At 63.3% G+C, this 57,671-nt stretch carries 41 protein-coding genes and 1 tRNA gene (2 of these 42 only partly in view); 21 read left to right on the top strand and 21 right to left on the bottom strand.

Features of this window, described 5'->3' with window-relative positions:
* The 3 genes in view from FW789_RS19370 to FW789_RS19360 are tightly spaced (at most 15 nt apart) and all read right to left on the bottom strand, a layout consistent with a single transcriptional unit that may run on beyond the window.
* Positions 1–1,368, bottom strand: the 5' portion of a protein-coding gene (locus FW789_RS19370; RefSeq protein WP_446431903.1) for a virulence factor SrfC family protein. 1,347 nt of this gene lie to the left of the window's left edge; only the first 1,368 of its 2,715 coding nucleotides appear in the window; the start codon lies at positions 1,366–1,368; its stop codon lies off the left edge, out of view.
* Complete coding sequence (locus tag FW789_RS19365; protein WP_446431902.1) at positions 1,365–4,445, bottom strand: virulence factor SrfB; 3,081 nt, start codon at positions 4,443–4,445, stop codon at positions 1,365–1,367. The genes FW789_RS19370 and FW789_RS19365 overlap by 4 nt, the downstream gene beginning before the upstream one ends.
* Positions 4,446–4,460: 15 nt before the next feature.
* Positions 4,461–5,918: an SrfA family protein gene (locus FW789_RS19360; RefSeq protein ID WP_446431901.1), complete on the bottom strand. Its 1,458-nt coding sequence runs from the start codon at positions 5,916–5,918 to the stop codon at positions 4,461–4,463.
* Between the two features lie 210 nt (positions 5,919–6,128).
* On the opposite strand from FW789_RS19360, the gene FW789_RS19355 reads away from it, so the two are divergent.
* Both FW789_RS19355 and FW789_RS19350 read left to right on the top strand, forming a co-directional pair.
* The gene (locus FW789_RS19355; protein ID WP_103435356.1) at positions 6,129–7,034 is read left to right on the top strand and encodes a hypothetical protein; all 906 of its coding nucleotides are present in this window, start codon (positions 6,129–6,131) and stop codon (positions 7,032–7,034) included.
* Positions 7,035–7,079: 45 nt separating this feature from the next.
* Positions 7,080–8,048 carry a hypothetical protein gene (locus FW789_RS19350; protein ID WP_446431900.1) on the top strand — a complete coding sequence of 323 codons (969 nt, stop codon included), beginning with the start codon at positions 7,080–7,082 and terminating at the stop codon, positions 8,046–8,048.
* A gap of 69 nt (positions 8,049–8,117) precedes the next feature.
* Here FW789_RS19350 and FW789_RS19345 read toward each other — a convergent pair whose 3' ends face one another.
* A complete protein-coding gene (locus FW789_RS19345; protein WP_186701413.1) occupies positions 8,118–8,987 on the bottom strand; it encodes a LysR family transcriptional regulator in 870 nt (289 codons plus the stop codon).
* Between the two features lie 104 nt (positions 8,988–9,091).
* Between FW789_RS19345 and FW789_RS19340 the strand changes: the two genes are divergently transcribed.
* Positions 9,092–9,862 carry a sulfite exporter TauE/SafE family protein gene (locus FW789_RS19340; RefSeq protein WP_446431899.1) on the top strand — a complete coding sequence of 257 codons (771 nt, stop codon included), beginning with the start codon at positions 9,092–9,094 and terminating at the stop codon, positions 9,860–9,862.
* 53 nt (positions 9,863–9,915) lie between these two features.
* On the opposite strand, the gene FW789_RS19335 is transcribed toward FW789_RS19340, so the two are convergent.
* From FW789_RS19335 to FW789_RS19325, 3 genes are all read right to left on the bottom strand, one after another.
* A tRNA-Arg gene (locus tag FW789_RS19335) sits at positions 9,916–9,992 on the bottom strand.
* Between the two features lie 119 nt (positions 9,993–10,111).
* Positions 10,112–10,975 (bottom strand): ABC transporter ATP-binding protein, encoded by an 864-nt coding sequence (locus FW789_RS19330; protein WP_101322600.1) that lies wholly within the window; start codon positions 10,973–10,975, stop codon positions 10,112–10,114.
* Positions 10,972–12,510 carry an ABC transporter permease gene (locus tag FW789_RS19325; protein WP_446431898.1) on the bottom strand — a complete coding sequence of 513 codons (1,539 nt, stop codon included), beginning with the start codon at positions 12,508–12,510 and terminating at the stop codon, positions 10,972–10,974. The genes FW789_RS19330 and FW789_RS19325 overlap by 4 nt, the downstream gene beginning before the upstream one ends.
* A gap of 364 nt (positions 12,511–12,874) precedes the next feature.
* On the opposite strand from FW789_RS19325, the gene FW789_RS19320 reads away from it, so the two are divergent.
* Complete coding sequence (locus FW789_RS19320; RefSeq protein WP_411562426.1) at positions 12,875–13,927, top strand: ABC transporter substrate-binding protein; 1,053 nt, start codon at positions 12,875–12,877, stop codon at positions 13,925–13,927.
* Positions 13,928–13,968: 41 nt separating this feature from the next.
* Positions 13,969–14,874 (top strand): TauD/TfdA dioxygenase family protein, encoded by a 906-nt coding sequence (locus FW789_RS19315; protein WP_186701409.1) that lies wholly within the window; start codon positions 13,969–13,971, stop codon positions 14,872–14,874.
* Between the two features lie 44 nt (positions 14,875–14,918).
* Here the strand turns inward: FW789_RS19315 and FW789_RS19310 are convergent, their stop codons facing one another.
* Positions 14,919–15,833: a LysR family transcriptional regulator gene (locus tag FW789_RS19310; RefSeq protein ID WP_446431897.1), complete on the bottom strand. Its 915-nt coding sequence runs from the start codon at positions 15,831–15,833 to the stop codon at positions 14,919–14,921.
* A 192-nt stretch (positions 15,834–16,025) separates the two neighbouring features.
* Between FW789_RS19310 and FW789_RS19305 the strand changes: the two genes are divergently transcribed.
* The 13 genes from FW789_RS19305 (at position 16,026) to FW789_RS19245 (ending at position 39,413) form a co-directional block, all read left to right on the top strand.
* Positions 16,026–18,362, top strand: a complete 2,337-nt coding sequence (locus FW789_RS19305) for a TonB-dependent receptor (protein ID WP_446431896.1) — start codon at positions 16,026–16,028, stop codon at positions 18,360–18,362.
* 17 nt (positions 18,363–18,379) lie between these two features.
* The gene (locus tag FW789_RS19300; protein WP_446431895.1) at positions 18,380–20,056 is read left to right on the top strand and encodes an aryl-sulfate sulfotransferase; all 1,677 of its coding nucleotides are present in this window, start codon (positions 18,380–18,382) and stop codon (positions 20,054–20,056) included.
* Between the two features lie 456 nt (positions 20,057–20,512).
* Complete coding sequence (gene gabD, locus FW789_RS19295; RefSeq protein WP_101322593.1) at positions 20,513–21,955, top strand: NADP-dependent succinate-semialdehyde dehydrogenase; 1,443 nt, start codon at positions 20,513–20,515, stop codon at positions 21,953–21,955.
* A 177-nt stretch (positions 21,956–22,132) separates the two neighbouring features.
* Positions 22,133–23,413 carry a 4-aminobutyrate--2-oxoglutarate transaminase gene (gene gabT / locus FW789_RS19290; protein WP_101322592.1) on the top strand — a complete coding sequence of 427 codons (1,281 nt, stop codon included), beginning with the start codon at positions 22,133–22,135 and terminating at the stop codon, positions 23,411–23,413.
* A gap of 137 nt (positions 23,414–23,550) precedes the next feature.
* A complete protein-coding gene (locus FW789_RS19285; protein WP_446431894.1) occupies positions 23,551–24,834 on the top strand; it encodes an HDOD domain-containing protein in 1,284 nt (427 codons plus the stop codon).
* Positions 24,835–25,025: 191 nt separating this feature from the next.
* Positions 25,026–26,774 (top strand): ShlB/FhaC/HecB family hemolysin secretion/activation protein, encoded by a 1,749-nt coding sequence (locus tag FW789_RS19280; RefSeq protein ID WP_446431893.1) that lies wholly within the window; start codon positions 25,026–25,028, stop codon positions 26,772–26,774.
* 10 nt (positions 26,775–26,784) lie between these two features.
* Complete coding sequence (locus tag FW789_RS19275; RefSeq protein ID WP_446431892.1) at positions 26,785–27,303, top strand: toxin-activating lysine-acyltransferase; 519 nt, start codon at positions 26,785–26,787, stop codon at positions 27,301–27,303.
* A gap of 16 nt (positions 27,304–27,319) precedes the next feature.
* Entirely contained in the window at positions 27,320–36,493 is a 9,174-nt protein-coding gene (locus tag FW789_RS19270; RefSeq protein ID WP_446431891.1) for a two-partner secretion domain-containing protein, read from the top strand.
* Entirely contained in the window at positions 36,493–37,161 is a 669-nt protein-coding gene (locus tag FW789_RS19265; RefSeq protein WP_103435348.1) for a hypothetical protein, read from the top strand. The genes FW789_RS19270 and FW789_RS19265 overlap by 1 nt, the downstream gene beginning before the upstream one ends.
* Positions 37,162–37,264: 103 nt before the next feature.
* Positions 37,265–37,597, top strand: a complete 333-nt coding sequence (locus FW789_RS19260) for a hypothetical protein (protein ID WP_186701402.1) — start codon at positions 37,265–37,267, stop codon at positions 37,595–37,597.
* A 74-nt stretch (positions 37,598–37,671) separates the two neighbouring features.
* Positions 37,672–38,262, top strand: coding sequence for a GAD-like domain-containing protein (locus tag FW789_RS19255; RefSeq protein ID WP_446431890.1), 591 nt, complete (start codon positions 37,672–37,674; stop codon positions 38,260–38,262).
* Between the two features lie 507 nt (positions 38,263–38,769).
* Positions 38,770–39,009 carry a hypothetical protein gene (locus FW789_RS19250; protein ID WP_181108511.1) on the top strand — a complete coding sequence of 80 codons (240 nt, stop codon included), beginning with the start codon at positions 38,770–38,772 and terminating at the stop codon, positions 39,007–39,009.
* A 188-nt stretch (positions 39,010–39,197) separates the two neighbouring features.
* Positions 39,198–39,413 (top strand): DUF3077 domain-containing protein, encoded by a 216-nt coding sequence (locus tag FW789_RS19245; RefSeq protein ID WP_186701443.1) that lies wholly within the window; start codon positions 39,198–39,200, stop codon positions 39,411–39,413.
* On the opposite strand, the gene FW789_RS19240 is transcribed toward FW789_RS19245, so the two are convergent.
* Entirely contained in the window at positions 39,400–40,377 is a 978-nt protein-coding gene (locus tag FW789_RS19240; RefSeq protein ID WP_446431889.1) for a GGDEF domain-containing protein, read from the bottom strand. The genes FW789_RS19245 and FW789_RS19240 overlap by 14 nt on opposite strands.
* A gap of 138 nt (positions 40,378–40,515) precedes the next feature.
* Positions 40,516–41,697: a delta-9 fatty acid desaturase DesA gene (gene desA / locus FW789_RS19235; protein WP_101322580.1), complete on the bottom strand. Its 1,182-nt coding sequence runs from the start codon at positions 41,695–41,697 to the stop codon at positions 40,516–40,518.
* 145 nt (positions 41,698–41,842) lie between these two features.
* Here desA and dibA point away from each other — a divergent pair, with 145 nt between their 5' ends.
* A complete protein-coding gene (gene dibA / locus FW789_RS19230; RefSeq protein ID WP_446431888.1) occupies positions 41,843–43,738 on the top strand; it encodes a phosphodiesterase DibA in 1,896 nt (631 codons plus the stop codon).
* 33 nt (positions 43,739–43,771) lie between these two features.
* On the opposite strand, the gene FW789_RS19225 is transcribed toward dibA, so the two are convergent.
* From FW789_RS19225 to tcyJ, 9 genes are all read right to left on the bottom strand, one after another.
* Entirely contained in the window at positions 43,772–44,416 is a 645-nt protein-coding gene (locus tag FW789_RS19225; RefSeq protein WP_446431887.1) for a methionine ABC transporter permease, read from the bottom strand.
* The gene (locus tag FW789_RS19220) at positions 44,406–45,515 is read right to left on the bottom strand and encodes a methionine ABC transporter ATP-binding protein (protein WP_103435340.1); all 1,110 of its coding nucleotides are present in this window, start codon (positions 45,513–45,515) and stop codon (positions 44,406–44,408) included. Before FW789_RS19220 ends, FW789_RS19225 begins: the two co-directional genes overlap by 11 nt.
* Before the next feature lies 1 nt (position 45,516).
* A complete protein-coding gene (locus FW789_RS19215) occupies positions 45,517–46,317 on the bottom strand; it encodes a MetQ/NlpA family ABC transporter substrate-binding protein (RefSeq protein ID WP_103435339.1) in 801 nt (266 codons plus the stop codon).
* Positions 46,310–47,704 carry an LLM class flavin-dependent oxidoreductase gene (locus tag FW789_RS19210; RefSeq protein WP_446431886.1) on the bottom strand — a complete coding sequence of 465 codons (1,395 nt, stop codon included), beginning with the start codon at positions 47,702–47,704 and terminating at the stop codon, positions 46,310–46,312. The genes FW789_RS19215 and FW789_RS19210 overlap by 8 nt, the downstream gene beginning before the upstream one ends.
* Positions 47,704–48,891: an SfnB family sulfur acquisition oxidoreductase gene (locus FW789_RS19205; protein ID WP_446431885.1), complete on the bottom strand. Its 1,188-nt coding sequence runs from the start codon at positions 48,889–48,891 to the stop codon at positions 47,704–47,706. The genes FW789_RS19210 and FW789_RS19205 overlap by 1 nt, the downstream gene beginning before the upstream one ends.
* 128 nt (positions 48,892–49,019) lie before the next feature.
* Complete coding sequence (locus FW789_RS19200; RefSeq protein WP_207072360.1) at positions 49,020–50,261, bottom strand: SfnB family sulfur acquisition oxidoreductase; 1,242 nt, start codon at positions 50,259–50,261, stop codon at positions 49,020–49,022.
* A 269-nt stretch (positions 50,262–50,530) separates the two neighbouring features.
* A complete protein-coding gene (gene tcyN / locus FW789_RS19195) occupies positions 50,531–51,286 on the bottom strand; it encodes an L-cystine ABC transporter ATP-binding protein TcyN (protein ID WP_103435336.1) in 756 nt (251 codons plus the stop codon).
* 2 nt (positions 51,287–51,288) lie between these two features.
* Complete coding sequence (tcyL, locus tag FW789_RS19190) at positions 51,289–51,957, bottom strand: cystine ABC transporter permease (protein ID WP_101322571.1); 669 nt, start codon at positions 51,955–51,957, stop codon at positions 51,289–51,291.
* Complete coding sequence (tcyJ, locus tag FW789_RS19185; protein WP_411562439.1) at positions 51,954–52,748, bottom strand: cystine ABC transporter substrate-binding protein; 795 nt, start codon at positions 52,746–52,748, stop codon at positions 51,954–51,956. Before tcyJ ends, tcyL begins: the two co-directional genes overlap by 4 nt.
* Positions 52,749–52,995: 247 nt before the next feature.
* On the opposite strand from tcyJ, the gene epsC reads away from it, so the two are divergent.
* Entirely contained in the window at positions 52,996–53,928 is a 933-nt protein-coding gene (gene epsC / locus FW789_RS19180) for a serine O-acetyltransferase EpsC (RefSeq protein WP_103435334.1), read from the top strand.
* 207 nt (positions 53,929–54,135) lie between these two features.
* Complete coding sequence (gene betT / locus FW789_RS19175) at positions 54,136–56,139, top strand: choline transporter BetT (RefSeq protein ID WP_264081802.1); 2,004 nt, start codon at positions 54,136–54,138, stop codon at positions 56,137–56,139.
* 36 nt (positions 56,140–56,175) lie between these two features.
* On the opposite strand, the gene tauD is transcribed toward betT, so the two are convergent.
* Both tauD and tauC read right to left on the bottom strand, forming a co-directional pair.
* Positions 56,176–57,009 carry a taurine dioxygenase gene (tauD, locus tag FW789_RS19170; protein ID WP_103435332.1) on the bottom strand — a complete coding sequence of 278 codons (834 nt, stop codon included), beginning with the start codon at positions 57,007–57,009 and terminating at the stop codon, positions 56,176–56,178.
* A gap of 47 nt (positions 57,010–57,056) precedes the next feature.
* Positions 57,057–57,671, bottom strand: the 3' portion of a protein-coding gene (gene tauC, locus FW789_RS19165) for a taurine ABC transporter permease TauC (RefSeq protein ID WP_186701393.1). 216 nt of this gene lie beyond the right edge of the window; the window shows 615 of its 831 coding nt (coding positions 217–831); its start codon lies off the right edge, out of view; its stop codon occupies positions 57,057–57,059.

Below are 57,671 nucleotides of genomic sequence, written 5' to 3'. Positions count from 1 at the left end.
CAGCGCCCAGATCAGGCCCGGGGTGCGCTGGCCGCGTTCTTTTGGCGTGGCGCCCTGGGTCTTGTGGATCCAGCGGGTCAGCACCGGGCCGACGCTGACCACTTCACTCTGCTTGAACGAGCTGGTGCACAGCACCAGGCCGTTCATCTGCTGGGCGTCGGTGTAGCGCTCGAACAGGTAGGCGACCTTGCCGCGCAGGATCAGGCTGGAGGCCGGGTTGACCTCTTCGACCGCGTCCGGGCTGGCAGCGTCTTCCAGGCGCAGCAGCTTTTGCCGGGTCCGATAGCCAGGGAAGTCGAGCAAATCGACCGCTTCGACCACCGGGTCCTTGGGGCTGTTGATCAGGCGGAAGGTCATCTCGGCTGTCAGCGCGGCGAGCTGGGCGACCGTCAGGCCGACACTGCTCTGGACCTTGTCGCCGTGCAGTGGCAGCACGCTCACCGGCAAATCGCGGCTGGTGCCGAGACGGCCAAGAATATCCACGTTCATGATGCTGTTGGTCGGCGTGTAGCTGCCGTTGTCGTCCTTTACCAACACGCTCAAAGGCGCATAGACGGTGTCGGGGAAGCCCAGCTTGTGCAGGCCGCCGACCAGCAGTTCATACACTTCGGTGAGCGCTGGCTGCTCGCCCCACAGCACCGAAAACAGCTTGGCGCGCTGGCGATAGCTCAGGTGCGGCGCGAGCTTGATTGCTCGTGGCCAGTAATGGTCATCGAGCTTGCGTACCGATTTTTCGTAGTTGCCCTTGAGGTAGTCCCACAAGGCGACCACGTCGTCACCGTTGACGCCGGGATGCAGTTGCTCCTGCTCGCGGCCTTCGAAGCCTTTGAGCAGCGCTTGCAGGCTATCGTCGGTGAAGCTGTAGTCGAGCTTCTCCTGATCGAAATCCTCGAACCAGGCGTTGGCGAGAATCTTCGCCACTTCAACTTCGCTGAACAGCTTCAGCTCGACCGGGTAGTTGGCATCCGGGCTGGGCTTGGCCAGGCGGCTGAAGCGGGTAACCAGGCCAGTGGCTTCCTTGCCCAACCCGGTCGGGTTGATGTGCTCGATGAAGTCCAGGGTCTTGCCACCAAAGTCGGTTTCAAGCCGGCCGCGCTGATCTGCCGCCAGGGCCGAGATCAGGTACGACTTGCCCGCCTGGGACAGGCCGAAGAAGCCGATCACCATTGGCGTCGACGCGGCCTTGCGCAGGTCCTTGGCGCGGTTGCGCGCCTGGCGCAGGCGCAGGCTCAGGCCATCGGCCTCGGCTTCCACGCTGGCGGCGTTGCCACGCACCTGGTCGATCCACGACAGGGCCTGGCCGGCGCCTTCATGGACAGCGCCCCAGGCGTTCATCAACTGTTGTTGCTTCGGCGTAAGGTCGCTCATTTTCCTTTGACGTTCCCGCTGTCGAGCCAATAGTCGCTGTCACTCAAGCTCATGGTTGGCATGGTATTGAGGGCAAGCTCCAGATCCCGGTCGTAATCGAAATCGGCATCCTGAATATTCGATTGCAGGTCGCAGATGATCAGCTTGTCGCTGATCAAACCCTGCTCCAGCAGTTGGTCCGACGGCTCCTCGACCTCCAGGCGCACGCGCAGTACCGGCGCTTCGCCGCCCTTGCCGAGTGCCTTGGAGAACGCGCTGCTGCCGCGCGGGGTGAAGCGCAAGGTGTACAGCGGCGAGGCCGACCAGCGCTCGGCCGACAACTGCCGATAGCCCAGGTGCATGTCGCCGCGCATTTCCAGCCACGGCGTGCCGCGCTGCTCGCCTTCGCCAACAATCGGCAGTTCGATCCGGCCTTTGGCCGACTGCAGGTTGTGGTAGAACACGTCGGCATGCTTGATGGTGCCGGCGGTGTCGATCTGGCCAAAGTGCTTGATGATCGAGTACGGCTTGAGCTCGACGGTGCGGAAATAGAAGTTCGGCACGCTGTGCTTGGAGCACAGCAGGCAGATCATCGCGCCTACCGAAGCGGTGCTCTTCGGATCATCGATCAGGCCGTTGCGGTGGAACGGGTACCAGCCGCCGGTGCGGTAGTTCTGCAGCGGCAGGATGCGCCCTGGCGGCAGCGGCAGGCGCTGGCGGATGAACGCCTGAATGCCCGGCAGGCGCGACGGTCGGCCGGTCAGCAGGAGCATGTCGCAAGGGTAGTGCGAGATCACTTCACACAGCTCGGCGAGGATCCGGGTGATGTTGATCTGGCCGCCGATGAAGGCGGCATGGACCTGCTCGAGGTCAAACGTGATCGGCGTCTGCAGCAGCTCCAGCGTGCCTTCGCGGCCGACTTCGCGGCGCACTGCGGCATTGACGAACTCGAGCACGCTGTCGTTGATCACGGCAGTGCCCAGCACCTCTTGCCAGGTCTGCTCGACGACGTCCTGCGGCTGCGCCGGGTCGTAGTTCTCGTACGCCTTGAGCAGGGCCAGACCCAGCGGCACGAAGATCTGCAGGTTGAGCTGCTGACGCAGGATGCGCTCTTGCGCCGAGGCATCACCGTTGCCGCACAGGCGCGACATCATCGCGTCCGGCGCACTCACGCCAGCGCCCTGCAGGGCCTTGCGGAACGACGGCAGGATGAACTCCTGGATCACGTCGAGGAGGATGTCGTCGCCAGCCACCTTGAAACCATCGCGGAAACGCTGGTTCGGCACGATGTGCGCGTTGGCCCCGGCGCCGCCGTTGTTGCCACGGTCGAGGCGGTAGTCGGTGATCACCAGGTCAGTGGTGCCGCCGCCGATATCGATGGTGGCCAGGGTGATCTGCTCGGCTTCCTGCTTGTCCGGGCGGGCGAGGGCGGCGAAGAATTCTTCCGGATGACCGGCGAAGTTCTCGTTGACCTCGTTGTACAGGTACACCAGCTGGCCGCAGCTGGCTTCATCCCAATCGACGCGGATGCTTGGCAGCGGCGTGCGCGGGACGATGCTCTTGTCCTTGAACGGGTTGCTCTCGCCGGCATGCCAGCCAAAGCTCTTCCAGACCAGGCCGACGGCTTCGTACATGCGGTTGCTGAGGATGCTGCGCTCGGCTTGAGGCATGCCTGGCGGCACGGTCAGGGTGATGCTGTTGAGGCGGCGCGGCACGCGCGCGTGGCCCTGGCGCGAACGTTGCGCCGGGCTGTTGATCTGGGCCAGCGCCTGGGTGACCACTTCGGCCAGCATGAAGGTCATCAGATTGCTGCGCGAATAGCGCGGGGTGAACACCGGCATGTCGTTCTTCGGCGGCAGGTACAGGGCCTGGCCGAGGTCGTTGATCAGGTGCGCGAACGGTGCGGCGGTGGCCAGCGGCTCCTTGTCGCTCTTGACGTAGGAGGTATTGAAGCGCCAGCCATGGCCGTAGGCCTTTTCATCCCACAGATAACGCTTGGGGCTGGACAGCCCGGTCGAGCCTTCGGTACCGCGGCGTCGGCTGGCCAGGCGTCCGGCTTCGCCACCGACTCGGGCGATGGTCGGCCACTGGAAGGCATTGTGGCGGCCGCTCTTGACCGAGAAATTATCCTTGCCGAAGTAGGCCTGGGTGAACTCGACGCGGCTCTCGAAGGCTTCGTTGTAGACCTTCTCCGGCTCGCTCAGGTCGCGCAGTTCGAGCACATAGTTGTGACGCATGCCGGAGCCTGCCTGGCCGTGGTCCTCGATGAGGATGCCGCAGGTGCGCGAGTTGCCCACATCGAGTACCAGGTCGACCGGGATTGGCTGTACCACACCCTGAATCTCGTTGGCGACAACCTTGATTTCCGGGATTTCGACCTTCGGCTTCTCGACGCTCTGCTCAGCCGGCACCGGCCGACGCAACAGGCTCAGCAGGTTGAGGTAGTGGGCCAGGTGACGGTTGCCCTGCAGATCACGTTCAAGGCGCTCGCGGGTCCACTCGGCGCGGGCTTCGCCATACAGCTCGGCAAGCCACTCGCGGATCCAGCCGTGGGTCAGGAACCAGCCGTATTCACGGGCGCTGCAGGCCAGCTTGAAATCGACCCCGGAACGCACGTCTTCTTCGTTCGGCGCCAAGTAATGGGCACCGGCCACGGCGGCCATGATGCGCGTATCGAAGGCCAGCGTCAGGCGATGGGTATTGCCGTCCAGGTCCGGCTCGGCCAGCTTTACCAGGCGCATCCGCGACCAGTTGTTGGGGCCTTCGTCAAACCGATGCGGGGCCATGAAGCGCAGGAACGGCAACGGCAGCCAGACGCCATCGAACAGCTTCAGGCTTTCTTCCATGGCGACGCGGAAGTGGTTGTCGTCGCTGCTGTCGAATTCGACCTGGACGACCTTGTCCGGCTCCGGCTCGTAGAAGTCCTTGTACTCGCGCGACCACAGCAGGCGCGTGGGCACCATGCCGTTGTTGAGCTGGACGAACTTGCCCGCTTGCTCGCCGTCCGGGCCGAGACGCAGGGCGAAATCCATGAATTGAATGCCGGTATCGCTGACCAGCGTGACCGTTTCTTCGAACTGGGTGATTTCGGGCAACATCTTCTGCGTCTCGTATTATTGGCCGGCTTGTTTCATCAGCATCGGGAAGGCGTCGGCGCCATAGTTGCCGGCGCAGTCAGCCGGGCCGGATGCGCCTGGCTTGCAATTGACCTGGGGCAGGTCGTAGCTGCTGCCGTCAGCACAGGCGGCTTGGCCGGCACTGGTGATCGACAGCTGACCTTGATTCATGGCAGCCGAAACCGGTGCCTGGCAGCGCACGCCATCGGAGCGGCTGACGGTGGCATTGCCTTTGCCGTCCTTGAAGTCGTACTTCAGGCGCAGCGGCTTGCTGGTGCCGACTTCCTGGATGCCGGCACCGGCCCAGTCGCCATTGAGGAAGCTGGCGGTGCCTTCGGCGGCGTCAGGCGGAATGCTCAGCAGGTTCGCCTGGGGAGCGGGCGCAGGGGGTTCTTTTGGCAGTTCGGGTGGTGTTGGGCTCGGGCCTGGCTCGGGTGCAGGCACGGGCTCCGCGGCGGGTTCAGGTGCAGGCTCAGGCGTTGGCTCCGGGGCGGGCTCAGGCGCGGTGGTATCGCCCGGCACTGGCGGTTCAGGTGTTGGCTCGGGTGCAGGTGGCGTTGCATCTGGGTTGCCGGCCCCTGGGCCAGTGCCGCCAGCGCCTGGCAGGCCAGCACCGGAGCCCGGCACTTGACCGGTGCCAGTACCCAGGTTGCCGGTGCCGCTGCCGCTGTGAGTTCCAGTGTCGATCACCGGCGTTTTCGGATTCAGGTCAGGCAGCTGCAGGCCCGGCACATTCAGGCCCGGCCAGCAGCTGCGCAGGCCGAACAGCAGCAGCAACAGCAGCAAAAATGGCAGCAGCCACCACCAACCCAGCCGACGCCACCACGGCGCGGCAGCAACCGGCACTGGCGGCGCAACCGGCGGTACTGGCGCAGGAGCAATCGGTGGCACGGGCGGCGGTGCGATCACTGGCTCGACGGCTTTGGCGGCACGCGGATACAGGCAATGCAAGGGCTGGCGGCTGCGCTCGGCGCCGGCATGGATAAAGCCCCAGAAGGTCAGGACCGGGCGGCCATCCACCAGATACACGAAGTTTTCGTCGGGAAACGGCACCACACAGGTCAGCAGCTTGCCGAACACCGTGTTGTCGCCCTGCACGGCATTGCGGGCACCGGGCAACGGCGTACCGTTGGCATCCAGGCCGAGCATGCTGTTGCTCAGGTCATTGATGCGCAGCTGCAGTACTTCGAGCTGGGCTCGTGCAGGCGCTCGCTCTTCTTCGGTAGCGCTGCTCCACGGGATCACATCGCCCGGGCGCTCGCTGTACCAGTCAAGGGTACTGCCCAGCGCATCCGGCTGCGGGATGGCCAGGTGCTCGACCAGGTGCGGATGCTCCGGGTACTTGCGGCGGATCGCCTCGCGCAGCTGCAAAGCGGCACGATAGACCGGCTGGCCAGTCTCTCCCAACGCGGTAAAGTCTTCACTCTTACCACTGCGTAGCAATACTCCGCGCATCCTTGTAGACCCTACCTAGTCTTGTATAGATCCGTTTCAGTAATCACACCTTGATACTGAATAACCGCGCAACACTACTTGCAAAGTCATTTAGCCGTCAATTTAAGTTAGATGGCTTTTTGACGTCATTGCCCCGGCTTGCGGTTAAACTGCCCGCACCCGTTCAGCGGTACCGGCTGATCTGCCCTTGCACAATGGAGCGTGACCACGATGAGTCTCTGGGATGACCTGAAGAAAAAGGCCTACGACGCCAACCCCGAGCTGGCTGCCAAAGCCGCCCAGGCGCTGGACAAAGCCCGTGACCTGGCTGTTGAGGCCGGGCAAAAAGCTGCGCCGATCCTCAAGCAGGCCAGCGACAAGGCCACCGTCTACGCCCAAGAGAAAACCCCGATTCTCAAGGCCCAGGCGCTCAAGGCCATCGACGACGCCAAGTTGCGCCGCGCCCAGTTGCAAGAGCAGGCCAAGCGCGACAAGGCCGCCCGCGCCGAAATGATCCGCACCATGTACGACATCACCCTGGCGCCCGACGACGTCAACTTCATCGAAGAGCCGTTCAACCACTTCGAGCGCCAGCTGGGGTTCTTTGTCTTCAATGGCGAAGTGCTCGACAGCCAGAAGCGCAACCAGACCCACCTCGACGCCTACCACTCGCACCGCACTACTGGCGGCACGATGTGGCAGGGCACCGGCTCGACTGGCAGCAGTTCGTCGAGCATGCAGGTGAGCACCCACAACGTGCAGGAGCATGAGTTTTGGGTGCGCCTGGAAAACGGCAAAGAGTCGTGCTTCCAGCTCAACAACACCCAGGTGCGCATCCGCCCCGGCCAGCACGTCAGCCTGCTGTTCGTGCACAACGCCGGCAACCAGAACGGCACCCTGGTCGCGCTGTACAACCACAATGCCGGGGAAAACTTCACCGTCCTCACCCCGGCGCAGATCAACCAGGCGTTCGACCTGTACACCCAGGCGCCAGGGTTCTTCAATCAGCGTGAAGTCAACGACACCCGCACCCGGCTGTTGCAGGCGCTCGACCTGCGGATTGGTCAACTGGTGCGCTACATGGCTGTGCACGGCGACCGCCGTAATGGGCAACTGATCGATGCAGAACAGGATTGATCGACTGCGGGTCGCTTGAGCGGCCCGTCACACAAGGAAAGCAACATGAAGTTGAAATGGGCCGTAGCGATGGGTGGGGTACTGGGGCTGGCCGGTTGCGATGCAGTCAGCCAGTTCCAGCAGGCGCGAGCGCTGCAGGAGCTGCGCCAGGAGTGTTTTGGCAATTTCACCAACAGCTGTGTCAGCAAGACCATCGATTACAACATCGGTCTGCTTGAAGCAGTGCCGTTCGCCGCGCCTGAAGAAAAGCAGGCCATTCTCGCGATGTTTGGCGATGCCGGCTGGGACCTCTATGAACAGGCAGTGCGTGAGGTCAAGGATGACGTCGTCAGTGCGCTCGAAGCGAGCCGCCCCGGGATGTTTTCACGCTGGATTCTTGGCGATGCACAGCCGTTCGATGGCAAAGGGGTGATGGAGTTTTCCCAGAGCGAACTGGAGCCTATTCGCAAGCGCATAAGCGAGGTATACATCGCCAGGATCAAAGCTGCCGGCCTCACCCCGAATGCCCAGGCAATGGCGCACTACAGCGCAGCCAGCCAACCGGCCACCAGCACCGTTATTGCTCCAGAACAGCAGCCAGCCGTGCAGCCGGCAGGCGCAACTGATGCGCTGCTCAAGGCCGCCATCGACCAGATGGTTGCGGACGAAATCGCAACCGACGGCGGCAGTGAATACGACGAAGGCCGTCAGCTGCTGGAAGTGGATCTCGATGGTGATGGCGTCGAAGATGCCGTGGTGCTTTACACCATCGAAGGCCAGGGCGGTGGCAATGGATCGTTCCAGACCCTTGCGGCGCTGTACCGTGATGGCAACAGCTGGAGCGCCAAAGGCAAGACCATCCTCGGCGGCGCCACCGACCTGCAGCTGCTCGGCCCGAACCTGATCGGCGTGACCGTGTTGACTCACAGCGACGAAGATCCACGCTGCTGCCCGAGCCAGGAGGGTGTGGTCAAGTATCAGTGGAATGGTGCAGCCTTTGCCGAGCTGCCGGATACGGTTAAGTCAGCGGGTTGATGTTTGTATAGGCCTCGGCAGGGATGCGGTAGTGGCGTCTTTGCCGAGCGCTGGCTTGGTGCGCTTCGCTCAAGCTAAGTGATATTCAGCGCCAAGCAGCGCCGCAAAGCTGTCCTTGGCAGGGTGGCTGCCAGTGTGCTTGTTGCAGATGAAGTAGTTCTGCACTGGCGCCAGGTCGGCGAAGCTGAAGCCGTTGATCCCGCCAATGTTCTTGAACTGCTCAAACAAGCCTTTTGGCACCAGCGATACGCCTTCCCCCGCGCGTACGCAGCCCAGAATGGTGCCGTAGCTGGCAATGCTGGTGATGTTCACCTCTAGCCCGTGCGGCGTCAGCCAGCGTTGCAGCGACTGCCGGTACGGGCAGCCTTCAGGCCACATCAACCAGGTTCGCCCCTGCAGATCGAGCGGGCTGTGGATAACTCCCGAGTCGGACGCCGCGATAACTACCAGCTCCTCCCGATAGATCGGCGAGCGCTCTACGTCGGGATGCTCGACATTTACCGCAACCACAGCGCCGTCCAGCGTGTGCTTGACCACCTCGGCCAGCAATTGCGACCAGGTCGCCGTGCTGAACTGCATTTCGACGGCGGGGTGTTGCTGCCGATACTTTGCCAGCAGTGCAGGTAAGCGGCCGGTTGCAGCGGACTCGATGGCGCCGACGCGCAGCACGCCTGACGGCTTGGCATCGGCATCGAGCGCTCGACAGGCTTCCTGGCATAGGGCGAGTATGCGATTGGTGTAGTCGAGAAAAAGCGTGCCCGAAGGGCTGATGATCAGGCCCCTGCCTTTGCGAATGAACAGTTGTACACCCAACTCTTGTTCCAGCTGTTTGATCCGGTTGGTGATGTTGGAGGGTACGCAGTGCAGGATTTCAGAAGCGCGAACGATGCTGCCCTGGTCGGCAACCACTTTGAACATGGTGAGTTGGGCCAGCTCCATGAATGCATCGCTCACTGAAAGTGAAGGGTCGAGTGAGTATAAGTAACTTGTCCCGGCAGGCTCAACGCACCTAGTTTGTGAGCTCTGCCACGGGCGACACACTCATGTTATTTGAAACCAGTATTTATCTATTGGGCCTGTTCGCTTTCTGCGCAGGCCTGATCGACGCCGCCGTAGGTGGCGGTGGCCTGATACAGCTGCCCGCCCTGCTGCATGCGTTGCCTCAGCACGCCATACCGACCGTGCTTGGCACCAACAAACTGGTGGTGCTGGCCGGTAATCTGTCGTCGATTTCTACCTACATCAAAAGAATACGGATTGTCTGGAAGCTGATGCTGCCGACCATGGTGGCCGCATTTGTATTTGCATTCCTCGGTGCACTTTCGACTTCGTTGATACGTAAAGACGTGATGGAGTTGCTGGTTTTTTGCATCCTGGTAGTAATGGCGACCTACACCTTTGCCAAGAAAGACCTGGGCCGCTCGCACACGCATTCAACCTGCGGGGCCAAGGAAATAGGACTGGGTGTTTTGTTCGGTGCATTGATCGGGTTTTACGACGGGGTATTTGGCCCTGGCAGCGGCAGCCTGCTGCTGTTTGTCTTCGTGAAGTACTTTGGCTTCGACTTTCTCAATGCCTCTGCTTCGGCAAAGCTGGTGAACCTGGGCACGTTCAGCGCTGCGCTGCTGTTCTTTGCGCCAGCGGGGCATGTGCTGTGGGCGCTTGGCGCGGTGGTGGCGCTGTTCAACATGGCCGGCTCACTGGCCGGGGCGTTTCTGGCCTTGCGCTATGGCAGCGGGTTTATCCGGATCTTGTTTCTGATCCTGCTGGTGTTTCTGATCGGCAGGATGGGCTTGTCGCTGCTTGGCAGGTGAGGTCCGCACAAACGAAAAAGCCCCGGGACAAGTCCCAGGGCTTTTTCTTGATGTGGCGCACTCGGCGGGATTCGAACCCACGACCCCTGCCTTCGGAGGGCAGTACTCTATCCAGCTGAGCTACGAGTGCAACGCGGCGCAATGATACCCATCTTGGCCTAGCGCGTCCATCGCCTTGATCTGTAGCCGTTTTCGTTGTGAAACATGCCCAGCGGCACTACGGGCACGAATGTCGGAGCGGTGCTTACCTCACAAGGCAATCAACTCCGGTCGCAAGCCCTCCACTCGCTGCGACGCGGGCTTGAAGTAACCGCCGTCGCCGGTGATCTGATGCAGCACCCGCTCGCGCAAACCATGCAGCGCCACCCCGGTGCGCTGGCGCGGGTGCGGCAGGTCTATCTCGACCACCGCCTTGATCCGCCCCGGGCGCGGCTCCAGTACCACCACACGATCCGCCAGATAGGTGGCCTCTTCGGCATCGTGGGTGACCAGCAAGGTGGTGATGCCTGAGCGCTCGCGGATCGCCAGCAGTTCGTCCTGCAACTGCTGTCGGGTCAAGGCGTCGAGTGCGCCAAATGGCTCGTCCAGCAGCAGGATGCGCGGGCTGGCGACCAACCCTCGGGCGATGGCCACGCGCTGGGCCATACCGCCAGACAGCTGGTGCGGATACGCCGTCTCGAAGCCAACCAGACCCACTAACTGCACGAACTCATGCACGCGGCGGGCGCGTTCGCCCTGGCTCAGTTTCTCGTTGACCAGCCCCAGGCCGATGTTCTGTTCGACTGTCAGCCACGGGAACAGCCGGTGCTCCTGAAAGACAATGCCGCGTTCGCCGCCGATGCCCTGCACCGGCTTGCCATCGACGTGAATACTGCCGCTGTAGTCGGTATCCAGGCCCACCAACAGCCGCAGCAAGGTCGACTTACCGCACCCGGAGGCGCCGACGATGGCAATGAACTCGCCTTCGTTGATGGCCAGGTTGAAGTTGTTGATGGCCTCGAAGGCCTGGCCATCGACGGTAAAGGTTTTGCCGACTTGCTCGAAGCTCACCAGCGCTGGCGTGGTGTCGGCTTGATTGGCGGCGTGCAGGGTCGAGGTGTTGAAGGCGTTCATGCAGTTCTCCAGCGCGTGGCGCGCGATTCGAGGCGTTGTCCAAGGTTGCCGAGCAGGGCGCCGATCAGGCCGATCAGGACCATCGCCGCCATCACCTGGTCCATGCGAAACAGCTGCTGCGCACCGAGCATCAGGCTGGCGATACCACCATCGGACGGCATGAAGTATTCCGCGCCGATGGTGCCCAGCCAGGCATAGATCAGCGACAGGCGCAGGCCGGCAAATATTGCGGGGGCAGCGCCGGGCAAAATCAGCAAGCGCAAGCGTTTGGGCAGGTTCAGGCCCATCACTTGGGCAGCCTCTCCCAACTGCGGCGACAGGCTGGCGATGCCGCGCTGGGTCGCAATGAACAGCGGGAAGAACGCCGCCAGGCCGACAAACACCAGCTTGGCCGCTTCGCCCAGGCCGAACCACGCGGTGAGCAATGGCACCCAGGCAAAGATCGCCACCTGGCGCAGGGCTGACAGGGTCGGGCCGAGGGTTCGTTCGGCGGGTTTCGACAAGCCCAGCAGCACCCCCAGCGCAAAGCCTGCACCGCCGCCCAGCAGCAGTCCGCTCAGTGCCCGCTGCAGACTCAAGCGCAGCGCCTCCAGCAGCGAGCCATCGGCGAGGCCTGCCTGCAGGCTGGCCAGCACGCCCAGTGGCGAAGTAAGAATATTGTCGTCGACCCAGCCAAAGCTGCTGGCCGCCTGCCACAGCGCCAGCAGGCCCAGCGGCAACAACAATCCTTGCCAGGCCCGTGGTAACTGCGCCCGGCCTTGCTCGCCGGTAGCCGCTTGCGGCCAGAACAGCAGGCGCCGCTCCAGGCTGCTGAAACCGCGGTCCATCAAGAACCCGACCGCGCCGATCAGTACGATGCAGAGGAATACCAGATCGAGCATGAACAGCTGCCGACCCCACACCATCAGGTAGCCGATGCCCTCGCTGGAGGCCAGCAGCTCGACGGCCAGCAGCGAGGTCCAGCCTGTTGCCAGCGCCAGCCGCACTCCCGCCAGAAACGACGGCAGGGCAGCCGGCAGCAGCAGCCAACGGAACAGCAAATGTGCCGGCAGGCGCAAGGTCGCAGCTGCTTCCCGAAGCTTGGGTTGTGCATCGCGCACGCCCACCAGCGTGTGCAAGGTCACCGGCACCACTACCGCCTTGATCAGCACCACCAGCTTGAGCAGCTCGCCGATGCCGAAAAACAACATGAACAGCGGGATCCAGGCCAGCGTCGGGATCTGTGCCAGTGCGATGAACGTCGGCATCACCAACGTCTGCGCCCTGCGCGAAGCGCCCAGCCAGGTCCCCAACAGCAATCCGCCGGCAATGCCCGCGAGCAACCCGCAAAGCAGCCGCTGCAAACTTATCCACAGGTGCCCCCAAAGCTCGGCACTGCCAAACTCCAGCGCACTCTGCCAAACCAGCGCCGGCCCCGGCAGAATCTGCTCGCTCATCCAATGCCAACGGCTGGCCACCACCCACAACAACGCCAAACCCACTGGCACTATCCAGGCCAGCCACCCTTGGCCGGAGCGGTCATGTCGGGGCGCCATGTCGGACGCAATAGGGCTGCGCAGCTGCCCCAGCAATCCCCGCCCCTGTCGCAAAATGTCGCCCATCGCGCCCTCCAGCAAACCGCAATTAACATATTCAATAAAAGAATAAAAAATTACGCATAGATAATTTCAAGACATAAGAGCATGCAGGCCACGCATCGAGAACCCCCCAGCCAATGCGTTCTACTCATATTTCAAATGCACGTTCCGCAACCCCGGCGACACACCCCGCCAACCCTGATTTATGCCTTTTAGTTACTAAGGCATGCACATTCAGTCTTTGTTACTTCTAACCATCCTTGCCTAGCTTCTGCCCAAAGCGCCGGCCCTTGCCGGTGGCAGCCTGCCAAGGAGCCGTGCCATGAAAACCCCGCTACGTCACCTACTCACCCGCTTCGCCCCGACCGTGCTGGCCGGCCTGCTGAGCAGCTTCGCCCTGACTACTCAGGCCGCCGAAGTCGACAGCATCCGTATCGCCGTGCCCGACCTCAGCGCCGGCAGCAAGCCCAGCGCCGGTGGCGTGGTCGACGTGCTGCGCAGCCAGCAACTGCTGGAAAAGGAATTCGCCAAAGACGGCATCAAAATCGACTGGCGCTTCTTCAAGGGCGCCGGCCCGGTGATCAACGAAGCGCTGGCCAACGGTCAGGCCGACTTCGCCTACCTCGGCGACCTGGCAGCGATCATCGGCAAGGCCAACGGCCTCGATACGCGGGTGCTGTCGGCTGGCGTGCGGGGGGTCAAGAGTTACCTCGGCGTGGTGCCGGGCTCAGGCATCAAGACCCTGGCCGACCTCAAGGGCAAGCGCGTGGCGGTGTTCCGCGGCACGGCAAACCAGCTGTCGTTCGCCAGCGCGTTGGCCAGCCAGGGCTTGTCCGAACGCGACCTGAAAGTCATCAACCTGGATTTCAACGCCGCCAATGCCGCCATCGCCGCCAAGCAGATCGACGCCACCTGGGGCCTGTCCAACCTGCTCTCGCTGCGTGAGCGCGGGCTGGTCGAGCTGCCGGTCAGCTCACGCGACCTCAAGGGTGCTGGCAGCACCCAGGCGGTGCTCCTGGGCACCGGCGAATTCATCCGCCAGCACCCCGAGCTGACTGCACGTTTGGTCAAGGCCCAGGAGCAGGCCAGCCAATGGCTGCGCGACGAGCACAACCGCCAGGCCTACATCGAGCTGGTGGCCACCACTGCCAATTATCCGCGGGTGATTCTGGAAGGCGACCTGGCTGACGAAAACCTCGCCGAGTACTTCGATCCACGGCTGGACGCCGAGTTTGTCGGCTTGCTCCAGCAAGGCGTCGATCTGGCTGCCAAAGAGCGCCTGATCCGCCGTGGCTTCCAGGTCTCCGAATGGATCGAGCCACGCTTCCTCGACACTGCCCTGCAACAGACCCAGGCCACCCAGGCCGCCCGCTGAATCATCACAACGCCTGTCTTATGACCGTGAGGACCACCGCTATGAGCAACGCCGCACTGGCTACCGCGCCACACACCGCTGCACTGGAAATCCTGCCGATTGGCGGCCGCATCGGCGCCGAGATTCGCGGCATCGCGCTGTCGGCCGAGCTGGACGCCGCCAGCATCGATGCCATCCAGGCTGCCCTGGTGGAACACAAGGTGATCTTCTTCCGCGCCCAGCATCACCTCGACGATGCCGCCCAGGAAGCCTTTGCCAAGCGCCTCGGCGAACCAGTCGCACACCCGACCGTGCCAGTACTCGACGGCAGCCACTACCTGTTCCAGCTCGACGGCGCCGAAGGCCAGCGGGCCAATGCCTGGCACACCGACGTGACCTTCGTCGATGCCTACCCGAAAGCCTCGATCCTGCGCAGCGTGGTCGCTCCCGCCTCTGGCGGCGACACCGTCTGGGCCAATACCGCAGCCGCCTACCGCGAGCTGCCTGAGCCGCTGCGCGAGCTGGCCGACAAGCTCTGGGCCGTGCACAGCAACGAATACGACTATGCCGCGGCCAAGCCGGATGTCAGCCCGGAGAAGCTCGAGCGCCACCGCAAGGTGTTCACCTCGACCGTTTACGAGACCGAACACCCGGTGGTGCGTGTGCACCCCATCAGTGGCGAGCGCGTGCTGCAACTGGGCCAGTTCGTCAAACGCATCAAAGGTTATTCACAGGCCGATTCGGCGCACCTGTTCGCTGTGTTGCAAGGGCATGTCACTCGCCTGGAAAACACTGTGCGCTGGCGTTGGCAGGTCGGCGATGTGGCGATCTGGGACAACCGCGCCACCCAGCATTACGCGCTGGACGACTACGGCACCCAGCCGCGCATCGTGCGCCGGGTGACCTTGGCCGGCGAAGTGCCGGTGGGGGTTGATGGCCAGTTGAGCCGCACTACTCGCAAGGGCTGATTTGGCTGGGGCCGCTTTGCGGCCCCAAGATCGACCTGAAACACTCAAGTCTCGCTATCACAGGCAAGCAACTGCCTGACCAACCCCTGCGCCAACGGCGACAAGCCATATCCCACCCGGCTAACCACGCCATAACGGGTATAGCACTCATCTTCCTGCTCCTGGCTGAGGTCAACCAGCTCCAGCGCCACCAGCCCACCTTCCCCCTGATACGGCCGCAGATTGGCGCTGCAGGCGATGCCGATGGTGTCCGAGTGCGCGACCACATTGAGCAGCGCATAACCATGCTCACACTCGACGCTGGGCAAAAAATCTTGCCGGCCACTGAGGTCGCTGAGGATCTTGCGGATGTTCGGCGGGCGGAAGGTGGTCGCCAGCGGATAGTCGAACAGGTCCCGCGCGCGCACCTCGGCTTGAGCCGTGAGCGGATGCCCGGCGCGGCAGCAGAAGTGCCAGCGCTGCGGCGTCAGCTTGTGCACGCGGTAGTCCGGGTCGGCTTCAAACTGACGCGTGTCGGCGACAAAGAACTCGATCTCTTCGGCCATCAACCGGCGGTTCAGCGCCTGCCAGTTATCCACCTGAAAACAGGTGCGCGCCGCCGGGTACTTGGCAACGAACCGCGCCACCGCCCGCGGTACCAACCCGCCGGCCGGCGCCGGCCCTGAGCCGAAGCGCACCAGGCCGGTAGTCGCGCCGTTGAACTGGTTGATCTCGTTGGCCAGGTTATGCGCGCCATGCACCAGCCGACGCGCGTGCTCCAGCACCAGCAAACCCTGCCGGGTCGGTGCCAGCTCCTTGCTGGCGCGGTCGATCAGGCGACAGCCGACGTTGTGCTCGAGGGTCTGAATGCTCCGGCTGAAGGCCGATTGCGACAGGCTCACGGCAACGGCCGCAGCTACGAAGCTGCGGTGCTCGACCAGGGCGATGAAGTGGCGCAGTTGGCGCAGATCTATATGCATTTTCTACATGGAAACTTTCGGTGAAATGCAATTGGCAGGAAGGGTTGTGAACCTTATAAAGGGTGTTACTTATTCCACAAAATATGAATTAAACATATTTATAGATCCAATAAGAATATAAGCCTGCCAGACCGCGATTCGGTTCCGCCAACGGAAATGCTCGCCAAGGCCCACGCCTCTAGGAGCACCCGTATGTCTCGACTTTCCCGCTGGCCCGCCCGGGCCACACTGTTTGCCCTGCAGCCGCTTGCCGCCGGGGTGTTGCTTGCGGCGGCCAACAGCAGTTTTGCTGACCAACCCGTCAGCGCCACGCCTGCGGTGGAGGCGGGTGCCCAACTCGGTACGGTCACGGTCAACGCCCGCCGCCGCGAAGAAACCGCGCAAAGCGTACCGACCCCGATCAGTGTGCTCAGCAGCGAAACCCTCGAAACCCAGCGCATCTATCGTGTGCAGGATCTGCAACAGCTGGTGCCGAGCACCAACGTCTCCTACGTGCATGCACGTCAGTCGAGCATTTCCATTCGTGGCCTGGGCAACAACCCGGCCAGCGATGGCCTCGAAGGCAGCGTCGGCATCTATCTGGACAACGTCTACCTCGGCCGCCCGGGCATGGCCGTATTCGACCTGCTCGACGTCGAGCAACTGGAAGTGCTGCGCGGCCCGCAAGGTACCTTGTTCGGCAAGAACACCACCGCTGGCGTGCTCAACATCACCACGCGCAAACCTACCTTCCATACAGAGGGCAGCGTGCAGACCTCGCTGGCCGAAGATGGCTACTGGCAGACCCAGGCCAGCTACTCCGGCCCGCTCAGCGACACCCTGGCCGGGCGCATCAGCGCTTACCGCACTGAAGACGACGGCTATGTGAAGAACGTCTATAACGGCGACGATCTCAATGGCGGCAAGCGTCAGGGCTTTCGTACCCAGTTGTTGTTCAAGCCCAACGAGGCGTTCAACCTGCGCTGGATCGGCGAGTACAACGAAGAAGACTCCAACAACGGCATCCTCAGCCTGTACAGCACCGGCCCGACCATCAACGGGGTTAACCGCTATGAAAGCCTGGCCAACCAGGCCGGCGCCACGCTGGTGTCGGGCAAGGACCGCAAGGTCAACTTCGACTCCGATCAGCAGGTAACGGTGTTCCAGGGCGGCACCTCGGTCGAGGCCAACTGGACCCTGCCCAACGACTTCACCCTGACCTCGATCAGCGCCTACCGCTGGTGGGACTTCACCCCGCGCAACGACGACGGCCTCAACGTGGCGGCCAGCTACAACGCCGGCGTGTCGGTGCGCGACAAGCAGTACTCGCAGGAAATTCGCCTGGCCTCGCCGACCGGCGGCTTTTTCGACTACGTGCTCGGTGCCTACTACTTCAAGCAGGACCTGGACAACAAATCGTTCAACTATTACGGCCCGCAGGCGGACATCTGGAACGCCACCCCGGCGGGCGCGCTGGCCAACGTCACCACGATCGGCAACGGCCACATCGATACTGACAGTTACGCGCTGTTCGCCCAGGGCACCTGGCACCTGACCGATCGCCTCGACTTCACCGCCGGCGTGCGCGGCACCTATGAGGAGAAAAGCGCCTGGGTCGACCGCGCTGCGCCCAGCGGTGGCGCGGCGGTTACCGCTGCGGCCGCTGCGGCGCGCAATGGCCGGGTCGGCGCCTACGACTCGGGCGAGCTCAACCAGTACAGCTTCAGCCCGACCGGCCTGCTCAGCCTGAGCTACCGCTTCAGCGATGCCGTGCTCGGCTACGCCAGCCTCACCCATGGCGAGAAATCCGGCGGGGTCAACCTTACCGTCGGCGCCGCGCCAAGGCTGGGCACCGACTCGTTGCTGGTCGGTACCGAGCGGGTCAACAACGCCGAAGTCGGGCTCAAGACCACCCTGTTCGACAACCGCCTGCAGCTCAACAGCAACCTGTTCTGGGCCCAGGTGCATGGCTACCAGGCCAACGTCTACGACCAGGTCAACCGCGTGCAGTACCTGGCCAACGCCGGCAGCGTGCGTTCGCGCGGGGTCGAGTTCGAAGCCACGGCGCTGCCGATCCAGGGCCTGACCCTGAACTTCAACGGCTCGTGGAACGACGTGCGCTACACCGACTACAAGGACGCGCCATGCCCGCCGGAAGTGAGCCTGGCCAATGCCACCGCCACCTGCGACTTGTCTGGCCATCAAGTGGTCGGCGCCTCCAAGTACATCGCCAACTTCAACGGCCAATACAAATGGCAACTGACGGATCGCATCGAGCCCTACGTCACCGCCAGCTACGCCTTTCGCTCGCGGGCGGTTGGCACCATCGATGACTCCGACTTCGGCCAGATCCCCAGCTACGCGCTGGTCAACCTCTCTACCGGCGTGCGCCTGGACCAAGGTGACGGCGTCGTCGACCTGTCGCTGTGGGTGAAAAACGCCGGCGACAAAACCTACTTCACCAGCCTGTGGAACTCCGCCAACGGCGGTTATGCCGGCGTGCTCGGCACCCCACGCACCTTCGGTGCCACCGCCCGTTACGACTTCTAAGTACAAGGAGCTTTGCCATGAATGCCAAGACCGAAACCCTCGACCTGCCCGAAGGCGCCTGCCTGACTGCCAAGGTCCCAGACCGTGACGAAGCGCTGCTCGGCGACGTGGTGGTCAACCCGTACCGGCTGGCGCCGCTGACCGCGATCATCCGCGATGGCGGCCGCGCGATCAGCGCCGCCCATGTGCGCGTGCGCGGCCGTGGCGAGCGCGGGGTGGATATCAGCTACGACGTCAGCGACCGCTCGCTGTGGACCTACGGCGGCATCCCGGTGTTTGGCCTGTACCCGGACCACGTCAACCAGGTCGAGGTCAGTTACAAGCTCGACGGCGAGCGCATCCGCGAGCAGTACCAGATCTACGCCCCGGCCGTGCGCCTGCCGGTGGTGGCCAAGCAGACGGCCGCCCTGCCTGAAGTAGTACCGGTCAAGGTCGCGCCGGGCTTCGAGCAGCGCCTGTACCTGTTCAACCACCTGCTCGGCGATATCCCCGGTGGCCGTGCGCTGAAATGGAATGCCCTGGGCGGCGCTGCCGAGTGGGATCAGGTCGGCAACAACTGGATCGCCGACAGCAATGGCGACGTGCGCTGGTATCTGGACATCGAACAGATCCACGACTCTAACCGCCGTGACGGCCTCGGCGGGACCATGGGCTTCCAGCAGACCCGCGACGGCAAACTGATCTGGGGCCAGGGCCAGACCTACTCCAAGTACGATCTGCTCGGCCGCCAGGTGTGGCAGCGCAACCTGCCGGACAAGTTCGCCGACTTCTCCCACGAGATTCGCGAAACACCCCATGGCACCTACCTGCTGCGGGTCGGCACCAGCGACTATCGCCGCCCTGACGGCAAGCGCGTGCGCTCGGTGCGCGACCACATCATCGAGGTCAACGAAGCCGGCGATGTGCTGGAGTTCTGGGACCTCAACCAGATCCTCGACCCGTATCGCGGCGACCTGCTGGAAACCCTCGGCAAGGCCGCCGTGCAATTACCCGCAGGCGTGGCTCGGCAGGACAGCAACCTGGCCAATGAACTGGCCGAGGGCGACCTGCCGTTCGGCGACATCCCCGGAGTCGGCACCGGACGCAACTGGGCCCACGTCAATGCCATCGACTACGACGCAGATGACGACAGCATTATCATTTCAGCACGCCACCAAGGCGTGGTTAAGATCGGTCGCGACAAGCAGGTGAAGTGGATTCTGGCCTCACCGCAGGGCTGGCCGCAGCGCCTGCGCGACAAGGTGCTGAAGCCGATCGCCAGCGAAGGCTTCGACTGGTCGTGGACCCAGCACACCGCCTGGCTCACCGGCAAAGGCACGCTGACTGTGTTCGATAATGGCTGGGGCCGCGACTTTGCCGCGACCAAGCTCAGCGGCAACTACAGCCGCGCCGTCGAATACCGTATCGATGAAGCCAAACGCACTGTCGAGCAGGTCTGGGAATACGGCAAGGAGCGCGGAGACGAGTGGTACAGCCCGGTCACCTCGGTGGTCGCCTACCGCCCGGAAACCGACACCCAGTTCATCTACTCGGCCTCGGTCGGCTTCCTCACCAAGGACAAACTCACCACCACCACCCTCAACGAAGTGCGCCGCGGCACCCAGGAAGTGCTGGTCGAGCTCAAGGTGCTCAGCCGCCAGCCAGGCAGCGTCGGCTACCGCGCGCTGGTCATCGAACTCGACAAGGCTTTCTAAAGCGTACACGTACCTGTGGGAGCGGGTTCACCGGGACGCCGGACCGCCGCGAAGGGCTGCGCAGCGGCCCCACATTATCAGCTTCGCCGCTGACATCGCCGGGCCCGCTTTGCGGGCCTTTCGGACCGGTCCGGCGCCCCGGCAAGGCCGCTCCTACACCAAGACTGCGCTATTCCCCAAATATCCGCCGCGCCAGCGTCGCTGGCCTTTCACGACAAGCGGGGCTACTGTTGTCGGGCCCTGCGCGGGCCACGCAACGCTGGCGAAAATCGGACGAGGTGTTCAACCACTCGTTCTTTTTTTCGAACAGCCTATTGTCCAAGACCCAACAGACCCTTACGATTCGTTTGAGATTTCAAACGCTCAAGCCCCGTAACGGCCGTTTTCCGTGTTGGGGTGCGTGTTCAACAATCAATAATTCGCTCCGTGCGCTCACGGTGCTCAAGGGAAGCCGACATGCAGCTCAAAGACGCTCAGTTGTTCCGCCAGCAAGCCTTCGTCAACGGTGAATGGCTGGATGCGGACAACGGCCAGACCATCCAGGTGACCAACCCGGCTACCGGTGAAGTCATCGGCACCGTGCCAAAGATGGGCGCCGCTGAAACCCGCCGCGCCATCGAAGCTGCCGACAAGGCCCTGCCGGCCTGGCGTGCCCTGACTGCCAAAGAGCGTTCGAACAAGCTGCGTCGCTGGTTCGAGCTGATGATCGAGAACCAGGACGACCTGGCTCGCCTGATGACCACCGAGCAAGGCAAGCCGCTGGCTGAAGCCAAGGGCGAAATCGCCTACGCCGCCTCGTTCATCGAGTGGTTCGCCGAAGAAGCCAAGCGCGTCTATGGCGACACCATCCCGGGCCATCAGCCAGACAAGCGCCTGATCGTCATCAAGCAGCCAATCGGCGTTACCGCGGCCATCACCCCGTGGAACTTCCCGGCCGCGATGATCACCCGTAAAGCCGGCCCGGCCCTGGCCGCTGGCTGCACCATGGTGCTCAAACCAGCTTCGCAGACCCCGTATTCCGCTCTGGCCCTGGCCGAGTTGGCCACCCGCGCCGGCATCCCGGCTGGCGTGTTCAGCGTCGTCACCGGCAGCGCCGGCGACATCGGCACCGAGCTGACCGGCAACTCGATCGTGCGCAAGCTGTCCTTCACCGGCTCGACCGAAATCGGCCGTCAGCTGATGCAGGAATGCGCCAAGGACATCAAAAAGGTCTCGCTGGAGCTGGGTGGCAACGCTCCGTTCATCGTGTTCGACGACGCTGACCTGGACAAGGCAGTCGAAGGCGCGATCATCTCCAAGTACCGCAACAACGGCCAGACCTGCGTCTGCGCCAACCGTATCTACGTGCAGGACGGCGTCTACGACGCGTTCGCCGAGAAGCTCAAGGCCGCTGTGGCCAAGCTCAAGATCGGTAACGGCCTGGAAGACGGCACCACCACCGGCCCGCTGATCGACGGCAAGGCTGTAGCCAAGGTCCAGGAGCACATCCAGGACGCAGTCAGCAAAGGCGCCAAGATCCTTTCCGGCGGCAAGCTGATCGAAGGCAACTTCTTCGAACCGACCATCCTCGTCGACGTGCCGAAAACTGCGGCCGTAGCCAAGGAAGAGACCTTCGGCCCACTGGCGCCGCTGTTCCGCTTCAAAGACGAAGCCGAAGTCATCGCCATGTCCAACGACACCGAATTCGGCCTGGCCTCGTACTTCTACGCCCGCGACATGAGCCGTGTGTTCCGTGTTGCCGAAGCGCTGGAATACGGCATGGTCGGCATCAACACCGGCTTGATCTCCAACGAAGTTGCGCCATTCGGCGGCATCAAGGCCTCGGGCCTGGGCCGCGAAGGTTCCAAGTACGGCATCGAGGACTACCTCGAAATCAAGTACCTGTGCATCAGCGTCTGATCCAGTAGCAAGGTTTTTACCTCTGCCAGCGGGGCGCGAGAGCGACGTCTCGCTGGTCTTTTTATATTGCAGGACCTGGTGGCCCGGGCGCTCGCGCCAGTCGATCAACGAATACTGATCGTGAACAGACCCAGCCACCCCCAAGCGCCGCTCTTAGTCGGCGCAATTGAGGGCACTATGAGCAAGACCAACGAATCCTTGATGCAACGTCGTGTCGCCGCCGTCCCACGTGGCGTTGGCCAGATCCACCCGATCTTCGTCGACACCGCGAAGAACGCTACCGTGATCGACGTTGAAGGCCGCGAACTGATCGACTTCGCCGGCGGCATCGCCGTACTCAACACCGGCCACCTGCACCCGAAAGTGGTTGCCGCTGTTCAGCACCAGCTGACCAAGGTCAGCCACACCTGCTTCCAGGTGCTGGCCTACGAGCCTTACGTTGAGCTGTGCGAAAAAATCAACGAGCTGGTCCCAGGCGACTTCGACAAGAAGACCCTGCTGGTCACCACCGGCTCCGAAGCGGTTGAAAACGCCGTCAAGATCGCCCGCGCTGCCACTGGCCGTGCTGGCGTGATCGCCTTCACCGGCGGCTACCACGGCCGTACCATGATGACCCTGGGTCTGACCGGTAAAGTCGTACCGTACTCGGCCGGCATGGGCCTGATGCCAGGCGGCATCTTCCGCGCGATCTTCCCGAACGAGCTGCACGGCGTGAGCATCGACGACTCGATCGCTTCCATCGAGCGCATCTTCAAGAACGACGCCGAGCCAAAAGACATCGCTGCAATCATCATCGAACCAGTTCAGGGCGAAGGTGGTTTCATCCCGGTGACCAAGCCGTTCATGCAGCGCCTGCGCGCCCTGTGCGACCAGCACGGCATCCTGCTGATCGCCGACGAAGTGCAGACCGGCGCTGGCCGTACTGGCACCTTCTTCGCCATGGAACAGATGGGCGTTGCGCCTGACCTGACCACCTTCGCCAAATCCATCGCTGGCGGCTTCCCGCTGGCCGGTGTGTGCGGCAAGGCCGAGTACATGGACGCCATCGCTCCAGGCGGCCTGGGCGGCACCTACGCCGGTTCGCCGATCGCCTGCGCCGCGGCCCTGGCCGTGATCCAGGTGTTCGAAGAAGAAAAACTGCTCGACCGCAGCAAGGCTGTTGGCGAGCACCTGGTCGCTGGCCTGCGCCAGATCCAGGCCAAGCACCCGATCATCGGTGATGTGCGTGCACTGGGTTCGATGATTGCAGTTGAAGTGTTCGACGCCGCTGGCTCGCACACGCCAAACGCTGCAGCAGTCAACCAGGTCGTGGCCAAGGCGCGCGACAAGGGCCTGATCCTGCTGTCGTGCGGTACTTACGGCAACGTCCTGCGCATCCTGGTGCCGCTGACCGCCGAAGACGCCCTGCTCGACAAGGGCCTGGCGATCATCGAAGAGTGCTTCGCTGAACTCGCGTAATGTGACCCGCGTCAGAAAAAAACCCGCCTAGGCGGGTTTTTTTATGCCTGTCGACCGGGCTAGACGCTATGGTTAGCCCACGGACCTGTTTTGGAAGCTGCAACGGATTGCGTGACACGATTACTCAGGAGTAGCCCATGAGCGTTGCAAACCCCACCGCGCCTTGCGTTTTGATTGCCGAAGGCGACCCATGGGTGCGCGACATGCTGCGCGAAACCCTGCTAAGCGTGCGCTGCGACGCCCGCCTGCAGATCTGCGCCGACGGCACCCAGGCGCTGGCGGCACTGGCCAGCAAGCCTGACCTGATCATCGCCGACCGTGAGCTGGTGGGTGACATTGACGGCCTCGACCTGCTGCGCAGAGTGCGTGGCAAAAGCCAGACGCCGAGCCTGCCGTTCATTTTGCTGAGCAACCGCAGCGACAGCGCCAGCGTGCGCGAAGTGCTGCCGTTGCAACCCACTGAATACCTGAGCAAACCGCTCAACATCGACAAACTGCGCAAGCGCCTCGAAGTGCTGCTGACCAGCGTCGGCGAGGAGATCGCCTGCCCGGTGCCGCCGCTCAGCCCCGGAGCCAAGCTGCCGGCGTATCTTGAGCAGCGCCGCGCCAGTGCCGACGGTGGGCCGCTGCTGGCCGACGTCGAGCAAGCCATCCAGCGCGCGCTCAACCCGCAAGGGCTGGACCTGCGCGTGCTTGAAGAAGAGGTACGCAGCGACCCGCAGATCACCGCGGTATTGATCGCCGCCGCCAACAGCGCGGCGATGCACAGCGATGCCCCGGCACAGACTTTGCTGCAGGCGCTGAACAAACTCGGCAGCACCCAGAGCATGAACCTGGTGCTCGGCCTGACCCTCAAGCGCAGCGCGCGGCTGAGCGACCCACTGCTGGCCCGGCATGCCGCGCACTACTGGGACTTGTCGCTGCACACCGCAGAGTACGGCCGCACCCTGGCGCGCATGCTTGAAGTTGATGAAGGTCGCTGCTACTGCGCCGGCCTGCTGCATTGTCTGGGCGACCTAGCGGTGCTGCGTTGCCTGCAGGAGTGGCGCCTGGCCGGCGGTGAGCTGGATGAAGATCAGGTGCAACTGTCGCTCAACGAATTCGGCGCCCCATTCGGCTCGGCGCTGCGCACCCGCTGGCGCTTGCCGCTGCCGCTGCGCGAGCTGATTGCGGCGGTGTATGCCTTGGGTGGCGGGGTCTACTCGCGGGAGATTCTGGCCATGAGCCTGGCCGGGCAGCTGGCGCGGGTGCCGGCTGATCAAGGCCTGGAAAAGGTCGCCAGCAACAAGACTGCACGGTTGTTGAAACTCGGCCTGCCAGAGCTGAATCGGCTGCGCAGAGTCGACGCCGAGCCAGTCCAGGAGGCTGCCGCCAGCGAGGCGCCTTCGACCGCTGAAGCAGCCACGGTCAGCAAAGAGTAACTACAGGGCCGCGCGACAAAACCCGACGCTCAGAGTGCGATTTGTTTCGCAAATCGCTCTGCTGTGCTGATTTTTCCTACTTCATCACGCAACTTTTCTGCGAATGACACGTCAGACCGTTCGATTTCAGGCCTGCAGGACATCCCCCCTGTTCCAGGCTTTTACCCGTTTCCGGTTCACAAGGACGTGTCATGCCTCCACTCGCGCAACGCGGCGCGGTGACTGTTGCTGTCGCCCGCTCATTCGCCTCGCTTGTTCCTCCACTATGCCTGCTGCTGGCAGGTCTGGTGGCCAGCCAGTCAGCTTCGGCAGCCGTTGCCGATGAAGAATTGCGCCAACGCGAGCGCGAGCGAATCCTGCGCGAGCAACTCGACACCCGCCCTGACGTGCGCCTGGAAGCTGCACCTGTGGCCGAGGCTCAGGCGCGCCTGCCGCGTGATGAAAAACCCTGCTTCAAGATCAACGATATCCGCCTGATCGGCGAGGCTGCCGAGCAGTTCCAGTGGGCGCTGCAGGCCGCCAACCCCAGCGACGACCCAGCGCTGGGCCAGTGCCTGGGCGGTGCCGGCATCAACCTGACGATGAAGCGCATGCAGAACGCGATCATCGCCAAGGGCTACGTCACCACCCGCGTCCTGGCCGAAGCGCAAGACCTCAACAGCGGCATTCTGGTGCTGACCCTGCTGCCCGGCCGCATCGGCCAGGTGCGCTTTGCCGAGGGCACCAGCGGCCGCGCCAACGCCTGGAACGCGATGCCGGCCAAGCCTGGCGATCTGCTCAACCTGCGCGACATCGAACAAGCGCTGGAAAACTTCAAACGGGTGCCCACTGCCGAAGCCGATATCCGCATCGCGCCTGCCGCCAGCAGCACCGCCAAACCGGGCGAGAGCGACGTGATCATTGCCTGGCGCCAGCGCTTCCCGGCGCGCGTGAGCCTGTCGGTGGACAACAGCGGCAGCAAGACCACCGGCAAATACCAGGGCGCCGTGGCGCTGTCGCTGGACAACCCGCTGTCGCTCAATGACCTGTTCTACGCCAGCTTCAACCACGACCTGGGCGGTGGCACCTCCGGCGACAAAGGCTCGAAAGGGCACACCCTGCATTACTCGCTGCCGTTCGGGTACTGGCAGCTGGCATTCACCAGCAGCGAGTACGACTACCACCAGACGGTGGCCGGGGTTAACCAGGACTTCCTCTACCGCGGCGAAAGCCGCAACAACGAGCTGCGCCTGTCGCGCCTGATGTACCGCGATGCGGTGCGCAAGACCACGATGTGGGGCAGCCTGTGGACGCGCTCTTCGGAAAACTTCATCGACGACACCGAACTGCTCCAGCAACACCGGCGCATGGCCGGTTGGCAGGCGGGCATTGGCCATCGTGAGTTCATCGGCGCTTCAACCCTTGATCTTGGCCTGAGCTACCGCCGTGGCACCGGCGCCCACAGCGCCTTGGAGGCGCCGGAAGAAGCCTTCGGCGACGGCACCGCCCGCTCGAAAATCATCCAGGCCGACGCCCAGCTGCAAGTGCCGTTCGACGCCTATGGCCAGCGCCTGCGCTACATCGGCGGCTGGCGCGCGCAGTGGAACCGCACCGAACTGGTCCCGCAAGACCGCTTCAGCATCGGCACGCGCTATTCGGTGCGTGGTTTCGATGGCGAGAACATCCTCTCTGCCGACCGCGGCTGGACCTTGAGCAACGAACTCGGCCTGGCCCTGGGCAGTAGCGGCCAAGAGTTGTACGCCGGGGTCGACTACGGCGAAGTCGGCGGCAACTCCGCCGACTACCTGATCGGCCGGCGCCTGGCCGGTGCCGTGGTCGGTGTGCGCGGCGGTTATCGCAACCTCTCCTACGACTGGTCGTGGGGTACGCCGTTGAAAAAGCCCGATGGCTTTGAAACCGCCAACTTCACCAGCGCGTTTACCGTCGCGCTGTCGTTCTGAGGAGGCTGCCATGCGCATCGACACCTTCGACATCACCGCCCCAGGCCTGCTCGACGAACAGTGGAACGAAGCCACCGCGCTGGGCGCTGCGACCTGGCTATGGATGCACTCCACGGCCCACCGCGACGCCCCGTTGCACAGCCTCGCCAGCCTGCTGTTGCCGGCGCTCAAGCACCGCCAGTTCGTGCTGGGCAGCGAGGGCGGTCGCCCGGTGTTTTTCGTCTCCTGGCTGAACCTCAGCGAGGCCGCCGAACAGCGCTACCTGACCCGCTCGCCGATCGAGCTGGACGAAGCCGACTGGTGCAGCGGCGAGCGCATGTGGATCAACGACTGGGTCACCCCGTTTGGCCACAGCGCCGCCCTCGGTCGCCTGCTGGCCCGCCGCTTGATGCCCGAGCGCTGCGCGCGGGCGCTGCATCACCGCGGCGAACAACAGGGCTTCAGGGTCAACACTTTTCATGGCATCGGGGTGATCCCGGAGCAGGCGCGCGCCTGGTTTGCCGCTCACCCATTGGCCGCCGACGCCTGACGCAAAGGGATTTGCAATGAACAAACATCTGTATCGCATCATCTTCAACAAGGCGCGCGGCCTGCTCATGGTCGTCGCCGAAACCGTCAGCAGCGCCGGCAAGGCGCCCGGCGTCAGCAGTGGCAGCGGCGTGGTGGCCAAGCCCTGCGTCGCCAGCCTCAACGGCCTGCGCTACGCCCTGATGGGCGCGCTTGGGCTGATCAGCCTCAGCGTGGCCCCGGCCTGGGCCGCTGGCATCGTCGCCGACCGTGGCGCGCCCAGCGGGCAGCAGCCGATGGTGATCAACAGCGCCAACGGCACGCCGCAGGTCAACATCCGCGCGCCGAGCGCCGGCGGGGTGTCGCGCAACAACTACAGCCAGTTCGACGTCGATGGCCGTGGCGCGATCCTCAACAACGCGGTCGGCAACAGCAAAACCCAGTTGGGCGGCTGGATCGAGGGCAACCCGTATCTTGGCCGGGGCAGTGCCAAGGTCATCCTCAACGAAGTCAATTCGAGCAACCCGAGCCAGTTGCGTGGCTACGTCGAAGTCGCCGGCCAGCGCGCCGAAGTGGTCATCGCCAACCCGGCCGGGATCACCTGTGACGGCTGCGGCTTCATCAACGCCGACCGCTCGACCCTGACCACCGGCCGGGCACAGATGGAGAACGGCCGCATCACCGGCTACCGTGTCGAAGGCGGCACCCTGAGCATTACCGGCAAGGGCCTGGATGCCCGCGACAGCGACTACACCGACCTGATCGCGCGCAGCGTTGAGGTCAACGCCGGGATCTGGGCCAACGACCTTAAGGTCACCGCCGGGCGCAATCAGGTCAACGCCGACAATACCCAGGCCACCGCCCTGGCCAAGGACGACAGCGCCCAGCCCGAGGTGGCCATCGACGTCGCCGAGCTGGGCGGCATGTACGCCGGCAAGATCAAGCTGGTCGGTACCGAGGCCGGGGTTGGCGTACGCAACGCCGGGCAGATCGGCGCCATGGCCGGTGACGTGGTGATCAGCGCCGACGGCAAGCTGCTCAACCAGGGCGCCATCAGCAGTGCTGGGGCGACCCGCGTGGCCAGTGCCACGGCAGTGGACAACAGCGGCAGCCTGTACGCCAAAGGCGACCTGCACGCCAGCAGCCAGGGTACCGTCACCAACACCGGCGAGCTGGCCGCTCAGGGCAATCTAAACATCGACGCGGCCAAACTCGACAGCAGCCGCGACTCGCTGCTGGCAGCCGGCGTTGACGCCCAAGGTACTTCCAGCGGCAACGCCACGCTCACGGTCAAGGCTAAGCAGATTGCCGCCCACGGCCAGAACCACGCCAGCGGCACCCTTGATCTGCAAGGCGACACGGTCGACCTCAGCCACAGCCGCAGCTACGCCGGCAACCTCAACCTGACCGCCAACAACGGCGACCTTGACCTCAGCTCGAGCACCATCGACAGCGCTGGCCGCCTCGACGCCAAAGCCAGCGCAACCGTGCGCAGCGACAGCGCCAAGGTCAATGTCGGCAACCTGCAGGTCAACGCCGACAAGCTCTCGAACAACGGCGGCGAACTGGTCCAGACCGGCACCGCAGCAAGCGTCATCAAAGTCGCCGGCCAGCTCGACAACAGCGACGGCCGCATCGCCAGCAACGCCCGCGAGCTCAGCCTTGACGCAGGCACCCTGGCCAACCGCAAAGGCAAGGTCGAGCACGCCGGCAGCGGCAAACTCGACGTCCGCGCCAGCGAAATCGACGGTAACGGCGGCACCCTGGCCAGTAATGGCGCCCTGCAGATCAGCGCGCAAAAGGCCCAGCTTGCCAACGGCCAGACCCAAGGCCGGCAAGTACTACTCGACAGCCGTGACCTGGACACCAGCGGCGGCACCGTGATCGCCACCCACGGCGGCACTCTGCAAGTGCGCGACGCGCAGCGCCTGGACAACCGTGGCGGCACCCTGGCTGCTGGCGGCGCCATGACCGTCACTGCCGGCGAAGTGCTCAACGACGGCGGCACGCTCAGCGCCGGCAACACCCTCAACCTGAACGCCGACAGCCTCAGCAACATCGCCGGCACCCTCGCCGCGACCCAGGCCATGCAAGTGATTGCCGGCCAGCTCGACAACAGCGGCGGCACCCTCGGTTCGGTCGAGGCCGGGCTGTTCGTCGAAGTCAGCAACGGTCAGCTGCAGAACCAGGGCGGGCGCCTCGAAGCGGCTGGCGATATTCAACTCGGCGCACTTGGCCTGAACAACAGCCAGGGCGTGATCAGTGGCCGCGAGCTGCTGCTCGACAGTCGTGGGCAAAGCGTCAACAACAACGGCGGCACCCTCGATGCACAAGCCAGGCTCGACCTGCGCAGCGGCGAGCTGCACAACAGCGGCGGGCTGATCCAGGCCGGTGGCCGGCTTTTCGTCGACACCGGCAGCGCCGCCCTGCACAACAGCGCCTCAGGCGCTGACAGAGGCATCGTCGGCCAGGCCGAAGTCGAACTGCGCAGCGCGCAACTGGATAACCAGCAGGGCTTTATCGGCGCCAAGGGCAACCTGTTGCTGGCAGCCACCACCCTCAACAATCAGGGGCAGATCGCCGGCGAAAGCCAGGTGCAGTTGCTCGGTAACCGCCTCGACAACCAGGGCGGCAAGGTGCAGGCCAAAGGTGCGTTGATCGTTGAACAGAACGAGCGCATCGACAACCGCGGCGGCCTGCTGCGCAGCGCTGGGCAAACCCGGCTGACCACCGCGCAGCTCGACAACCGCACCAGCCAGGGCAACGAGCAAGGCATCGAAGGCCAGTCGCTGCTGCTGCGCGCTGACACTCTGGAAAACCAGCAAGGCGCCCTGCGCGCTGACGCCGGCATCGACCTCGGCCTGGCCCAGGCGCTGTACAACGACGCCGGCCTGATCTCGGCTGGCAGCGAATTGCGCTTGGCCGATCGCGACCCGGCGCAGAACCGCCTGGCCGTCGACAACGGCAGTGGCACCTTGCTCGGCGGCAGCCTGCTGTCGCTCAATGCGGCGTACTTCAGCGGCAGCGGCCGCCTGCTCAGCCTCGGTGACCTGATCCTGCGCCAGCAGGGCAACCTCAGCCTCGGCGGCCAGGTGCAAGCCAACGGCAAGGTCGATATCGATATCGGCGGCGGCGCTCTGTACAACAGCGGCAAACTGCTCGCCGGGCAAGCGCTGATCGTGCGCGGCCAGGCGCTGGACAACGCCGCCAGCGGCGAAATGGCAGCCACCCAGGTCGACCTGCGGGTCAACGGCCAACTGCACAACCGCGGCCTGATCGACGGTCAGCAGGTGCGCCTGCAAGCCGATGAGCTATTCAACCTCGGCACCGGGCGCATTTACGGCGACCGTCTGGCCATCGCCAGCCGCACCCTGGCCAACCTCGACGAAGCAGGCCCGGCGGCGGTCATCGCCGCCCGTGAGCGGCTGGACATCGGCAGCCAGCGCATCGACAACCGCGAGCAGGCGCTGATCTTCAGTGCCGGCGATCTCGCCATCGGCGGCACGCTGGATGGCAACGATCAGGCCAGCGGCCGCGCCGACCTGCTGGCCAACGCCAGCGCCACGGTTGAATCGCTGGGCGCCATGAGCCTGAACATCCGCGAGCTGCGCAACACCAACGAACACTTCAGCACTGTCGACGTAGAAGTCAGCCGCGAGCAGTTGCAGGAATTCCAGATCACCGGCTCGCCCAACCGCTACCGCCCTGATCAGGTCTCGGTCTACCGCGACGAAGTCGATCATCTGGTCGCCCCGGATGGCGTGCGCGACAACTTCAATCGCTACGACTACACCCGCAGCGTGGTCGAAACCCGCATCGCCAGCTCGGCGCCCGGGCAGATTCTGGCCGGCGGCAACCTGACCTTCAGCGGCGACAGCGTACTCAACGACAAGAGCCGGATTCTAGCCGGTGGCTTGCTCCAGGCCGGCGCCGCGCAAGTGATCAACACCGAGGTGGACGGCCAACGGGTGACCACCGATGCCGGCACCGCGACCAACTTCTACCGCATCCAGCGCAAGGGCCGTGACAGCCAGGGCCGCAGAATCACCGAGTACCGACCGGCGCCGCTGATCCAGGACATCGACCTGACCCCCACCGAGTACGGCCAGTACGCCGTGGTCAACGGCAGCGGCACTCAGCTGAGCGGTCGCGAGCTGCTCCAGGTCGGCCAGCAGGTGGCTACGGTTGGTGCAGTCAACGCCGAGGTCGGCGAGCAGTACCGAGTCGGCGCCGTGGTTGAGGTCAAGCTCAACGACGGCCAGGGCATTGCCGACCAGGTGCGCACCGGCGGCCTGAACCTGGCGCTGCCCAACAACAGCCTGTTCCAGACCAACCCCGCAGGTACCAGTAACTACCTGATCGAGACCGACGCGCGCTTTACCAGCTACCGCAAATGGCTGTCGTCGGACTACATGCTCGAGCGCCTGCAGTTCGACCCGGCGCAGACGCAGCAACGCCTTGGCGACGGCTTCTACGAGCAGAAGCTGATCCGCGAGCAGATCGCCCAGCTCACCGGCCGGCGCTTCCTCGACGGCTTTGCCAACGACGAAGCGCAGTACCGCGCCCTGATCGACAACGCCGTGACCCTGGCCAGCGACTGGAACCTGGTGCCGGGTGTTGCTTTGAGCGCCGAGCAGATGGCCCAGCTGACCAGCGACATCGTCTGGCTGGTCGAGCGCAACGTCACCCTGGCCAACGGCGAATCGCGCAAGGTGCTGGTGCCGCAGGTCTACGTGCGCGTGCAAGAAGGCGACATCAACGGCAATGGCGCGCTGATCGCCGGCCAGCAGCTCAAGCTCGACCTGTCTGGCGACCTGATCAACAGCGGCAGCCTCGGCGGGCGCAGCGTGGTCGCGCTGACCGCGCAGAACATCGACAACCTCGGTGGCCGCATCCAGGGCAACAACGTCGCCCTGCAGACCCGCGACAACCTGAACAACCTCGGCGGCCTGATCGGCGCCACCGACAGCCTCGCCATCGACGCCGGGCAGGACATCAACAGCCGCTCGCTGAACCGCGACAGCAGCAGCGAGCAAGGCACCCGCAGCAACCTGTCACGAGTCGCCGGGCTGTTTGTCAGCGGCGATGGCGGCAGCATGAAAGTCGCCGCCGGCAACGACCTCAACCTGCAAGGCAGCCAGGTGGTCAACGCCGGCCAGGGCGGCGCGACCCAGTTGCAGGCCGGGCGCGACGTCAACCTCGGCACCGTCAGCGAAAGTTCGCAGCAGGCGATCCGCTGGGATGCCAGCAACTGGCGCAACGAAGCCAGCCGCGGCGAAGTCGGCAGCACCGTGCAAACCAACGGTGACCTGCGCATCACCGCCGGCCAGGACCTCAACGCCCGTGGTGCCACGGTCACCAGCGACCAAGGCATGGTCCTTGCCGAAGCGCGCCGCGACATCAACCTGACGGCCGCCGAGCAGTACCAGTTCGCCGACGAAGCGCACAAGTTCAAGGGCAGCAACGGCATGCTGTCGAGCAAGACCACCACCTTGCGCGACACCGTCAGCCAGACCCAGGCCAGCGGCACCACCTTGAGCGGCGAGCAGACCTACCTGCAGGCTGGCCGCGATATCAGCGTGCGCGGCAGCGACGTGGTCTCGACCAAGCAAACGGTGCTGGTCGCCGAGCGCGATGTGAACATCGAAGCGGCCACCGAAAGCAGCAGCGAACGCCACGACAAGTCGGAGAAAAAGAGCGGCCTGTTCAGCGGCGGCGGCATCGCCCTGACCATGGGTACCCAGCAGCAGAGCGTCAAAGACCTCACCACCCGTGAAACCGCCCGCGCCAGCACCGTCGGCAGCACCGAAGGCGATGTCATGATCGAAGCCGGGCGCCAGTACCGCCAGGTCGGCAGCGATGTGGTCGCGCCGAAAGGCGACGTCGACATCCTCGCTCAACAGATCGCCATCACCGAAGCCCGCGAGACCAGCGAGCGCACCCGCGAGACGCTGTTCAAACAGACCGGCTTCACCGTGACCATCACCAACCCGGTGATCAGCGCGATCCAGACCACCCAGCAGATGCAGCAGGCGTCGAGCAAGACCGAAGACGGCCGCATGCAGGCGCTGGCTGCGGCCACCACTGCGCTGGCGGTCAACAACGCCGCCACTGCGGTCGCCCAGGACCCGGGCGCTGCCGGCGGGATCAACATCAGCCTGTCGCTGGGCACCAAGCAGCAACAGAGCACCACCGTGCAGCAAAGCGACGCCGCTGCCGGCTCGACCATCATTGCCGGCAACGACGTGCGCCTGCGCGCCACCGGCGCGGGCAGCGACAGCAACATTCTCGTCCAGGGCAGCGAGGTGCGCGCTGGCAACAACGCCACCCTCGCCGCCGACGGCAACATCGACCTGCTCGCCGCGCAGAACACCAGCAAGCAGGACAGCGACAGCAAAGGCATGAGCGCCAGCGTCGGCATCGGCCTGTCGCTGGGCGGCTCGCGCAACGGCTTCACCCTCGACCTCGGCGTCAGCGGCAACCGCGGCGACGCCGATGGCGACACCCTGACCCACACCAACACCCAGATCGCCGCAGGCAACACCACCACGCTCGTCTCCGGCGGTGACACCAACCTGCGCGGCGCCGTGGTCAGTGGCCGTCAGGTGCTGGCAGACGTTGGCGGCGACCTCAACATCGAGAGCCTGCAAGACACCGACACCTTCAAGGTCGACGAGAAGAGCATGGGTGTCGGCATCAGCCTGTGCATCCCGCCGTTCTGCTACGGCATGAGCACGGTCAGCGGCGGCAGCGCCAACCTCGGCGGCACCGACATGGACTCGGACTTCGCCAGCGTTACCGAGCAGTCCGGGATCAAGGCCGGCGACGGCGGCTTCGACATCCGCGTCGGCGGCAACACCGACCTCAAAGGCGCAGTCATCGCCAGCAGCGACAAGGCTGTGGCTGACGGCAAGAACCGCCTCGAAACCGCCAGCCTGACCACCAGCGACATCCGCAACAAAGCCGAGTACGACGCCAGCACCTTCAGCATCGGCGGAGGCTACAGCGAGATCGGCAAAGACCCGGACGGCAAGGTCCAGACCGGCGGCAACATCACCCCCGGCACGGAAATCCCCACCAACGAAAACCAGATAGGCGCCAGCCTGCCGATTGCCATCAGTGCCAGCGACAGCGCCAGCAGCGTGACCCGCAGCGGCATCAGTGGCGGCACCATCCTCATCACCGACGCCGCTGCCCAGCGCGAGCGCACCGGGCAGAGCGTCGACGAGACCCTCGCCGGGCTCAACCGCGACGTCTCCAGTGACCGCGACAACACCAACGCGCTCAAGCCGATCTTCGACGAAGAGCAGATCCGCGCCGGCTTCGAGATCGTCAACGCCTTTGCCAACGAGGCCGGCACCCTGCTTGCCAACAAGGCCAAGGAAGTCGACGCCAAGCGCAACGCGGCCGATGCAGCCGAAGCCAAGGCCCTCGAAACCAGCGACGCCGAGCTCAGCCAGGCCCTGCGCGACCAGGCCATCAGGCTGCGCAACGAAGCGGATGGCGTGGCCGGCAACTGGGGCGCCGGCGGCACCTACCGGCAGATCACCACCGCGCTGGTTGCCGCCGCCAGCGGCAACATCAGTGCCGGCAACGGCGCGTTCATGCAAGGCATGGTCGTCAACTACGTGCAGCAACAAGGCGCCGGTTACCTCGGTGACCTGGTCGCCGACGGCACTCTGGTCGAAGGCACGCCGATGCACGCTGCCCTGCACGGCATCCTCGCCTGCGCCGGTGCGGCCGCCAGCAGCCAGAGCTGCGGCAGTGGTGCGGCCGGCGCGGCGGCGTCGAGCCTGCTCACCGGGCTGTTCTCCGAAGCCAGCCCGACCGAAACCGAAAGCCAGCGCGAAGCCAAGCGCAACCTCATCGTCAGCCTGGTCACCGGCATCGCCGCCACCACCAGCCTCGATGCCGCTACCGCTACTGCGGCGGCCTCGGGGGCTGTGGATAACAACTGGCTGGCGACCCAGCAGTTCGTCCAGGCACGCAAAGAGCTGAAGGAAGCCGAAGGCCGCCTGGATGAACTCAAGGTGCTGGCCAAGTGGGCCTATATCAGCAAGAAGCAGGACCTGCTGACGCAAAGCGGGGTTGGCCAGGGCTTGATCAAGGCCGGCTTCGACGATATCTCAGGGCTGACCCAGATGCTTCTGCATCCGATCGATACGGTGAAGGCCATCGGCGGCCTGATCGACGACCCGAGCGCATTGGCCGGTTACCCGGAAGAGGTCAAACAAAACCTCAAAGCCAAGGTCGCACGCATCGAAAACGCGCTTACCGTCGGCGGTGACGCCAACGCCGAGCAGATGGGCTACGACATTGGCGAACTGGTGTGGGACGTTGGTGGCCTTGTCACCGGGGTTGGCGGGATTGCCAAAGGCAGCGTCAAGCTGGCGTCGGTGGGTATCAAGCTGGGTACCGACAAGCTTGAGCAGATGGCTGCACGGCAGGTTGTGAAGAACGCCGAGTGGAAGGCGGGTAAAGGCGAGTACAGCGTTAAACCTGGCGGGGGCTACGGCTCGCCGTCGACCGTGACCCACAATGGTCAGGCGGTCGAGAATGCAGGAGACTTCTCAGGTTCGCTGCCCAAGCCCGCTGGCAAGGGGGAGACTGGTGCTGGGCCGAAAGAGTCCACAAGTGGTACAGCCAAGGCTAGCTCTGAAGGGACGGATGGTGGCAAGCTTGCGAGCGATAATCCTGGGATAGGTGTCAGTGGGGGGGCTGGTCCAAAAGAGACCCTAGCGCCTGTAGTGGGAGGATTGGATCTTTCGAAGGTCGAGGTATTGACCATAAAAGACGCACGCAAGCTGAAGGGCGAAAATAGAGGTTTGATCTTCGTACAAGAACCTCAGGGAGATTTTAGTAAGCCGTTCGTGAAATTTGAAGCGGGTACAACAGGAGCGTTTTCAGACGTTCTATCGGAGCGTAAGGCAGTGCCTGCAATACGGTTTGACAACCCAAATCCTAACGGTAACAATTTCGTGAAGTTTGACGGTGTTGAAGATGTCGATGGTATTACCCTGATTGACCGAAAAACAGCACTAACATCGTTCGATAAGCAACTTCAGAGTGTTCAGCGAGTATCGAATGCGTTGAAACAAAACCCAGGTATCAAGGCCGTTTTTGAGTTTCCAAGCCAAAAAGCGGCTGATAGAGCAATTGATATTTTGATTGAGCAAAATATCAGAAACATTACTGTGAGGGTTGCACCCTGATGACTAAGCAAAAGCTGGAGTTTCGTCATAGGCCAAATTTTCTAGAGCCTATCGAGCGGCGGCACCAAACTTTTCTTGAGAAGCTGTCCGACTTGGGCAAGCCATGGAATCTGGCCGAAGCCGTGGACGTTCCCGATATTGAAGGCGAGCTTGTTGTTTCTGTTTCTTTAGATAAGTTTCTTCCAAAGGGAGTAAAAGGCCGAATTGCATATTCTCTCAGAAGTGAGAGTTATCTAGAAGACGATGCTCAATTTGACGACTCTCTGTTCATTGAGTTTTCGAATGCTAATGTTGATTACCTCCACTTGTTGACAAGGATTTTTCCTGCATACGTACAGGCTTTTGGTGCCTATAGAGCTGCGCTGCATGAGTGGTCGGTTACCAGAAACGACTGGCCGGCTGTACTAGCTGCATGCGACGCTACAAAAAAAGATGTTAACGGGAGAGATGGTGTTTTTCGTATTAATGCGGCGAATTATTTTGATGGGGAATTGTGCGTTCGCGCATTTGGGAAAAGTCCTCAACAGGTAATTAGTCTTCTGAAGGGGCACGTTGAAGAGGCTTCGGAATTGGCCGGAGGTGTGTTGATTGTTGTTAGTTATACACCGCTGTCCACCAATGAGTTAATAGATGCTGGAGAGCGATTAAAGGGACTTTTGATTGGGTGATCCGAGGGGGTTCTCAACGATGATCCGAGAACTTCCCACGAAGCGTTTGTTCATATGAATGAGCCGATCAAGCCTATGTTGGGGCTGGTCTAGTGGGGCGCTTATGAGTACAGATCAGGAAGTTTATCAGGGCTTCGGTGAAATACTCTCGGCGATCGCGCCCCAGCAGGCTCAGTGGGTTTCTGTTGAGGTCGAGCTGTCGCCGACTGGCGACCACGCCAAGCTGTTCTATGACTATCAGGCTGAGGGGAGTGAGCCGCAGTGGTTCGTGCCTGAAGCTGCTCGTGTGGATCATGACATCCGGTTCCTGTTGATACAGCTGCGCGAGTATTTCGCGGGTAACAATTTGTTCGAGCAAGGCAGACCGTGGGCACGCTGCATGATCAAGCTGGATCTGCAGACCGGCAAGTTTGCGGCAGACTTCAAATACGAATGATTGGGGGCGGTCGGTACGTCATCTGCAAACGGATCAAGGGGGCTTAACCGGTGCGGGATGAGTTTTTCCAGTCAATGATCGACAACCTTGGTGAAGCCACCTCATGTCGCGAGGTGCCTGCTGCGAGCATCGACAAATACCAGTCAAGACTGCCCGCTGCATTGCTGGGTTACTGGCGCGAAGACGGCTGGTGTTCCTACGCTGATGGCTTGTTCTGGATCGTAGACCCAGATGCGTACAAGGCCACGCTGGATATGTGGCTGCAAGGCAGCGGTCTGGCCGGGATCGATAATTACCACGTGATTGCCAGGGATGCGTTCGGTTCGCTGTATGCCTGGGGCGAGCGTTATCAGCGCAAGATCACTGTATCGAGTTTGGCTGGCGGCATTGTCGCGCTGAAAAACCAGCTGCAAAAACCCAACCCACAACCAGACCGCAGCCTCGGTATCTTTCTCGGCGCTACCCAACGTGACAGCCTGGACTTTGACGACAACCAGGGCAAGCCGCTGTTCCAGCGTGCACTCGCCAAGCTGGGGCCGGTTGCCGAGGACGAGATGTATGCTTTCGAACCTGGGTTGTGCATTGGCGGCAAGGCTGACCTTGAGCATATGGTGAAGGTGAATATGGTTGAGCACCTGATGCATCTGGATCAGGCGCGTCGGTGAGGTGAGGGCTGGGAATACTGATACCAGATGATGCGCGGCCCCTGTAGGAGCACCTTGTGTCGCGAAAGGGCTGCACAGCGGCCTCAGATATCAGCTCCGCCGCTGATATCGCTGGGCCCGCTCTGCGGGCCTTTCGCGACACAAGGCCGCTCCTACAGGGGGGGCTTGGCGATAGATTTGCGGGTGTTTGCGTAAGACGTTTCCGAACCTGAAACCAAATGCTTCTAATCGGGGTAGCTTGGGAATTATCCTACGCGACTTGCGGAAGCAGCTCTGTTGTCGGGGAAATGTCTCAGGGATAACGTCACGGGGTCGCCAGGTTTGGTGACCGGGTGTGAGAAACCCGACCAGTACTGTTAGGCAATGCTTCACGGCAGCCGTGCGCGGGCAGACTTCGGTCTGGCCGGGTTTCCAGTACCTCGGTTTTCTCACCCCGTGTACGGCTGCCACCCAAATCCGTGAGAAAGGTTCGAGTGGTCGCTTCCGTTTACGTACTGGAAATCGACTATGAAAAAGATCGTCCCCGACCCCCCAATCTCCTACTTCTCAGTCATCAGCGACCTGAGCCGCGAAGAGGCTCTCACACAGGTTTCCAAGTTGATGGACTGCATGAACCGCACCCTCGAAGCTTATCTCGGCACCGAGCCCATCGGCGTCGACAGTTACCTGCTGGAAAACGTCGAGATCCTGAACCAGCTGATGCGCGCCTTGATCGCACACGCCGTGGCCGGGGAGGCAACGCCATGACGGACGAAGCCACTCAATCCACCAACGCTGGTAGCGGGTGCTGCGGTCTGTGTAGGAGCGGCCTTGTGTCGCGAGAGGGTCGCGTAGCGGCCCCAGATTTCAGCTCCGCCGCTGATATCGCTGGGCCCGCTTCACGGGCCTTTCGCGACGCAAGGTCGCTCCTACAGGAGGGCGCGCAAGATCAATGTCTGGCGTTGTTTGCCGTGCAGGGCGATGTGCCGTTCGAGCAGGCTTTCTCGGAGTTGTCGGTCATGCTCGGTTGCATCCGCCATCTGACCACCGAGGCAGAGATGGAAAACGACCGGCAGGCGGGGAGTGCGGCGCGCATTCTCAGCGGTTTGGCCAAAACACTGATCGACGATATGGAGTTGGGAGTGCGCAAGGCTCTGGTCAGCCGCAAATAATCTGATTCTTGCCCAGACGCTTGGCCTGATACATCGCCGCGTCCGCGCGGGCGAACAGGCTGTCCAAGCTGAGGTCGTCGTCGCGCAGGCTGGTCAGGCCCTGGCTGATGGTCACGCCGAAACGTTCCTGACCATGGCTGAAGCTCAGGCGCTGGATCTCGCGCTGCAGGCGTTCGGCGATCTGCTCGGCGACCTCGGCCTCGCAGCCGGGGAACACTGCAGCAAACTCTTCACCACCAATCCGCCCGAACACATCGCCGCGGCGCAGTATGGCCTTGCCGCTGTCGGCGATGTGCTGCAGCACCTGGTCACCTTGCTGGTGGCCGTAGGTGTCGTTGATCAGTTTGAAGTCATCGATGTCCAGCAGCAGAAACGACAAAGGGGTGCCGTCTTCGCGGGCGGCGTTGAAGGCCTGGTTGGCACATTCGAAGAAGTGCCGGCGGTTGCTGCTCTGGGTCAGCACGTCGGTGGTGGCCAGACGCTGCAGTTCGCCTTCGAGCTGCTTCTTTTCGGTGATGTCTTCGGCGATGCCGACCACGATCACGCGGTCGCCGTCCTGCTGCTGGTTGATATAGCACTTGTCGCTCAGCCAGCGGATTTCGCCGGCGGCGTTGATGATGCGGTACTCGCGGTCTTCTACAGCGCCCTGCAGCAGCACCTGGGCCAGGCTACGCTCGGCGTACTCGAGGTCGTCGGGGTAGATACTGTCGCGCCATTCGTTGAAGTCAGCCAGCACCCGGCTGACCTGGCGGCCGAAGATGCGCTCGAAGGCGGGGCTGACATAGAGCACCTGGCGAGTTTTCCAGTCGAACGCCCAGAGCACTGCGTTGACGGTTTCGAGCAGGGAACTGAACAGCTGCTCGCGCTCGCTCAGGCGCGCCACTTCACCTTGCGCATGAAACAGCGCGAGCAGGGTTTGCGCAGCGGCAGGTGGCGGGTCGCGGGGCTGTATATGTTTGGCCATGTGCACGGAGCGATTCTCGGCTGAGGGCGTGCGGCCACGATCCGGCCCGCCACGCGGGCGATGTGCGGATTTGAGTAAGCAGGTGGGGTGAAGTTCCGCTCGGCACGCCCCAGAACAGGGCGTGCCGATCAACGGAGATCAGGCGGTTGGGCGCAGCGAGTAGGTTTTCAGCTGACTGGCAAAATCGCGCAGCGATTGGATGCCGCTGGCCTCGGCTTCGTGGACCCAGTCTTTCATGGCGGCGAGCATGTCGTGGCCATTGGCGCTGGTACGCGCCCAGATCTGCTGCAGCGCCAGGCGCTTCTCGTAGATGGTCTTGAGCGCCTGGCTGTGGGCGAGCATCGACTCGATCCGCACGTGGTGGCGGTCCTGCAGCAGGCTGGTTTCCCGCGAGAGCAGGCGCTTGGCGCGGCGGAAGCGGTGGCGCAGCGAGGCGTCGACCACATCCAGCTCCTGCTTGACCAGTGGCGCGATGACCAGCTTGCGGTACTGGGCCATGATCTGGAAACGGTTGTTGAGGATCGCCATGGCCGTGTCCATGTCCAGGCTGGCTTTGCCCTCGACGCGGTGGGCGATTGGCGCGACCCGTTGCACCTTGGCCAGGCGCAGCAGGCTCAGCACCCGTATCCACGCCCAGCCCATGTCGAACTCCCAGCGCTTGACCGACAGCTTGGCCGAGTTGGGGTAGGTGTGGTGATTGTTGTGCAGCTCTTCGCCGCCAATGATGATGCCCCACGGCACCAGGTTGGTGGCGGCGTCGCGGCACTCGAAGTTGCGGTAGCCAACGGCATGGCCAAGGCCGTTGACCACGCCTGCGGCCCAGAACGGGATCCACATCATCTGGATCGCCCAGATGGTGATGCCGATGGTGCCGAACAGCAGCAGGTCGAGCACTGCCATCAAGGCAATGCCGCCCAGCTTGTAGCGCGAATAGAGGTTGCGCTCGATCCAGTCATCCGGGCAGTTCTTGCCGTAGATGCGCAGGGTTTCGGGGTTTTGCGCCTCTTCGCGGTAGAGCTCGGCGCCTTTGCGCAATACGGTGCTCAGGCCTTTGATGACCGGGCTGTGCGGGTCATCGACGGTTTCGCACTTGGCGTGGTGTTTGCGGTGAATGGCGGTCCACTCGCGGGTGTTCTGCGCCGTGGTCAACCACAGCCAGAAGCGGAAGAAGTGTTTGAGGCCGGCGTTCAGCTCAAGCGAGCGGTGCGCCGAATAGCGATGCAGGTAGATCGTGACGCTGATGATGGTCACGTGGGTCATCAGCAGGGTGACCGCGACCAGTTGCCAGGCCGACAGGTCGAGTAAGCCGTAGTACCACATAAAAGTAAAAGCCCTCGGAAACGCGGGGAGGAACTGCGCTTTGCATTATCCATTGACCGGGAAATAAAACCAGAGCGGGAATGCATCAAGACATGTTTCGGGCCCTATAATGCCCCAATTTTTTTTAAGGGCATTAGTACCCGACATGACTGGTTCTGTTCGCGACGCCTTGCGCATGGCCGCGCTGTACGTGGTGTTATCGATCCTGTGGCTGGTGCTCAGTGAGCAGCTGTTGCAACAGTTGTCCGATGATCCGCTGGCGTTGTACCTGGGGCGCTGCATCAATGTGCTGGTATGGGTGTTGCTCAGTGCGCTGGTGATTTTTATCTCACGGGCGCGCCTGCTCAACTTCATCGGCATCGGCGCGCGCCTGCGCAGTGAGGACCGCGAGCGCCTGCGCATGGCGGCGGCGGTGTTCGACAGCACCCTGGAGGGCGTGCTGGTGACGGACCGGCAGGGCCTGATCGTGCACGTTAACCGCGCGTTCATGCGTATTACCGGCTATCAGCAGGACGAAGTGCTCGGCCAGCGCCCGAGCAAGTTCAAGTCGGGGCGCCATGGGGCGGACTTCTATCAGCAGATCTACGCCACCTTGCGCGAGCAGGGGCAGTGGAGCGGCGAGATCTGGAACCGGCGCAAAAGCGGCGAAATCTACCCGCAATGGCAGACGATTTGCGCCGTGCGCGACGACAGCGGCGAGCTCAGCCATTACGTGGCGGTGTTCAGCGACATCAGTGCGATCAAGCATTCCGAGCAGGAGCTGGCTTACCTCGCACACCACGACCCGCTGACCGGCTTGCCCAACCGGCTGCTGTTCAACGACCGCGCCGAGCAGGCCTTGGCGGCGGCGCAGAGTCACAAGCGCGGCTGTGCGCTGTTGCTGCTCGACCTGGATCATTTTCAAAGCATCAACGATGGCCTTGGCCACCCGGTTGGCGACCAATTGCTCAAATTGGTTGGCGAACGCCTGCGTGCGGCCCTGGGCAAGGGGCTGACTCTGGCCCGGCTCGGCGGTGACGAGTTCGCCGTGCTGCTGGAGAACTGCCAGCAGGTCGGCCAGGCGGCAACCCTGGCGCAGACGCTGATCGAGCAGATGCGCGAGCCGTTCAGTTGCGAGGGGCACAGCCTGTTCATTGGGGTGAGCGTCGGCATTAGCTTGTTCCCCAGCGATGCCCTCAGCGCCGCGCAGTTGCTGCGCAATGCCGATGCCGCGCTGTTCAAGGCCAAGAGCAACGGCCGCGGTGGTTATGCGTTGTACACCGAAGAGCTGACTGCGCATGCCCAGCAGCGGGTGGAAATTGCCACCGAGCTGCGCCGGGCACTGGAGCAGGAGGAACTGCGGCTATTCTTCCAGCCGGTGCATGACCTGGCCAGCGGCGAGATGGTTGGGGTTGAAGCGCTGGTGCGCTGGCAGCACCCCGAGCGCGGGCTGGTGCCGCCGGGCGAGTTCATCCCGATTGCCGAGGCCAGCGGGCTGATTGCCGAGATCGATGGCTGGGTACTGCGCCAGGCGTGTCGGCAGATGGTCGAGTGGCAGGCCGCGGGGCAGTTGCTGGACTTCATTGCGGTGAATATCTCCAGCCGGCTGTTTGCTCAGCGAGATTTGTATCTGCAGGTGGCCAAGGTGCTGCACGACACCGGCCTGAACCCGGCACTGCTGGAGTTGGAAGTGACCGAAAGCGCGGTGATGGAAGACCCCGAGGTGGCGCTGGAGCAGCTGCATCGCTTGCGCGAGCTGGGCTTGCGCCTGGCCATCGATGATTTCGGTACGGGCTATTCGTCGCTGCTGCGACTCAAGCGCTTGCCGGTGCAGAAGCTCAAGATCGACAAGGGGTTCGTTTCGGGGTTGCCGCAGGATGAGGATGATGTGGCGATTGTACGGGTGATCATTGCCCTGGCCCGGAGTATGGGCATGCAGGTGCATGCCGAAGGAGTCGAACAGGCGGAGCAGGCGCTGTTCTTGTTGGCGCAGGACTGCCAATTGGGGCAGGGCTACTGGTTTGGGCGGCCGGTGCCGGCTGCGGATCTGGGCTGGGGTTGAGATTTTTGGGCCCGCGCAGCGGGCCCAATCCGGTCAACGCTTGTTCAGCCCGCGGGCCAACCGATCCCCGCCCAACTGAATCACCGCGACCAATACCACCAGCATGGCGATCACAGTCAACATCACCTGGCTGTCAAACCGCTGATAGCCATAGCGGTAGGCAATATCGCCCAAGCCGCCAGCACCAATCGCGCCTGCCATGGCCGACGAGTTGATCAACGCCACCACGGTAATGGTGAACCCGCCAACAATCCCCGGCAGCGCTTCGGGCAGCAACACATGCCAAACGATATGCCAGCGCCGGCACCCCATCGCCTGCGCCGCTTCGATCAAGCCATGGTCAACCTCGCGCAGACTGACCTCGGCGATCCGCGCAAAAAACGGTGTGGCGGCGATGGTCAGCGGCACCACGGCAGCCCACACGCCATAGGTGGTGCCGACCACCAGCCGGGTGAAGGGGATCAGCGCCACCATCAGAATCAGAAACGGGATCGAGCGGAACAGGTTAACGAAAGCGCCCACCACCCGGTTGAGCAACGGCGCCTGGTAAATCCCGCCCTTGTCGCTGGTGACCAGCAGCACCGCCATCGGAACACCCAGCAGCAACGCCACCAGCGACGATACGCCCACCATCAGCAAGGTGTCCCACAAGCCTTGCAGCAATCGCTCAGTCCACATAGCCCAACACCTCCACATCATCTGCCCAACGCCGTGCGCGTTCGAGCACGCCATGGGTGTCATGCGCTGAACCCCGCACTGACACGATCAATCGCCCCAGCGCATGTTCACCGATGGTTTCAACGCCGCCCTGGAGCAGGCTGACCTGACCGCCAAGGTCGGCGAACAAGCCAGATAACTGCGGCTCGCCAAACACCACCAATTTGAGCACCAGGGCCGCATCGCGGTTGCTTGCAGTCGGCAGCAAACTGCCTTGCAATGCTGCCGGCAACTTACCCTGCAACGGCGCGAGCAAGGTGCGGGTCACTGCATGCTGCGGGCTGCCGAACACCTGCCAGACTGCGCCTTGCTCGACTACCTGGCCGCGCTCCAGCACCACCACGCGCTGGCAGATATCGCGGATCACCGCCATTTCATGGGTGATCAGCACCACGGTCAGGCCGAGGCGCTGGTTGATGTCGCGCAGCAGTTCGAGGATCGACGCAGTGGTTTCCGGGTCGAGGGCCGAGGTGGCTTCATCACAGAGTAGAATTTCCGGGTCATGCACCAGCGCCCGGGCGATCCCGACGCGCTGCTTCTGCCCGCCGGAGAGTTGCGCCGGGTACACCTGATGCTTGTCGGCCAGGCCGACCAGATCAAGCAGCGCGCGAACCTTTTGCTGGCGCTCGGCCTTGGCTACGCCGGCAACCTTGAGGGGCAGCTCGACGTTGTCCCACACGGTTTTCGCCGACATCAGGTTGAAGTGCTGAAAGATCATGCCGATGCGCCGACGCAGGGCCACCAGGCGGTCTTCGTCGAAAGGGGCGATGTCGACCTGATCGATCAGCACCCGGCCCTGGCTCGGCTGTTCCAGGCGGTTGATGGTTCGCAGCAGCGACGATTTGCCGGCGCCGCTGCGGCCAATGATGCCGAAGATCTCGCCCCGGCGGATGTTCAGGTCGATGCCTTGCAGGGCAGGCTGAGCCTGGCCGGGGTAGGTCTTGCCCAGGCCAATGAAGCGCACATGGGCCTGATTGACCTCGGGCCGCAACGCCTGCTCGCGGGCGGGCGCCGGGACGGCTGGGGCAGTGGGCACCCTGAGGGCGCTGGCGCTGCTCATGTCAGCCTTCCCAGCCGGCCTGGTAGAGGCTGCCGTGTGCCTTGTCCAGCGCAGCCTTTACCGCAGGCGAGTGCTGGTAGATGTCGACGAACCTGGCCAGGCGTGGGTCGTCCTTTTCCTGCGGGCGGATAACGAACTGGATCACGTACTCCTTGTTTTCCAGGCCGTCGAACAGCAGTGCCGAGGTGGCATCGAAGGTGTTCGCCAGGCGGATATAGGCCGGGTAGCCCTGGACCAGATCGGCATCGTCGTAGGCGCGCACCAGCTGCACTGCTTCAACCTGCAGAATCTTCAGTTTTTTCGGGTTGGCGACGATGTCGTCTTCGGTGGCCTTGTAGCCAACGCCGGGTTTGAGCGTGATCAGCCCGGCCTTGGCCAGCAGCTGCAAACCACGGCCGCTGTTGATCGGGTCGTTGGCGATGGCCACGCTGGCGCCGGTCGGCAGCTCGGCAAAGCTTTTGTACTTTTTCGAGTACAGGCCAACGTTATTGATGATCCCCGGCTTGTACGGCACCAGGTCAAAGCCGGCAGCGGCCTTGGCGTTTTCCAGGAACGGGATGTGCTGGAAGTAATTGACGTCGATGTCGCCGCTGTTGAGGCTGACGTTGGGCGCGATCCAGTCGCTGAACTCGATCAGCTTCACTTCCAGGCCTTGCTTGTGCGCCTCTTCGACAGCGGCTTCAAGGGGAATGGCAAAGGCTGCGGTGGTGCCGACTTTAAGCGGCTCGGCAGCGAACACGTTGGCGCTGATGGCCAGTGACAGTACGGCGGCCGCGACGGGCCGGAACAGTTTATCAAGCATGGTGCAGGGCTCCAGTCGGGGCAGGGGTTGGGGTCGTATTGCGGTAGCGGGCGCCGGGATGGTCGGCAGGCAGGTGCGGCAGGTCGCTGGCGAACAGCTTTTCGCGCAGGCTGCCGTCCTGGTAGGCGGTCTTGTAGCGACCGCGGCGTTGCAGTTCGGGGACGACCAGGTCGATGAAGTCTTCGAAGCTTTCCGGGGTCACGGTGCGGGTCAGGTTGAAGCCGTCGAGGCCGGTTTCGTCGATCCAGCCGATCAGCTCATCGGCGACTTGCGCGGCGGTGCCGATCAGAGTCACGTAGCGGCCGCCGAGGCTGTGCTGGTCGAGCAGGCGGCGGCGGGTCCAGGCGCTGTCCTGCAACTGGCGGGTCGCGGACTGGATGGCGTTGCCTTTGGCGAAGCCGATCGGCTCGTCCAGCTCGAAGGCGGCGAAGTCGATCCCGGTCGAGCTGGCGAAGTGGGCGACGCCGGCCTCAGGGCTGGCGTAGCGCACATATTCGGCATGCTTGGCCTGGGCTTCGGCTTCGCTGGCGGCGACGATCACGGTAATACCCATGAATACCTTGATTGCCTGCGGATCACGCCCGGCCGCCTTGGCTGCGGCACGCACCTTGTCGACTTGAATACGGGTGGAGGCTTTGTCCTGGCCGCTGATGAATACGCATTCGGCGTGGTTGCCGGCAAAGCTCAGGCCGCGTGGTGAGCTGCCAGCCTGGAATAGCACCGGCGTGCGCTGCGGCGAGGGTTCGCAGAGGTGGTAGCCCTCGACCTTGTAGAACTCGCCGCGGTGCTCGACCTTGCGCACTTTATCGGGGCGGGCGTAGACCCGCTGCTCGCGGTCGGCGACCACTGCGTCGTCATCCCAGCTGCCTTCGAGCAGCTTGTACAGCACTTGCAGGTATTCGTCGGCCTGGTCGTAACGGCGGTCGTGCTCGGGCTGTTGCTCCAGGCCCATGGCGCGGGCGGCGCTGTCGAGGTAGCCGGTGACGATGTTCCAGCCGACCCGGCCGTTGCTCAGGTGGTCAAGGGTCGACAGCCGGCGGGCGAACAGATACGGCGCCTCGTAGGTGAGGTTGGCGGTCAGGCCAAAACCCAGGTGGCGGGTGGCGGCAGCCATGGCCGAGACCAGCAGCAGCGGGTCGTTGACCGGCAGCTGGATCGACTCCTTCAGCGTTACATCGACCGACTGGCCATAGACGTCGTAGGTGCCGACGATATCGGCGATGAACAGGCCATCGAACAACCCGCGCTCAAGCAGCTTGGCCAGGTCGGTCCAGTAGTCCAGCGACTTGTACTGGGTCGAGGTGTCGCGTGGATGGGTCCACAGGCCATGGTTGATGTGGCCGACGCAGTTCATGTTGAAGGCGTTGAGGAGGATTTGCTTGCTCATCAGATCGTCCCCCGCCGCGGTGGGTTGACGTCGTTGAGGTAGTAGTTGCCGATGGCGTGATACTTCCAGCGCACCGGGTCGTGCAGGGTGTGCACGCGGGCGTTGCGCCAGTGGCGGTCGAGGTTGTGCTCGGCCAGGGTGGCCTGGCTGCCGGCCAGTTCGAACAGCGTGGTGCTGGCGGCGAGGGCGATTTCGGTGCTGATGGCACGGGCCTCGGCGACGGCAATCGAGGCTGCGGCCACTCGCTCGGCGGCTGTCTCCGGCGTGGCTGCCGCGGCCTGGTCGAGGAATTCGCCAGCACGTTCCAGCAGTGCTTCGCTGGCATGCAGGCGGATCGACAGCTGGCCGAAGCTCTTCAGGGTCAGCGGGTCGTCGACGGCCTTGTCGTGGCCCGAATCGACCCATGGCCGGCTGCGGGTACGCACGAAGTGCAGCGCGTCTTCGAAGGCAGCGCGGGCGATGCCGGTATCGATTGCAGCGTGGAGGATCTGCGCCAGTGGGCCGACCGGTGTCGGCCGCTCGAATGCGCTCTGGAACGCCACCACGTCGGCAGCGGCTACCCAGACGTTATCAAACACCACCGAACCGCTACCGGTGGTGCGCTGGCCAAAGCCGCTCCAGTCGTCGATCACTTGCAGGCCTGGCGCATCAGCCGGCACGAAGGCCAGCCGCTGAATGCCGTCGTCGATCACCGAAGTGGGGATACGCTGCGCATACAGCGCGCCGGTGGAGTAGAACTTGCGGCCATTGATGCGATAACCGTCGCCCTCGCGGCTGAGCCGGGTGGAGCGGTCGTGAGCGGTCTTGGTACCGAGTTCGGCCAGGGCGTTGCCGAAGCGCCGCCCGGCCAGCACTTCGGCGTACAGCCGCTGCTGTTGCTCGGGCGTGCCATTTACCCGCAGCACTTCCAGGGCGTAGAAGTGGTTCTGCGGGATCTGCCCCAGCGAGCCGTCGGCCTGGGCAATTCGGGCGATGACCTGGGCCAGGGTGACATACGACACGCCGGCACCACCAAAGGCCTTGGGCACGCTGATGGCCCACAGCCCGGAGCGGCTGAACAGCTCCAGCTCGGCGTGCGGCAGGCGCCGCTCGCGGTCGCGCAGGGCGCTGTCGCGGCGCAGTTGCTTGGCGAGTTCGTCAGCGACGGCCAGGGCCTCGCCGTCAGTGCGGATGACAGTTGCGTTCATTGTGTTCTCCGGAGCCTTAGGGCCGCTTCGCGCCCCTTCGCGGGTAAACCCGCTCCTACAGGTGACTGAGCTGAACCTTGTGGGAGCGGGTTTACCCGCGAAGGGCCGCGAAGCGGCCCCAGAGGCCCTCAAATCCAGGAATGTCGGGCAGGCCGGGTGCCGTTCAGGTGCCAGGCGCCTACGGCGTGGTACTTCCAGCGCACCGGGTCGTGCAGGGTGTGCACGCGGGCATTGCGCCAGTGCCGGTCGAGGTTGAACTCGGCGAGGGTGGCGCGGCTGCCGGCCAGTTCGAAGAGCTTCTCGCTGGCCTGCAGGGCGATCTCGGTGGTGAGCACCTTGGCTTCGGCTACCGCAATCGAAGCGCGCGCGGCGGCGTCAGCATCGATGGCCCCAGCGTTGACCTCATCCAGCACCCGCGCGGCCTTGCGCAGCAGCGCCTCGGCGGCGTGCAGCTCGAGCTTGAGCCGGCCGATGTCGGCGATCACGTAAGGGTCATCGCTGGCGCGCTCGACGTTGGCGTCGATAAACGGCCGGGACTTCTCCCGCACAAAGCTGATCGCGTCATCGATGGCTGCTTCGGCGATACCGGCGTCGATGGCTGCCTGAATCAACTGCGACGCCGCGCCCTGGATGTTGGGCAGGTCGCGCTGGCGCCAGTTGTCGATCACCAGCTCTGCCTCCACCGGTACTTGGTCGAGCAGCACGGTGCCGCTGGCGGTGGTGCGCTGGCCAAAGCCTGACCAGTCGTCAACGATGCGCAGGCCCGGGCTGCCACGGCGGACAAAAGCCAGGCGTTGGCGGCCTTCGTCATCCAGCGCCTTGACCGCAACCCAGTGGGCGAACAGTGCGCCAGTGGAATAGAACTTCTCGCCGCTGATGCGATAGGCGTCGCCGTCACGGCTGATCCGCGCCTTCAGGGTGAGGGTGTCTTTGCTGCCGCGCTCGGGGCCGGCATTGCCGATCCGCCAGCCGTTCAGCACCGAGCCGAAAATCAGCGCCTGCTGGGCTTCGCTGGCAGTCAGGCGCAGCAGCTGGAGCATGCCGAACTGGTTCTGCGGGATCTGCCCCAGCGCCGGGTCGGCAGCGCTGATGACGCGAAACACCTCGGCGACCGTGACAAAGGACACGTCGGCACCACCGAAGGCTTTGGGGATGCTGATGCTGCCCAGTCCGCTGCGGGTGAACAGCTCGATCTCGGCCCACGGCAGCTTGCGCTGCTGGTCGCGTCTGGAGGCGTTTGCGCGAGCGACTGCGGCCAGCTCATGGGCGGCTTGCAGGGCTTCAGCGTCGTTGCGCAGGACCTTGGCCGGCAGCAGTGCTGGCGGGCTGTCGAGGTCGCTGGCGTGAAGGGTTTGTGCCTGGCTGGACATTAGTACCGCTCCTTGGCTGTACTCAATGCCCTGGCGTTATGCACTGGGGTGATTGCATTCCTGACCATTCCTGACCTCACAAAAAAGTGGCGGCGGCGCTTGGTGGTTGCGCTGCGTATGTGCTGGTCCGGTGGTCCGGTGTATATACCCTAAAGGCTTATCAAATAATTTAGAACGATCATTTGGGAATATGGATAGAAGTGCTGAGGCGGGCGGCGAGGGCGGCCTGAGGCTGCGCCGAGCGGCGCAGCGGCCAAACAGGGAGGATATTAAGAGCCGCTAGTGCCGAGAAACTTGCGCAAGAACTGCCGAGTACGCTCTTCTTTGGGGTTAGCGAACAGCGCTTTAGCCTCACCTTGCTCGACGATCACCCCTTTGTCGAAGAAGATCACCCGATTGGCGACATCCCGGGCAAAGCTCATCTCGTGGGTGACGATGATCATGGTGCGCTGCTCTTCGGCCAGGCCACGAATGGTCTCCAGCACTTCACCCACCAGTTCCGGGTCCAGCGCTGAGGTTGGCTCGTCGAACAGGATCACATCCGGCTCCATGGCCAACGCCCGAGCAATCGCCACGCGCTGTTGCTGACCACCGGACAAGCGCCGTGGGTAGGCGTCTTCTTTGCCGGCCAGGCCGACCTTGGCCAGCAAACGTCGGCCCAGCTCTAGGGCTGTGGCGCGCGGGGTTTTCTTGACCACCAGCGGCCCTTCGATGACGTTATCCAACGCCGTGCGATGGGGGAACAGGTTGAAGTTCTGGAAGACAAACCCGGCCTGCTGGCGCAAGCGGCGGATGGCGCTCTGCTGGTTACCCAGCGAGCGGTTGGCGTCGATGCTGATGTCGCCGATCTGGATGCGTCCGGCGTCGGGGGTCTCGAGCAGGTTGAGGCAGCGCAGAAAGGTAGTCTTGCCCGAACCGCTGGGGCCGATGATGGCTATCACTTCACCGGGCTGGACGGTCAGGTTGATGCCGTCGAGTACGGTCTGGCCGTTGAACCGCTTGGTCAGGCCTTCAACTACGATCATGCTCAACGCTCCTGATCATGCTGGTTGACCCGTGCTTCCAGGCGGTTCTGGAAGTGGGCGAGGATGCTCGCCAGGATCCAGTAGATAACCGCAACGGCCAGGTACATGGTGAACACTTCGAAGGTCCGCGCGGTGACCAGCTGCGCCTGACGGAACAGCTCCGGCACCTGAATGGTGGCCGCCAGGGCGGTGTCCTTGACCAGCGAAATAAAGCTGTTGCCCAGCGGCGGCAGGGCGGTACGCATGGCTTGCGGCAGGATCGCCCGGCGCATGGCCTGGGCGCGGGTCATGCCGATGCTGGCGCAGGCTTCCCACTGGCCGCGCTCGATCGACGAGATCGCCGCCCGCAGGATTTCGCAAACGTAGGCTGCCATGTTCAGCGACAGGCCAATCAGCGCTGCGGGGATCGGGTCAAGCTCAAGGCCGATCTGTGGCAGGCCGAAGTAGATTACAAACAGCTGTACCAACAGCGGCGTGCCGCGGAAGAACGACACGTAAATACGCGCCAGCCAGTCCAGCGGCAGCACCTTGGACAAGCGCATCAACGCCAGGGCAAAGCCCAGCAGCAAGCCGAAGAACATACCGCCGACACTGAGCAGGATCGTATAGCCAGCGCCCTTGAGCAGAAAGGGCGCGGAGTCGGCTACCAGTTGCAGGCTCTCTTCAATCATTTAGTCACGTCAGCGTCGAAGTACTTCTCGGACAGCTTGGCCAGGCTGCCGTCGGCGCGCAGCTTGTCCAGGGCCTGATTGATGGCCGCGAGCAGTTCCGGTTCACCCTTGCGCAGGGCAATGCCCGACTCGAGACGCGAGAAGGCGTCCCCAGCGGCAACGGTATCCTTGGCTTTTTTGGCGTACTCAAGCGCAGCCAGGCGGTCGATCAGGATAGCGTCGGTGCGGCCCACGCGCAGGTCCTGGAACTTGGTCGGGTCGTCTTCATAGGTGCGTACGTCGGCGGTCGGCACGTTGGCCTTGACCCATTGCTCGTAGTTGGTGCCCAGACCGACACCGACCTTCTTGCCGGCCAGGTCGGCTGCAGACTTGATGTTCAGATCTTTTTCTTTCTTCTTCAGCACCAGTGCCTGAATGCCGGAGACGGTGTACGGCTCGGAGAAGTCGTACTTCTTCTTGCGCTCGTCGGAGATGGTCACCTGGTTGACGACCACGTCCAGGCGCTTGGACTCCAGCGCCGCGAGGATGCCGTCCCACTTGGTCGGCTGGACCTTGGCCTTGACCCCAAGCTCCTTGGCGATCAGCTCCGACAGCTCTACCTCAAAGCCCGACAGCTTGCCGCTGTCATCGACAAAGCTGAACGGCGGGTAGGTGCCTTCGACGCCGACGTTGAGCACGCCCTTGTCCTTGATGGTCTGCAGCTGCTCGCCGGCAAACGCCTGGCTGAACAGACCGGTGCCAAGCACGATGGCAAGGCTGGCATTGAGTAGCGGTTTGGCAAAGATCGACATGGCAAGGCCCCGCGCTTTTGGTGGAAGTAGTGGGTGGCGACTATAAGGGTGGGCTGTTTAGCTCATGAAATAATAAAAACGTATTTTGTTATTCCATTTGTGTGCATTGAGCCGTTGGCCGGCTGCGTTGAGGGTAGCCCGTCAGCGTGGCTTATGCCCGACTTAGCGCAGGATGGAATAAAGCGTTGTTTTTTCCAAGGGCTGGATTTGTCGTAGAGTGGATCTATACGACAGTCAGGAGCACATCGTGAGCGAACAATCATCCCCCGGCAAATGGCAGTTGCAGGCGATCGTGACCGGCCTGCGCGGCGCCCGTGAGCAATGGCGCACGCAAAATGGCCGCAGCAGCGGCGAGAAGGGCGGCCGCGAGCTGCCGTCGCGTGAAGCAATGCAGCGCATTCTCGAGCAACTGTGTGGGGCTTTGTTCCCGATGCGCCTAGGCCCGGTCGACCTGCGTGAAGAGAGCGAGGATTTCTACGTCGGCCACACCCTCGACACGGCCCTCACTGCACTGCTCGCGCAAGCACGGTTGGAGCTGCGCTATGCCGCACGGCAGAGCCAGACTGACCAAGCCAACGCCGACAGCGAGGCCTTGCGCCTGATCCAGGGCTTCGCTGCGGCCCTGCCAGAGATGCGCGTGCTGCTCGACACCGACGTGCTCGCCGCCTACCACGGCGACCCGGCTGCGCGCAGCGTGGATGAAGTGCTGCTGTGCTACCCAGGGATCCTGGCGATCATCCACCACCGCCTGGCTCACCATCTGTATCTGGCCGGCCTGCCATTGCTGGCGCGAATCAGCTCGGAGCTGGCGCATTCGGCCACCGGCATCGATATCCACCCCGGCGCACGGATTGGCCCGAGCTTCTTCATTGATCACGGTACTGGCGTGGTGATCGGCGAAACCGCGATCATCGGCGAGCGCGTGCGCATCTATCAGGCGGTAACCCTAGGCGCCAAACGCTTCACCGCCGACGAGACCGGCAGCCTGCACAAGGGCCAGCCGCGTCACCCGATCGTCGAAGACGATGTGGTGATCTATGCCGGCGCGACCATCCTTGGGCGGATCACCATCGGCAAGGGTTCGACCATCGGCGGCAACGTCTGGCTGACCCGCAGCGTGCCGGCCGACAGCAACATCACCCAGGCCAATCTGCAGCTCGACTGCCAGGCAAAAAAATAGCAAAAGCGCCGAGCAAAAGCCGTTGTCAGCTCCTCTATATACCTGCCCCGCTCAGCGGGGCAGGTCGCATCGAAGGCCAATCCATGTTTAACTTGAACGCTTGTTCAACATAAAAACGCTGGTCGCTGCCGGTGTTCAACAGGAGGATATGCCTTTGCTGAACCCGTTAAATCCTATGCCTGATTCCCACAGCGGGGTGCAGGTTGCATGAGTAGTCCCACCCCTGAACTTGCTGACAGCAAGATGCGCATGAATGCCCCGGTGTTCTACTTCGCCGCCAGTTTTATCCTGCTCTTCGGGCTGGTGGTCATCGTCAACCCCGAGGCTTCCGGTGCCTGGTTGCTGGCCGCGCAAAACTGGGCTGCCAACACGGTGGGCTGGTACTACATGCTGGCCATGACCCTGTATCTGGTGTTCGTGGTGGTCACCGCCTTGTCGGGCTACGGCAAGATCAAACTCGGTGCCGACCATGACGAACCCGAGTTCAGTTACCTGTCCTGGGCCGGCATGCTGTTCGCCGCCGGTATCAGCATCACGCTGTTCTTCTTCTGCGTCTCCGAGCCGCTGACGCACATGCTGCAACCGCCCCAGGGCGAGGGCGGCACCGCCGAAGCCGGGCGCGAAGCAATGAAGCTGCTGTTCCTGCACTGGGGCCTGCATGGCTGGGGCGTATTTGCCTTTGTCGGCATGGCGCTGGCGTACTTTGCCTACCGCCACAACCTGCCGCTGGCGCTGCGTTCGGCGCTGTACCCGCTGATCGGCAAGCGTATCAACGGCCCGATCGGTTACGCGGTGGATGGCTTCGGCATCATCGCCACGGTGTTCGGCCTGGGCGCCGACATGGGCTTTGGCGTGCTGCACCTAAACTCCGGCCTGGATTACCTGTTCGGCATCCCGCACAGCCAATGGGTGCAGGTCGCGCTGATCACGCTGATGATGGGCGCCGCAGTCGCGGTAGCCGTGGCCGGGGTCGAGAAGGGCGTGCGGGTGATGTCCGACATCAACCTGTTCCTGGCCTGCGCCCTGCTGCTGTTCGTGCTGTTTGCCGGGCCGACCCAGCACCTGTTCAATACCCTGATCCAGAACCTCGGTGACTACCTTGGCGCCTTGCCAGGCAAGAGCTTCGACGTCTATGCCTACGGCGAGAACCGCGACTGGCTGGGTGGCTGGACGGTGTTCTACTGGGCCTGGTGGATTGCCTGGGCGCCGTTCGTGGGCCTGTTCATCGCGCGGATCTCCCGTGGCCGGACCATTCGTGAATTCGTCTTCGGCGTGCTGTTGATCCCGCTTGGTTTCACCCTGGCATGGATGTCGATCTTCGCCAACAGCGCGATGGACCAGGTGCTCAACCACGGCCTGGTCGCGCTCGGTCAGTCGGCGCTGGAAAACCCGTCGATGAGCCTGTACCTGCTGCTCGAAACCTATCCGTGGAGCAAGGCGGTGATCGCCGTGACGGTGTTCATCAGCTTCGTCTTCTTCGTCACCTCGGCCGACTCCGGCACCGTGGTGTTGTCGACCTTGTCGGCGAAGGGCGGCAGCCCTGACGAAGACGGCCCGAACTGGCTGCGGATCTTCTGGGGGGCGATGACCGCGTTGATCACCAGTGCCTTGCTGTTCGCTGGCAGCATCGACTCGCTGAAGTCGGCAGTGGTGCTGACCTCATTGCCGTTCTCGCTGATCCTGCTGTGCATGATGTGGGGCCTGCACAAGGCGTTCTACCTTGAGTCGCAGCGGCGTATTGCCCAGTTGCACTCGCTGGCACCGGTCGCGCAGAGCCGCCGTGGTCGCGGCGGCTGGCGTCAGCGCTTGAGCCAGGCTGTGCACTTCCCATCGCGCGATGAGGTGTACCGCTTCATGGATGACGTGGTGCGCCCGGCGATCAATGACGTGCGCGAGGTGTTCGAGCAGAAAGGCCTGGTGCTGATCACCCAGGACGACCCGAGCCACGACAACGTCAGCCTGAAAGTCGGCCATGGTGAAGAGCAGCCGTTCATCTACCAGGTGCAGATGCGCGGTTATTTCACACCTTCATTCGCCTTGGGCGGGTTGGGCGCGCAAGAGCTGAAAAACCGCCGCTATTACCGCGCCGAGGTGCATCTGTCCGAGGGCAGCCAGGATTACGATCTGGTCGGCTACAGCAAGGAGCAGATCATCAACGACATCCTTGACCAGTACGAACGGCACATGCAGTTCCTGCACATGGTCAGGTAGTTGCGTGAGGGGCTGCCGGGCAGCCCCTTGCCTGCGCTAGAACGGCGCGTCGCCAAGGATGGTGGCGCGGTGCATGACCCGCCGCTGCGGGCGGTAGTCATCGACGGCGTAATGCTGGGTCACGCGGTTGTCCCAAAAGGCCACGTCGTTTTCCTGCCAGCGCCAGCGGATGCTGTACTCCGGCCGCGTCGCATGGGCAAACAGCAGCTTGAGCAGGGCCTCGCTTTCCTGCTCGTTGAACTCGTTGATGCGCGTGGTAAACCCTTCATTGACGAACAACGCCTTGCGCCCGCTGACCGGATGCGTACGCACCACAGGGTGCGTCAGCGGCGGGTTGTTGCGCCGGGTAGCTTCCCAGCGGGCGAGGTCCTCGGCGGTGGTGCCGAAGCGCTCCAGCGGGAATGACTTGGTGAAGTCATGGGTGGCGGTGAGGCCGTCAAGCATCGTCCGCAGGGGCGCCGACAAGCCTTCGAATGCCGCTACGCCACTGGCCCACAAGGTATCGCCGCCGTAGGCCGGCAACTGCTTGGCACTCAGTACCGCGCCCAGCGCCGGGGTCGGCAGGAAGGTCACGTCGGTGTGCCACACGGCATTGTCGCGCACGTCGGTGACGGCGGTATCGAGGATCAGCACTTGTGGCGTTTCCGGCACATTGGGGTAGATCGGGTGGATATGCAGATCACCAAAACGTGCGGCGAAGCGGGCTTGCTGCTGCGGATTGAGCGGCTGCTCGCGGAAGAACAGCACTTGATGCTTGAGCAGCGCCTGCTCGATGGCGTCGCGTTGTTCGGCTGTGATTTCACGGCTGATGTCGACGCCAGTGATCTGCGCGCCGAGGGCCGGGCTTAACGGAGTGATGGTCAGGCTCATGGCAGTCTCTTTGTCGGGCGCCGGAGTGCCGGCGTGGTCAGTCGTGGTCAGTGGGTCTGGCCGTGCCAAGGCACCAGCTTGCGTTGCAGGGCGCGCAGGCCCATTTCCAGGGCGAAGGCGATCAGGGCAATCAGCAGGATCCCCAGCACCACCACGTCAGTGACCAGAAACTGCGCCGCTGACTGGACCATGAAGCCGAGGCCGCTGGTGGCGGCGATCAATTCCGCTGCAACCAGGGTCGACCAGCCGACGCCCAGGCCGATACGCACGCCGGTGAGGATGTCGGGCAGGGCGCTGGGCAATACCACATGGCGAATCAGCTGGGCCTTTGTGGCGCCCAGCGACTGCGCTGCGCGCAGTTTGGCCGGGTCGACGGTGCGTACGCCGGTGGCGGTGGCGATGGCAATCGGGGCGAAGATCGCCAGAAAGATCAGCAGCACCTTGGACAGCTCACCGATGCCGCACCAGATCACGATCAGCGGCAGGTAGGCCAGCGGCGGAATTGGCCGGTAGAACTCGATCAGTGGGTCGAAAATGCCCCGGGCAATGCGGTTGGAGCCGATGGCAATGCCGATCGGGATCGCCGTGAGGATGGCTGCGCCGAGCGCCAGGCCAATCCGCCCAAGGCTTGCACCCAGGTGCTGCCACAGGCTGGCGTCCAT

Source organism: Pseudomonas sp. 1121_17 (genome assembly GCF_052850745.1).
Note: the sequence above shows the minus strand (reverse complement) of the source record. Positions and strands in the feature narration are given on the sequence as shown.

Coding starts and splice junctions, on each gene's coding strand:
- FW789_RS19220 (WP_103435340.1), bottom strand. CDS start 45,515: ATGAGCAGCGCCAGCGCCCTCAGGGTGCCCACTGCCCCAGCCGTCCCG.
- tcyL (WP_101322571.1), bottom strand. CDS start 51,957: ATGATTGAAGAGAGCCTGCAACTGGTAGCCGACTCCGCGCCCTTTCTG.
- gabT (WP_101322592.1), top strand. CDS start 22,133: ATGAGCAAGACCAACGAATCCTTGATGCAACGTCGTGTCGCCGCCGTC.
- FW789_RS19240 (WP_446431889.1), bottom strand. CDS start 40,377: ATGGCCAAACATATACAGCCCCGCGACCCGCCACCTGCCGCTGCGCAA.
- FW789_RS19305 (WP_446431896.1), top strand. CDS start 16,026: ATGTCTCGACTTTCCCGCTGGCCCGCCCGGGCCACACTGTTTGCCCTG.
- FW789_RS19210 (WP_446431886.1), bottom strand. CDS start 47,704: ATGAGCAAGCAAATCCTCCTCAACGCCTTCAACATGAACTGCGTCGGC.
- FW789_RS19225 (WP_446431887.1), bottom strand. CDS start 44,416: ATGTGGACTGAGCGATTGCTGCAAGGCTTGTGGGACACCTTGCTGATG.
- FW789_RS19365 (WP_446431902.1), bottom strand. CDS start 4,445: ATGTTGCCCGAAATCACCCAGTTCGAAGAAACGGTCACGCTGGTCAGC.
- FW789_RS19265 (WP_103435348.1), top strand. CDS start 36,493: ATGACTAAGCAAAAGCTGGAGTTTCGTCATAGGCCAAATTTTCTAGAG.
- FW789_RS19310 (WP_446431897.1), bottom strand. CDS start 15,833: ATGCATATAGATCTGCGCCAACTGCGCCACTTCATCGCCCTGGTCGAG.
- betT (WP_264081802.1), top strand. CDS start 54,136: ATGAGTAGTCCCACCCCTGAACTTGCTGACAGCAAGATGCGCATGAAT.
- FW789_RS19320 (WP_411562426.1), top strand. CDS start 12,875: ATGAAAACCCCGCTACGTCACCTACTCACCCGCTTCGCCCCGACCGTG.
- FW789_RS19285 (WP_446431894.1), top strand. CDS start 23,551: ATGAGCGTTGCAAACCCCACCGCGCCTTGCGTTTTGATTGCCGAAGGC.
- FW789_RS19255 (WP_446431890.1), top strand. CDS start 37,672: ATGATCGACAACCTTGGTGAAGCCACCTCATGTCGCGAGGTGCCTGCT.
- desA (WP_101322580.1), bottom strand. CDS start 41,697: ATGTGGTACTACGGCTTACTCGACCTGTCGGCCTGGCAACTGGTCGCG.
- FW789_RS19345 (WP_186701413.1), bottom strand. CDS start 8,987: ATGGAGCTGGCCCAACTCACCATGTTCAAAGTGGTTGCCGACCAGGGC.
- FW789_RS19270 (WP_446431891.1), top strand. CDS start 27,320: ATGAACAAACATCTGTATCGCATCATCTTCAACAAGGCGCGCGGCCTG.
- FW789_RS19340 (WP_446431899.1), top strand. CDS start 9,092: ATGTTATTTGAAACCAGTATTTATCTATTGGGCCTGTTCGCTTTCTGC.
- FW789_RS19355 (WP_103435356.1), top strand. CDS start 6,129: ATGAGTCTCTGGGATGACCTGAAGAAAAAGGCCTACGACGCCAACCCC.
- FW789_RS19325 (WP_446431898.1), bottom strand. CDS start 12,510: ATGGCGCCCCGACATGACCGCTCCGGCCAAGGGTGGCTGGCCTGGATA.
- gabD (WP_101322593.1), top strand. CDS start 20,513: ATGCAGCTCAAAGACGCTCAGTTGTTCCGCCAGCAAGCCTTCGTCAAC.
- FW789_RS19330 (WP_101322600.1), bottom strand. CDS start 10,975: ATGAACGCCTTCAACACCTCGACCCTGCACGCCGCCAATCAAGCCGAC.
- tcyN (WP_103435336.1), bottom strand. CDS start 51,286: ATGATCGTAGTTGAAGGCCTGACCAAGCGGTTCAACGGCCAGACCGTA.
- FW789_RS19300 (WP_446431895.1), top strand. CDS start 18,380: ATGAATGCCAAGACCGAAACCCTCGACCTGCCCGAAGGCGCCTGCCTG.
- FW789_RS19205 (WP_446431885.1), bottom strand. CDS start 48,891: ATGAACGCAACTGTCATCCGCACTGACGGCGAGGCCCTGGCCGTCGCT.
- dibA (WP_446431888.1), top strand. CDS start 41,843: ATGACTGGTTCTGTTCGCGACGCCTTGCGCATGGCCGCGCTGTACGTG.
- FW789_RS19350 (WP_446431900.1), top strand. CDS start 7,080: ATGAAGTTGAAATGGGCCGTAGCGATGGGTGGGGTACTGGGGCTGGCC.
- FW789_RS19360 (WP_446431901.1), bottom strand. CDS start 5,918: ATGCGCGGAGTATTGCTACGCAGTGGTAAGAGTGAAGACTTTACCGCG.
- FW789_RS19250 (WP_181108511.1), top strand. CDS start 38,770: ATGAAAAAGATCGTCCCCGACCCCCCAATCTCCTACTTCTCAGTCATC.
- FW789_RS19315 (WP_186701409.1), top strand. CDS start 13,969: ATGAGCAACGCCGCACTGGCTACCGCGCCACACACCGCTGCACTGGAA.
- tcyJ (WP_411562439.1), bottom strand. CDS start 52,748: ATGTCGATCTTTGCCAAACCGCTACTCAATGCCAGCCTTGCCATCGTG.
- FW789_RS19280 (WP_446431893.1), top strand. CDS start 25,026: ATGCCTCCACTCGCGCAACGCGGCGCGGTGACTGTTGCTGTCGCCCGC.
- FW789_RS19275 (WP_446431892.1), top strand. CDS start 26,785: ATGCGCATCGACACCTTCGACATCACCGCCCCAGGCCTGCTCGACGAA.
- tauD (WP_103435332.1), bottom strand. CDS start 57,009: ATGAGCCTGACCATCACTCCGTTAAGCCCGGCCCTCGGCGCGCAGATC.
- FW789_RS19200 (WP_207072360.1), bottom strand. CDS start 50,261: ATGTCCAGCCAGGCACAAACCCTTCACGCCAGCGACCTCGACAGCCCG.
- FW789_RS19260 (WP_186701402.1), top strand. CDS start 37,265: ATGAGTACAGATCAGGAAGTTTATCAGGGCTTCGGTGAAATACTCTCG.
- FW789_RS19215 (WP_103435339.1), bottom strand. CDS start 46,317: ATGCTTGATAAACTGTTCCGGCCCGTCGCGGCCGCCGTACTGTCACTG.